Source organism: Streptomyces sp. NPDC087215, assembly GCF_044744885.1.
Taxonomy (GTDB): Bacteria; Actinomycetota; Actinomycetes; order Streptomycetales; family Streptomycetaceae; genus Streptomyces.
Window position 1 is genome coordinate 15550 of sequence record NZ_JBIUZD010000012.1, and the last position, 57671, is coordinate 73220.

Here is a 57671-nt window from a genome sequence, read left to right on the forward strand (position 1 = left end):
CCACGGCCGCCACGTCCCAGTCCGCCCGGCGCGCGCCCGCCCGGGGGGGCCGGGCCGCCCCCCCCCCCCGGGGGGGGCCCCCCCCCCCCCCCGGGGGGCGGGGCCCGCCCCCGCGGCCCCGGCCCCCCCCGGCGTACTCCCCCGAGAGGGGGGGAAGGACGGTCCCGTGGGCCGCCGGGCGTCAACGCCTCGCCGCGCCGAACCACCTCGGCAGGTGCCCGGCGAGGTCCCGCTGGTCCTCGCCGACCCACGCCACATGCCCGTCCGGGCGCAGCAGCACCGCCCGCGCGTCCAGTTCCTCGCCCTCGCCGAGATCGTCCACGACGTGGTCGACACGGTCCTCCCAGCCCGCGACGGACAGCAGCCCGGTCCGGTCCAGGAGCAGGCCCCGCCCGGCGTGCGTCAGCCCGTACAGGTGGCCGCTTCTCAGCCGCAGGTCCCGCAGGCGCCCGCCGAGCAGTTCATGGCCCCCGCCGAAGTCGTAACGGACCGCGATGGCGGTGATCTTCTCGATCAGATACCGGTCCACCTCCTCGAACCGCACCAGCTCGGCGAGCAGTCGGCGCACGGCCCGCGGACCGGGCTCCGTCGACATCAGCTGGATCTGCGCCCGGGTGTTGTCGAGGACGTCGGAGGCGACCGGGTGCCGCTCCGCGTGGTAGCTGTCCAGCAGCCCCTCGGGGGCCCAGCCCGCAACCTCGGCGGCCAGCTTCCAGCCCAGGTTGAAGGCGTCCTGGACCCCGAGGTTGAGCCCCTGTCCGCCGGTCGGCGGATGGATGTGCGCCGCGTCGCCCGCGAGGAACACCCGGCCGGTCCGGTAGCGCTCGGCGAGCCGGGTGGCGTCGCCGAAGCGGGAGAGCCAGCGCGGTGCGTGCGCGCCGAGATCGGTGCCCGCGAACTTCCGCAACTGGGTCCGGAACTCGTCGATCCCGGGGGTGGCCGTGCGATCCTCGGCCACGCCCTCGGCGGGCACGACGACCCGGTACAGGCCGTCGCCCAGCGGCATCGCGCCGAACCGCAGCTGGGTCCTGCGGACCTCGGCCGTCACGGCGGCCAGTTCCTCCGGGGAGACGTCCAGCGCCATCTCGCCCAGCAGCGTCTCGACCCGTGAGGGCTCGCCGGGGAAGCCGACGCCGAGGAGAGCGCGCACCGTGCTGCGACCGCCGTCGCAGCCGACCAGATGACGGGCGCGCAGCCGGGTGCCGTCCGCCAGTTCCACGGTCACCCCCTCGGCGTCCTGCTCCAGTCCGACCAGTTCGTGGCCGCGCCGGATCTCCGCGCCCGTCTCCACGGCGTGCTCGGCGAGCAGCCGCTCGGTGACGGTCTGCGGAATGGCCAGGACATAGGAATGCGCGGTGTCGAGATGCTCGGGCCAGGAAGTGCTGAGACCCGCGAAGAAACCACCGGCCCGGATTTCCCGGCCCTCCGCGAGAAAGCGCCCGAGCAGCCCGCGCTGTTCCATCACCTCGATGCTGCGCACATGCAGCCCCTGCGCCCTCGACTGGAGGGTCGGCTCCGTCTCCTTGTCGAGAACCAGCACGTCCACGCCGTGCAGTCGCAGTTCTCCGGCGAGCATCAGGCCGGTCGGACCGGCCCCGGCGATGATCACGTCGATCATGAGAAAAGCCCCGTTCGATATTTCCGGTGTTCCGTGGGGGCGGGTTTTCCGTGTGTCGTCGAATTGCGCCGTCCACGGCTTCGCCCGGAGATTGTGGACCATGACCGGGGCCTTGCGGCAAGGCCCCCCGTGCGCTATATCTTGAGAGTGGCGAGGAGTCCTTGGACTCCTCGCCCCAGTTGTTTCCCGCCCGCCGTGTGCCGTCGGGAGCGGGGGTCACCGGGGTGGTTGACGAAAGGTCTGGACCAACCTACGGTCTGGTCGAACGCGCGCCATGCCCAGGACCATCCCCCACGACGTCCCCAGGAGCACGCATGCCACGCCCACGGATCGCCCGCGCCCTCGGAGCGGGAATCGCCACCCTGCTCGCCGCCGCCGCCCTCGCCGCCCCCACCGCCCAGGCCACCACCCCGGGGCGGGCCGCCGCCCCCGGCACCGCGGCCGCCGCCGCCCCCGGAGACACCTGCGCCCTCAAGTCCCGCCCCACCGGGAAGGTGCTCCAGGGCTACTGGGAGAACTGGGACGGCTCCGCCAACGGCGTCCACCCGCCCTTCGGCTGGGCCCCCATCGACGACCCCCGCTTCGCCGCCCACGGGTACAACGTCATCAACGCCGCTTTCCCCGTGATCCGTTCGGACGGCACGGTGCTCTGGCAGGACGGCATGGACAACACCGTCCGGGTCTCCACCCCGGCCGAGATGTGCCGCGCGAAGGCGGCGGGCGCGACCCTGCTCCTGTCGATCGGCGGCGCCGCCGCGGGCATCGACCTCAGCTCCCGCGCCGTCGCGGACAAGTTCATCGCCACCGTCGTGCCGATCCTCCAGACCTACAACTTCGACGGCATCGACATCGACATCGAGACCGGGCTCGTCGGCAGCGGCAACATCAACACCCTCTCCACCTCCCAGGCCAACCTGATCCACATCATCGACGGCGTCCTCGCCCGGATGCCCGCGGGCTTCGGACTGACCATGGCGCCCGAGACGGCCTACGTCACCGGCGGCAGCGTCGTCTACGGCTCGATCTGGGGCGCGTACCTCCCGATCATCAAGAAGTACGCCGACAACGGACGCCTGTGGTGGCTCAACATGCAGTACTACAACGGCAGCATGTACGGCTGTTCCGGCGACTCCTACTCCGCCGGGACCGTCGCCGGGTTCGCCGCCCAGACCGACTGCCTCAACCGGGGCCTGGTCATCCAGGGCACCACCATCCGCGTCCCGTACGACAAGCAGGTCCCCGGCCTGCCCGCCCAGCCCGGCGCGGGCGGCGGCTACATGTCGCCCTCCCTGGTCTCCCAGGCCTGGAACCGCTACAACGGCGCCCTCAAGGGCCTGATGACCTGGTCCGCCAACTGGGACGGCTCCAAGGGCTGGACCTTCGGCGACAACGTGAAGGCGCTCCAGGGCCGCTGACCCCCGGGGCACTGATCGGGGGACACCCGACCACCACACGCACGACCACGCGTCCCCTGCCACCCCTGCCACACCCACCCGCCACGCACCCGGGCCCTGGCCCTCGGCCACGGCCGCGACACCACGGCCCCCGCCCCGGACCGGTGATCGAGATCCGACGATCACTGGCCCGGGGCACGGGTGTTGTGCTTTGCTGGCCCCATGACCCTGCTCGTGACGCGCCGACACGTGGACTACGTGCGCGTCACGACCACGTCCTGTTCCGGCTGACACCGAGGCCCTCGTCCCGGCAGCCGGCCGTCGCACGCGCGACCACCGCGCCCCCGTCACCCCTCGACGCCGTCCTCCGACGCGCCCCTTCCGGGCCCGTCGCCGTCGGCACGAGCGCCTCCCGGTGCAGCGAACCCCGCCCGCGCCCGTCCCACCTGGAGGACCCATGAGCCTCGGCAACGACCCCGACTCCCGCACCACACCCACCCGCCCCGGCACCGCCGACGGCGTCCCCGAGGACTTCGTCGAGGAATGGGAGGCATGGCACCGCGAAAAGGAGGCCCGGCTCTCCGCCGCGCACGGCTTCCTCGCCATCACCGGCCTGCACTGGCTCACCGACGAACCGCAGAGCATCCCCGACGCCCCCGGAACCTGGACCACCGGACCCGGGGGAGTCGTCGTCGAACTCGCCGACGACGAGGAACTCGTCGTCGACGGGACCACCGTCAAGGGCCGGTACGCCTTCGGGGACATCCCCGAGCGCGGCGGCGTCGACGCCGTCTGGGGGGACATCGTCATCGAGGTCGCCCGGCGCGGCGGCCACGACGTCGTCCGGCCCCGCCACCCCGGCCACCCCCTGCGGGTCGCCTTCACGGGAACACCCGCCTACGCGCCCCACCCGCGCTGGGCGGTCACCGGCCGCTACGTGCCCTTCGACGAGCCCCGGCCCACCACCGTCGGCGCCAGCGTCGAGGGCCTGCGGCACGTGTACGACGCGCCCGGCCGGATCGACTTCCGGCTCGACGGACAGGACCTGAGCCTGACCGCCTTCAACGGCTACACGCCCGGCGGCTTCACCGTCCTCTTCACCGACCGCACCTCGGGCGTCACCACCTACGCCGCCAACCGCAGCCTGCGGGTCGGCGCCCCGGCACCCGACGGCACCGTGCTCCTCGACTTCAACCGCGCGGGCAACCTGCCCTGCGCGTACACCGACTACGCGACCTGCCCGCTGCCCCCGACGGAGAACCGCCTCCCGGTCGCCGTCGAGGCGGGCGAGAAGATCCCCCGGGAACGCGGACCCGTCACCACCTGACCGACCGGCCCCGTCAACCGGCCCCACCGCCCGGCCCGTCAGGCCGGGCGGCGGGGCCGGCCGTCTCAGCGGAGGTCGAACCGGTCCAGGTTCATGACCTTGTCCCATGCCGACACGAAGTCCCGCACGAACTTCCCGCCCGCGTCCCGGGAGGCGTAGACCTCGGACAGCGCCCGGAGCTGCGCGTGCGAGCCGAAGACGAGATCGGCGGCGGTCGCCGTCCACCGGACCTCGCCGGTGGCCCGGTCGCGGCCCTCGTACACGTTCTCGTCCATGACCGACGGCTTCCACTCCGTGCCCATGTCCAGCAGGTTCACGAAGAAGTCCGTCGTCAGCGACTCCGGCCGGTCGGTGAACACACCGTGCCGGGAGCCCGCGAAACCGGTGTCGAGGGCGCGCATCCCGCCGACCAGCACCGTCATCTCGGGCGCGGTGAGCGTCAGCAGGTTCGCACGGTCGAGGAGCAGGGTCTCCGGCGACAGCTTCTCGCCCGCCCCGAGGTAGTTGCGGAAGCCGTCAGCCCGGGGTTCGAGCACGGCGAACGACTCGACGTCGGTCTGCTCCTGCGCCGCGTCCGTACGGCCCGGCGCGAACGGCACGGCGACCTCGTGCCCGGCGTTCCGCGCGGCCTGCTCGACCGCCGCGCAGCCGCCGAGGACGATCAGGTCCGCCAGCGAGATCCGCACGCCGTCGGAGCGGCCCCCGGCGAACTCCCGCCGGACGCGGTCGAGGGTCTCCACCGTCCGCGCCACCTCGGGCCGGGCGTTGACCTCCCAGTCCTTCTGCGGCGCGAGCCGGATACGGGCCCCGTTGGCCCCGCCCCGCTTGTCGGTGCCGCGGAAGCTCGCCGCGGCCGCCCAGGCGGTGGTGACCAACTGGGACAGGGCCAGGCCCGAGGCGAGGATCTCGCCCTTCAGGGCGGTGACGTCGACCTCCTCGACCAGCGGGTGATCCACGTCGGGGACCGGGTCCTGCCACGGCTGCGGCTCGGGAACCCAGGGACCGAGACAGCGCGAGACCGGCCCCATGTCACGGTGCAGCAGCTTGTACCAGGCGCGGCCGAAGACCTCCGCGAGCCGCTCCGGGTCCTCGTGGAAGGACCGGGCGATCGGGGCGTAGACCGGGTCCAGCTTCATCGAGAGGTCCGTCGTCAGCATCATGGGGGCGTGCCGCTTCGACGGGTCGTGCGCGTCCGGGACCGTGTCGCCCGCCGCCGGGTCCGTCGGCTTCCACTGACGGGCCCCGGCCGGACTCGTCGTCAGCTCCCACTCGTAGCCGAACAGATGGTCCAGATAGCCGTTGTCCCAGGTGGTCGGCGCGGTGGTCCAGGCACCTTCGAGACCGCTGGTGAGGGCGTCGGCGCCGACCCCCCTGCCACAGGTGTTCCGCCAGCCCAGGCCCTGCTGCTCCAGGGGCGCGGCCTCCGGCTCGGGGCCGACGCACGAGGGGTCGACGGCGCCGTGACACTTGCCGAACGTGTGCCCGCCGATGATCAGCGCGGCCGTCTCCTCGTCGTCCATCGCCATCCGCCGGAACGTCTCGCGGATGTCCCGGGCCGCGGCGAGGGGGTCCGGATCGCCGTTGGGCCCCTCCGGGTTGACGTAGATCAGGCCCATCTGCACGGCGCCGAGCGGCCCGGTCAGCTCACGGTCGCCGCGGTAGCGCTCGTCACCGAGCCAGGTGTCCTCGGGACCCCAGAAGACCTCCTGCGGCTCCCAGACGTCCTCCCGGCCGAAGCTGAACCCGAGGGTCTCGAAGCCCATCGACTCCAGGGCGCAGTTCCCCGCGAAGACCAGCAGGTCCGCCCAGGAGATCTTCCGGCCGTACTTCTGCTTCACCGGCCACAGCAGCCGCCGGGCCTTGTCGAGGCTGGCGTTGTCCGGCCAGCTGTTGAGCGGGGCGAAGCGCTGGGCGCCGGAACCGCCGCCGCCCCGGCCGTCCTCGACGCGGTACGTCCCCGCCGAGTGCCAGCTCATCCGGATGAACAACGGACCGTAGTGGCCGTAGTCGGCGGGCCACCAGTCCTGCGACGCCGTCATCACCTCGAAGACGTCACGCTTCAGCGCCTCGACGTCCAGGCCCGCGAACTCCTGCGCGTAGTCGAAGTCCTCGTCCATCGGACCGGACCGCCGCGCGTGCTGGTGCAGCACCTGCAGATCCAGCTGGTTCGGCCACCAGTCCCGGTTGCTCATCGGCGGGGTGCCGGTCGGGGTGGGGGAGGGGATCGCGGGGTTCTCGCTCTCGGACACGTCCGTCCTTCCTGTCGCGGTGTCTCCGAATACCGGCCGCGCACCCCGACCTCCCCCCACTTCCGGTGCCGTGCGCGCGACGCGTCCGTATGGTCGCGCACGGCGGGCCGCGCGGCGCGGTGAACACGCGGGACGCCACCACCGGGACCGGTCCGCCCCTGGCACGGGACGGACCGGGTACGGGTCAGAGCCCGGCGACCCGGGAACTCGCCGACAGCTCGTACACCAGCGTGACCGTCCGGCGGGCACCCGGCGCGAGAGCGACGTCCCAGCGGACGACACCCTCGCCGTCCACCGCGTCGGGCACCGGCGAACACGCCTCCTCGCGCAGCCGCACCTCCACCGCCGACACCTCGGACACCGGAACGCGCTCGCGCACCACCACCGTCCGCTCCCCGCTCTCCCCGGGAGCGGAGAACCGGGACAGGTGCAGCCGGACCGTGCGGGTGACCACCGTCCGCTGGGTGAGCCCGCTGGTGTCCCGGCCCTCCTCCGTCGTACGGACCACCCGGTGGTCGTCGTCCCCGCCGAAAGCCAGCTCCAGCGGCGCGCCGGGCGCGGTGAACTCCAGCGTTCCCCGGCCCACGAAACCGCCGCCCCTGACCAGGTCCACCGGACCGGCGAGCAGCGCGTGACCGGACCGGTTGTCGCCCCGCACCACCCGGGTGACCAGCGGAGACAGCTCGGGCGCACAGGCGTACTCGCTGCTCACGGGGGTGCTGAAGGACGACAGCGGCACCCGGTGGGCCCGCCCGTCCGAGCGCACCGACACCGGCGCGGGGGCGTGCAGGACACGGACCTCGCCGCCGTCGTCCACCCCGGGAAGGCCGACCACCGCGGCGGCCGGACCCAGCGAACCGATCTCCTCCTCGCGCAGCTCCACGTCGACCGTGCGGCGCTCGGCCGCCGTGCGGTCCTTGAGGACGAGCCGGTCCTCGTCGAGCAGGGGCGGTTCGGCGGCCGTCGCCGACCGGGCCGTGGACAGCGTCAGCCGTACCCCGGACCAGTCCTCGCCGGTCCGCTGCCACACCACGGCGTCCGTCTCCAGGGCCACGGAGTCCCCGTCCAGGACGGCGCGGTAGGCGGGACGCCACAGCGCGCACGGGACGAGGTGGCCCAGCCGCAGTCCGACCGGCCCCGCCGAGGCGACCTCCACGGTCAGCTCGACGTGCCCGAGCAGTTCGGCGGGCTCCTCCTCGGCGAGCGCCCGGCCCTCCAGGACCTCGGCCAGTTCGGCGGCGACGGCCGTCAGCCGGGCGTCCACGCCACGCAGCCGCTCGCCGTGCTCCTCGCGCCCGGCGTCCACCCGGTCGAGTTCCCGGGCCCAGCGGGGACCCTCGTCCTCCCCGTGCCCGACGCCCTCGCCGATCTCCCGCAGCAGATCGGCGGCGAGCCCGCCCAGCAGGTCCAGCCGGGTGCGCAGCCGGTCCCGGGTCTGTTCGAGACCGGTCCGCTCCTCCTCCAGGGCGTGCTCGCGACGGCGCAGCGCGGAGTCGTCCTCGCCCGGCGGGCGGGGGCCGCGCGGTGCCCAGGTACGGACGATCCGGGCGTCGAGCACGCTCGCCGGGGGTCCGGAGAACGGCTCGGCGTGCAGGGTGCGGTCGACGGCGAGTGCGGCGACCGGGCCCAGGCGCAGCCGGTGGACACCCGGCTCCAGCTCGACGACGGCCTCGCGTTCGACGTGCGCGCGGTCCTCCAGACAGGTGACGGCGGTGACGGGGGCGGCGACGGTCTCGACGTCCGTGGACATGGTGTCTCAGCTCCTGCGGTTGCCGCCGACCAGGGCTTTGCCGGCCGGGATGCGGATCTCGTATCGGCCGTCGAGGGCCGTGGTGCCCCCGGCGGGCAGCTCGACCCGCCAGAGGCGGGTGCCGGGCGCGTGCCGCTCAGGACCGTCGTCCCCGGGGGCCGCCCAGTCGGCGTGCTCCTCGATCCGGACGTCCGGGTCCAAGGAGACCGGCACCCGTTCGCGGACCTCGACGGTCACGGGCCGCGCGAGCCCGTTGGCGAGTTCCACCCGGACGCGGTGGTCCAGTACGGCGGTCTGGTTGCGCAGACCCGAGGTGGACTCGCGCAGGTGCGCGTTCCGGGAGACCCGCACGCCCTCCGCCGGGCCCAGCCCCATCCGGCTCGTGCCGCCCGGCGCGAGCGTCGGCAGGGCCGCGGTCCGCAGGAACTCCCCGTCGACGGTGACCTCGACCGGGCCCGCGAGGAGCGCCCGGTCGGAGGCGTTGGAGAGCACCAGGGTCGCGTACACGACCGGTTCCACGGAGGGCACGGTGAGGTGCTCGGTGCGCAGACCGACCGCGATTTTCATGACGGTGACGGTGTGCCAGGTGCCGTCCGAGGGGATGTCCGCGCGGGCGGCGGCGTCGAAGCGCTGGTCGAAGGAGCCGGCCGACTCGCGGGGGAGCACGGAGTGCGCGGGCAGCGGCAGGGCGGCCACCGCCTCGGCGCGGCGCCGGTACTCGGTCGCCACCGCGTCGGACGACGTGTCCGGGAACAGCCGCCCCCGATGGTGACCGGGCCCGTCGGGACCGCTCAGGACGAGGGCCGTGTAGTCGAGCTCGGCGGCGTCGGGGCGCGGCGGTCCGGGCACCGGCGGCGGTGACGGCGGCGGCGCGCCGGGCGCGGGGGCGCCGGGAGCCGAAGGGGCCGGTGGCGGGGCGGCGAACGCGGCGGGTGCCGCGCCGAAGGCCGCGCCCCCCGGGGCGGCGCTCCGGGAGCGCGTACGGGCCGGTGCCGGGGTGTGCCGCTCGGCGGCCCAGGTGTCACCGCCGTAGCCCTGGCCACCGTACCCCTGGCCGTCGAAGGCCTCGGGGGCGGAGCCGGGACCGCCCGGGACCGGAAGCCCGGTGAGCGGGGCGGGCGCGCCACCGGCGTCGCGGGGAACGGCGCTTCCCGCCCGGCCGAACGTCCCGGGCCGGGGGCCCGCCGCGTCGTACCCGGTGAACAGGTCCTCCAGCCCCGTGGGCGGCTCGCGCCAGCCGGACGGGGCGGGGGCCTCCTGGCGCCGTCCGATCCTGATCGAGCGGAGCTTCGGGAGATCGGTGCGGCGCCGGAGGTCGGCGGTGGCCAGGGCGACGCGCACCCCGGTCCAGTCCTCGCCGGTGCGCTGGGCGACGGAGGCGCGCAGCACCAGACGGCCGGTGTCCTCGCCCTGACGGTGGGACAGCCGGTACGCGGGCACCCAGACGGCACCCGGCACCCCGTACTCCACCTCGATCTCCACCTGCTCCGCACCCGCCCCGGCGACGGTGAGGAGCGCCTGGACGGTGGTGTCCACGTGCCGGGACGGCGCGTCGGTGGAGGCGCGGTCCAGCCGGTCCGCGGCGAGCTCCAGCGCGTGCTCGACGCGCAGCAGTTCCTCGTCGAGAGCGGTCAGCCGGGTGTGGAGAGCGGTCAGCCGCCCGTCGACGAAGTCGGCCAGCTCCAGCCAGGCGTCGACCGGGGCGCGGCGGTGCTGGGGCTCGTCGCGCCTGCGGGGCGGCGCCACCGGGCGCAGGGCGCCGACCTCCGCGACCAGCGACCGCTGCCGGTCCCGGCGGCCCCGCGCGGCCTCCGCCTCGTCCCGCAGCCGCTCGACCTCGCGCCGCAGCGCGTCCCGCCCGTCGGGGACGGTGGCGCGGGGCTCCGCCCCGATCTCCACCCGCGCCTCGGTCACCCGGGAGCCGGGGGAGCCCAGGACCCGGGCCCGCAGCGAGCCGTGGTCGAGGGTGCGGGGCAGGCCCGTCACCCGTACCCGGCCGTCCGGCGGCACGACGCCCCGGGCCAGCCTGCGGCAGAGCGCTCCCCGCGCGTACACCACGACCGAGTCCAGGGCCGAGGCCCACCGTCCCGTCGCGTCCGTCGTCCGTTCCGTACCGGTTGTCATCGCCCCGCCCCCACCCGGCTCCGCCCGACCGCTGTCTTCGGGGCGAAGCCTACGGGAGCCGCCCCCGGTCCCCCCGTGCCCCTCCCGCGCGGCGGGTGAGCCGCGTCTCACCCCGGCGCGCTCCCTTGTCTATGCAACGAGTTGCATAGAAGGATGGGGGTGTGGCGATCGAACACGCGATTCTGGTGTCCCTGCTGGAGAAGCCCGGGTCCGGCTATGAACTGGCCCGACGCTTCGAGCGCTCCATCGGCTACTTCTGGACGGCCAGCCACCAGCAGATCTACCGCGTGCTCAAACGCATGGAGGGCGACGGCTGGGTGGATGTCAGGGACGTGCCCCAGCAGGGCCGTCCGGACAAGAAGGAGTACTCCGTCGCCGCCCCGGGACGCGCCGCCCTGACCGGCTGGCTGCGCGACCCCGTCGAACCCGAGAGCCTCCGGCACGACCTCGCCGTGAAGATCCGGGGTGCGGCCTTCGACGATCCCGCCGCCCTGGTCCACGAGGTGGAACGGCACCGGCGGACGCACGCCGACCGGCTCGCCCACTACCTCGCCGGAGAGGAACGGGACTTCACGGGCCCCGGCGCGCCCGGCACCGCCGGGGGCCCCCTCGACCCCGGGCGGGAGCTCCAGCACGTCGTGCTGCGCGGCGGCATCGCGTACGAACGGATGACGCTCGCCTGGCTCGACGACGTCCTCGCCACCCTCCACCGGCTCGGCGCCCCGGACTGAGACCGCCCCCGTCCGTCCCCGTCCGCCCCTGCTGCCCGGACCCCGCACCCCGCACCGCCCCGCACCACCCGTCCCGCCCCTCCGGACCGAGAGACGAACACCATGGCCGACTCGCCGCTGTTCAACCCGCGCACCTACGACCCCGCGCACTTCGACCCCGAGACCCGCAGACTGCTGCGCGCCACCGTCGACTGGTTCGAGGCGCGCGGCAAGCGACAGCTGATCGAGGACTACCGCACCCGCGCCTGGCTCGGCGACTTCCTCGCCTTCGCCGCCGCCGAGGGCCTCTTCGCGACCTTCCTGACCCCCGCCTCGGAGGGCGAGGGGGACCGGCGCTGGGACACCGCCCGGATCGCCGCCCTCAACGAGATCCTCGGCTTCTACGGCCTCGACTACTGGTACGTCTGGCAGGTCACCGTCCTCGGCCTGGGCCCGGTCTGGCAGAGCGACAACACCGCCGCCCGCCGCCGGGCCGCCGAACTCCTCGACCAGGGCGAGGTGTTCGCCTTCGGCCTGTCCGAGAAGACGCACGGCGCCGACATCTACTCCACCGACATGCTCCTCACCCCCGACGGCGACGGCGGGTTCCGCGCCACCGGCTCCAAGTACTACATCGGCAACGGCAACGCCGCCGGGCTCGTCTCCGTCTTCGGCCGCCGCACCGACGTCGAGGGCCCCGAGGGATACGTCTTCTTCGCCGCGGACAGCCGCCACCCGGCCTACCACCTCGTCAAGAACGTCGTCGACTCGTCGAAGTTCGTCAGCGAGTTCCGCCTGGAGGACTACCCCGTCGCCGCCGAGGACGTCCTGCACACCGGCCGCGCCGCCTTCGACGCCGCCCTCAACACCGTCAACGTCGGCAAGTTCAACCTGTGCACCGCCTCCATCGGCATCTGCGAGCACGCGATGTACGAGGCCGTCACCCACGCACACCACCGGGTCCTCTACGGCCGTCCCGTCACCGCCTTCCCGCACGTGCGGCGCGAACTGACCGACGCCTACGTCCGGCTCGTCGGCATGAAGCTCTTCAGCGACCGGGCCGTCGACTACTTCCGCTCGGCGGGCCCCGACGACCGCCGCTACCTCCTCTTCAACCCGATGACCAAGATGAAGGTGACCACCGAGGGCGAGAAGGTCGTCGACCTCCTGTGGGACGTCATCGCCGCCAAGGGCTTCGAGAAGGACAACTACTTCGCGCAGGCGGCCGTCGAGATCCGGGGCCTGCCGAAGCTGGAGGGCACCGTCCACGTCAACCTGGCGCTGATCCTCAAGTTCCTGCGCGGCCATCTCCTCGACCCGGTCGCGTACGAGCCCGTCCCGACCCGGCTCGACCCGGCCGACGACGCCTTCCTCTTCCGGCAGGGTCCGGCCCGCGGCCTGGGTTCCGTGCGCTTCCACGACTGGCGGCCCGCGTTCGACGCCCACGCCCACCTGCCCAACGTGGTCCGCTTCCGCGAACAGGCCGACGCCCTCTGCGCGTTCGTCGCCACCGCCGCCCCCGACGAGGAGCAGAGCCGGGACCTCGATCTGCTGCTCGCGGTCGGCCGGCTCTTCGCGCTCGTCGTCCACGGCCAGCTGGTCCTGGAGCAGGCGGGTCTCACCGAGGTGGACGAGGACGTCCTCGACGAACTGTTCGCGGTGCTCGTACGGGACTTCTCCGCGCACGCCGTCGAACTGCACGGCAAGGACTCGGCCACCGGGCAGCAGCAGGAGTGGGCGCTGGGCGCGGTGCGCCGCCCGGTCGTCGACCAGGCCCGCTCGGGCCGCGTCTGGAAGACGGTGGAGGCCCTGTCCGACGCGTACGAGATGACGGACTGACCTCCCCCGCCCCGTCCGGCCGCTCAGCCGCCGGGCGGCGGGGCCAGCCGGTCCAGGGCCGCGACCGTCAGGGCGTCGATCGCGGGCGGCAGGGCGGCGCGCACCTCGGGCGCGAAGCGCGGCGAGTGGTTGGGCGGGAGGCGGCCCCCGGCCGCCGCCCACTGCCCGGCCCCGGCCGTGCCGGTCATCCAGTAGACCAGCGGCACGCCCTCCTCGCCGTGCAGGGCGGCGCCCGCGTCGCCGTAGAGGGGGAAGTCCTCCGAAGCCGGGGACGGCGGCCAGACGCCGACCCCCGCCGCGCCGAACAGGGCGGTGTGGGCCGCCCGTACCGAGGCCGTCGCCGCCGGGTCGCCCCACAGCGCGGGGGCGCGCGACACCCGCCGGACCTCGGGGTCGCGGGGGCACGCGGAGGCGGCGCACTCGGCCCGCACGATCCGCTCCACCGCCAGGACCGCCCGGTCGAGGGCGCCGTCCGTGGCCGCCCGCACGCCGATGCCCAGTTCGGCCGTGTCCGGGACCACGTTCACCGCCGTGCCCGCCCGTACGGTGCCGACGGTGACGACGACCCGTTCGTCCGGCGCGGACTCGCGGGAGACGACCGTCTGGAGCCGGGTGATCACCGCCGCCGCCGTCACCACCGGGTCCACGGTCAGGTACGGGGTGCCCGCGTGCCCGCCCCGCCCGTGCACCACGACCTCGACCGCGGTGCACGCGGAGGTCACCGGCGCGTACGGGGTGCCGTGCGCCACCGTGCCCGCGGGCAGCGGCGCCGCGTGCTGGGCCAGCACCGCGTCCGGCCTGCCGAACCGCTCGTACAGCCCGTCCGTCAGCATCGCGCGGGCCCCCGTCAAGGTCTCCTCGGCGGGCTGGCCCAGCACCACCAGGGTGCCCTGCCAGCGTCCGGCGGCCCGGACGAGGAGGTCCGCCGCACCGGTGGCGGCGGCGAGGTGCAGATCGTGCCCGCAGGCGTGCATGGCGCCGTTCCCGCTCGCGTACGGCAGCCCGGTCAGCTCCGTCAGCGGCAGGGCGTCCAGTTCGGCCCGCAGGAAGACGCGGGGGCCCGCGCCGTTGCGCAGCACCCCGACCACGCCGTGGCCGCCGACTCCCCGGGTGACATCGAGGCCCAGGGCGGCGAGCCGGTCGGCGAAGAGCCCGGCCGTACGGCCCTCCTCGCCGGACAGCTCAGGGGTGCGGTGGACGTCCAGACAGAGCAGCAGGGCGGGGCGGAGCACCTCCCGCGCGGGAGCGAGCACCGCGCGGACGGCTTCGGCGGGACCGGGTGTGGCGGAGTGGTCCGGTACGCCGGAGGACGCGTCAGAGCCGGTGGTGGCCCCACGGGCCGGGTCGGGGAGGTTCACGGGGGCTCCAGGGGACGGGGTGCGCGGACCGCTGGCGCCGGGTGCCAGCGATGTGCGCGCGCGAGACGTGCCGAACGGTGAGCGGACGGAGGTGGAATGGACGGCGTAACCCCCGGTCGGTCCCCGCGCGGGGCCGTGGTCACAGGAGGCGCCATGAACAAGGACCTGAGCACGCTCGCCGACGAGATCCTCGAACTGGAGGCCGAGACCTTCGAGATCTCCGACTACTCGGACGCCAGCGAGGTCGTGCTCGCCGGTTCCACGAGCACCAGCTCGACCTCGACGTGCAGCTCCACCACCAGCACCACCTCCTGCTCCGCCTGACGGACCAGGACGGACCGGCCACGGCCGGACGCGCGCCCGGCGACCGGTACTCCGGTCACCGGGCGCGCCTCCGTTGCCGGGGCGGGCGCCCGCCGGTCACGGGAACGGGTGCGGGACCATCCGGACCTCCTCGTCGGCCAGGTCCGTCGCCCGGTGGCCGCCCCGGCGCAGCGCCGTGCGCAGCCGGGGCATCAGCGGCGCCCGCTGCCGGTTCCAGCCGAAGTCGATCGGCAGCAGCCCCGGCACGAGGGTGCTGACCGTGCGCAGGCCCATCCGCTCCTGCTCCGGGGTGGTCTGGTCGACGACGACCACGTCGTGCCCCGCCGCCGCGAGGTAACCCGTCACCGCCCGTACGTCGTCCGCGAGGTCGCCGGTGCGGGGCCGTACGGTCGCCTCCCAGTCCCGGTACACCTCGTCGAAGCCGCGTACCGCCCTCGGCTCCAGATATCCCCTGGCGTGCTCGGCCATGCGCGGGAGCCCGTACAACTGGGCGTGGTCCTTGAGGTGGCGGACCCGGTGGAAGTCCTCGGCCATGGCCTCAAGTTCGGGCCCGCGCTCCTCGGTCTGGCGGGAGAGGTGCGGGATGTAGGTGAGCACCTCGGAGAGCGCGCCCTCCACGGCGGCGCGCGGGTCGAGGGAGGACGCCGCCGCGAAGGACAGGGTGCCGGGGCCGCTGTCCCGGCGCACGGCGACCGCCGTGACCACGGGCACCGGCAGGTCGATCCGGTTGTCCAGGACGTGGACGTCGTACCCCTGGAGCGCGGCGCGCGCGGCCATGGCGGCGGACGCCCGGCCGCCGACCGTGGCGAGGTCGATGCCGGTGAGCCGGGCGTCGCCGTACCAGGCGTTGAGGAAGGCGTCGCGCTCGATCAGTTCCAGGAGCCCGCCGAGGACCGCCTCCTCCAGACTCCCGCCGATGGCGCAGCCGTTGGAGCACTCGAAGACGAAGTTGTCGGCGGCGAGACCGGCGCTGTAGTAGACGAGGCGCGAGGGGACCAGGACGGGGCGGGCGTCACGGAGGGACCAGCCCCACTCCCAGGGGATGGCCCGGTCCGGGTCGAAGGGGTCCACCAGCGGGTCGTCGCGGTAGGTCAGGGGATCGTAGAAGCCGCAGACGGCGGGGTCCACGGCGTCCTCCCGCAGCGCGTTCCACGACCCGACCACAGGGGTCCGGCGAGCGCGCCGGTGGGTGCCCGCGTACCGTTCGAGGCCCTCCAGGAAGGCCAGGGTGCGGCTGGTGGCGAAGGTGTTCTCCTGCCCGCTCCAGGTGACGTCGTTGAGACCGGCGTAACCGCGCACGAAGACGCTGCCCGCGACGGGCGCCGTCGTCGGCGAGGTGACGCCGAGCCACGTCCCGCCGCCGAGCGCCCCGCACACCGGGTTGGCGAGCGCCTCGCGGGGCAGCGGGTACGCCGACGCCGGACGCAGCCGGTACGCGCCCGGGTCGGGTTTCGGACGTGCGACGAGGTCCAGCGGCCGGGGCCCGGCCGGGACGGGCGCCGGAGCGCAGTCGGGGCAGAGCGGATCGGCGAGCAGCGGGAACGTGCGGACCGCGAGCGTCGCCAGATCGACCCGGGTCACCTGGGGCAGCGCCCGGTCGGCGGCCTCCCGCGCGGGAGGCCGCGCCCCGGGACCGTCCAGCAGCACCTCGCAGAGCGCCGCGACCGTGTCGTACACATGGGCGGTGAGGACCGGCCATGCGCCGGCGGGGCGCGGTCCGTCCGGTCCGCCGGTCTCCAGCGCGTCACGTTCGCTGCGGCTGCGCAGCCGCTGCCAGCGCAGTGCGAGACAGCGCCCGCAGGCGGGCGCGGTGCCGTCGCCGCCCCAGGGGCCGACGAGGACGGCGGAGGCGGTGAGGTGGACGCGGGCCCCGGCGCGTTCGGCGGCCCAGGGGTCGGGGGCGCCCCGCCCGCCGGAGGGCGCGGCGGCGTCGGTGGCGCCGACCGGGACGACGGGGACGTCCCGGCCGAGACGCCCGCCGAGCGCGGCCCGCAGCTCCGCCCGTGCCGTGTCCATGGGCGGCGGCAGCGGCCGGGTGGCCGTGCTCACGAGGACCTCGTCCAGCGGAAGGTCTTCACCGCGACGGCGCCGAAGAGCACGCCGAACACGAGGAGCCCGGCGCAGCCCACCCACACGTCGGAGGGCTCGCCACGGCCCGCGAGGGCGTGGGACACGGCGTCGTTGAGGTAGCGCAGCGGCATCACCAGGGAGACCTTCTGCAGCCAGGACGGCATCGAGTCCAGCGGGAAGAAGGAGCCGGAGAGGAACGCCATCGGCAGCATCAGGAAGTTGGCGACCGCCGCGACCGACTCGGGGGTGTTCGCGAAGGACCCGATGATCACCCCCAGGAGCAGGAAGGTGGTGATGCCGAGGACCAGTACCGGGATCAGCAGCGGCCAGCCGGACGCGGGCTCCAGGCCGAAGACGGGCAGCATCGCCACCCCGACGAAGAGCAGCGACTGCACGGCGCCCACCATCAGGGCGAGGACGTACCGGGATCCGATGACGGCCGACAGCGGCGCCGGGGACATCCGGATCAGCCGCAGGATGTCGTCCGTGCGCCACTGCATGAGGGTGAACGCGATGCCGAAGACGGCGGCGTTCGCCACGCCCCAGGACAGCACGCCCGCCGCCGTGTACGACAGATAGGACAGGCCGCTCTCCGTCACCTCCTGGCCCCGGAAGATCAGCCCGAAGACGACGAGGAAGAGGAGCGGGAAGGCGAACGTGAAGAAGAGGGTGGTCCTGTCCCGGACCTGGGCCCGGTAGCCCGCCCGGGTCAGTGCGGCGTAGGCGCTCATGGTCACGGCTCCGTGGTCTCTGCGTGCGGATGGGCCGACCGGCCGGAACCGGCGAGCCGGGCGGTCAGGTCGAGATAGACGTCCTCCAGGCCGGCGGTCCTGGTCTGGACGCCGTCGAGCCCGGTGAGCCGGTCGACGGCCGCGAGGACCCGCCCGGTCTGATGGGTCTCCAGGACGAGCGAACCGCCCTCCACGGTGACCCGTTCGACGCCCTCGATGGCCGCCGCCGCCGTCTCGTCGAGGCGCCCCAGGGGAAGCAGCAGACGGCTCGGGGCGCGGGAGGCGCCCACCAGGTTGTGCGGCGAGTCGGTCACCGCGATCCGGCCGTCCACCAGGATCGCGATCCGGTCGCAGAGCGCTTCCGCCTCGTCGAGGTGGTGGGTGGTGTGGACGATCGTGCGGCCCCGCGCCTTCAGACCGCGCAGCACCTCCCACAGGGCGCGGCGGGCCTGTGGGTCGAGCGCCGCCGAAGGCTCGTCCAGGAAGATCAGCTCGGGCCCGTGGACCAGGGCCGAGGCGATGGCGAGCCGCTGCCGCTGGCCCCCGGAGAGGTTCTCCACCTGGACACCGCGCTGTTCGGTGAGGCCCACCGAGGCGAGCGTGGCGTCGACGGCGGCCGGGGGCGCCCCGTAGAGCGCGGCGACGGTCCTCAGGTGCTCGTGCGCGGTCTGCCGCACGAAGAACGCCGAACTCTGCGTCTGGACCCCCAGCCGGGGCAGCAGACCGGTGTTGCGCGGCCACGGGGACTCCCCGAAGACGGCGACCGTGCCGCTGTCGGCCCGGCGCAGCCCCTCCATGATCTCGATCAGGGTGGACTTGCCCGCGCCGTTGGGGCCGAGCAGACCGAAGAACTCGCCCCGGTGGATCTCCAGGGAGACGTCGTCCACGGCCTGTCGGTCCCCGTACCGCTTGGAGACTCCCCGGACCTGGACGGCGGCGGTCGGTGAACCGCCCGCCGCGGATGTGGTTGGCATGGCCTGTACCTCACTCGTGTGGTGCGTGGAACGTGGTCGTCGGGAAACGTGCCGTCCGGGAGACGCGGTCGGCGGGAAACGATGTGGTCGCGGGACGCGCGGGGCGCTCGTGGCCGGTCAGCCGAGCACGCCGAGCACGGCGAGGACGAACGCGACGGTGCCCGCCGCGACGAGCAGCACCAGGGCCACCGCCCCGATCGCGTACGCCGTGTGGATCCGCCGGGCCCGCGCCGGATACGCGGCCAGGGCCGGGGAACCCCGCCCGCCCCGGCGCACCGCCAGGTACGTCCGGGTCTCGGCGGCCAGCCGGGCGGTGCCCAGGACCTGCCCGAGCATCCGGTACCCGTCCAGCGGCGGCAGCGGTACGAGGTTGCTCAGCCCCTGTACGGTGCCGAGCACCAGCAGCCCGGCGAGCGCGGGACGCTCCGGCGCTCCGGCGGGCAGCAGCAGCCACCAGACCGCGAAGGGCAGCAGGAGCACCATGTTGAGGTGCGCGCCCGCCCCGGCGATCACCAGCTTGGCCCGCCTGCCCGGCAGGAACAGGTAGTCGTCGACCGTGCAGTACAGCAGGGCGGCCGGGAGCCGCCAGCGCAGTCCGATCTCGGCGACGTGCCCCCCGTAGTGCTGGGCGGCCACCCCGTGGGCCAGTTCGTGGAGGGTGATGCTCAGCCAGAGGAACAGGGCCGCGCCCAGGAGCGCGACGGGCCGCCGGACCAGCCAGGCCGCCCCGTCGATCAGCTCGGGCGCCCGTACGGCGAACAGCGCCAGGAACGCCAGGACGGCGACGATCAGCGGGTACTGGACGGCGGGGCGGAGCAGCGGACGCAGCGCCCGGTGCAACCGCGCCGTGGTCGCGTCGGCGTCCGCGACCAGCGGCCGGGTGCCGCGCCACACCGAGTTCGGCGGCTTCGGGGCGGTCGCGGGCGGCGCCGGGTCGGGAGCCCCGGCGAGCAGCCCCCGGGCGCCGAGGAGACCCAGCAGCCGGTACCAGTGGTCCTCGCCGAGACGGCGGCCGAACCGGTCCGCGTACACCGGCGCGAGGTCGTCCAGGTTCCGCGTCCCGTCGAGCCGGGTCATGAGGAAGTGCTCCTTGACACCGACCTCGAAGGCCGCGCCGGTGACCGGGTGCCGGACCAGGTGCACGGTCCGGGGCCCGCGCAGCAGCGGCCCGCTCAGCAGGACCCCGGACCGCAGCGCCGGACGGTGGGCCCGCGCGGCGGCGGCCGTCACGAGCCCGCCGCCGTCCCGCGCCCGTCCCGCAGGACCTGCCCCAGGACGAAGGACAGGTAGGCCTCGTCCCGGATCGTCACGTGCAGCCGGTTGTTGGTCATGTGCATGTACGGGGAGAGCAGTCGGGGCAGTACCGAAGGCACATGGGTCAGCGGCTCCGGCGGGACCGCGTCCACCGGCTCCGCGCGCACCTGCCCGGTGTCCTCGCGGGCGGGCCCCTCGTGCGGCGGGAACAGCAGCTCGCCCCGGACCGCGAGGTCCGCCGCGCGGGACCGCAGCTCCAGACAGTGCTCCGCCCAGCCCCGCAGGAACGACGGCAGCCGCCCCAGTTCCCCCGAGGCCACCGCCGCCCGCACGGCGGCGAACCGGCGGCCGAGCGCGGGCGCCATCTCCGCGTAGTTCCGCTCGTACTCCGCCGAGCCGATGAAACCGGTCCCGGGGAACGCCCGGTGCCAGAACGCGTAGTAGCCGTCCAGATAGTCGGCGAGCCGGTCCTCCTCCGGCAGGAAGCAGCTCGCCATCACCATCATCAGCTGCGCGGAGGTCCCGAGCAGCACCGTGCGCAGATGCAGGTTCATCGTGCGGAAGGCGTCCACGACCAGGTCGCTGGAGTGCCGGAAGTGCCACTCGGCCAGCTCGACCCCGGCGGGCCCGCCGTACTTCGCGTACTCGGGGGCGTACGGCTCCTCGCTGAAGCTGTTGTTGGGCCGCAGCCGCATCCGGCCGTCCTCGCCCATGTACCGGCCCCGGTCCTCGCCGGGGAACTCGATGTCGAACAGGGCGTTGTAGAAGTCCTTCAGGAACCCCGAGTCGACCTCGTACAGCGCGGGTCTGCCCCGGAGGAACGCGGTCAGCGCCTCCTCGGCGCGCCGCCGCACCTCGGGGGCGGCCGACGGGCTCGCGGGCCGCAGCCGCAGCCGGACGTGGGGACCCTCCAGCCAGTAGTTCAGGAAGAAGTACCCGTGCAGCAGGCCCTCTTCGGTGAGCCGGGCGACCAGCGGCCGGACGCAGTCCACCAGCATCGGCCGGGGGCTCGCGGCGTAGAACACGTGCAGCGCGATCCACGCACCCGGTTCGCCCCGTCCGGCCGGGCCGTGGGCCGCGGCCGGTTCGGACGCTCCGTCCGGCGCCGTCGGGACGGGGACAGGGAGGGGGAGAGGAGCAGGGGAAGGAGCGTCGGCGCGGGAGAGGCCGGGGGAGGCGGGCGGGGAGATCAGTTCAGGCATGTGGGGCCGTCCTCGGTGCGGTGGCGGAAGGTGAAGGTCTCCACGGCCAGTTCGGCCACGTGCCGGCCTTCGCCGGACGTCACGTGCAGCGCGTCCTCGGCCGGGAGCATCTCGCGCAGGACGACCCCGGCGCCCGGCGCGCGATCGACCAGCGCCTCGAAGGCGGTCAGCGACAGGGGGCTCTCGAAGTCCACGTACACGGGTTTCGCGCCGAGCGCCAGGCGGCCCTCGCGCAGCACCGTCGCGAAGACCCGGTCGGGCAGCCCGTGCGTCCGCTGCCAGCGCCGCCACCCCAGGTACCACCCGGCCTCGTCCGTGCCGGGCCCGCGCACCGGGAGGACCGCAGCGTCCGCCGTCCAGCTCCGGCGGGAGACCACGACGTCGCCGTGGGCGACGCGCGGACGGCGGGTCACCCCGTCCGCCGCCGGACCCTCCGGGACCCCGCCCCACACCTCGGCCGGGGCCATCCCGCTCGGCGAGAGGAGCAGCAGCGTGCGGGGGATCTCCGGCAGCGCCACCGGCACCAGATAGCCGAGGTAGACGGGCACCACCTCGCGGCCGAGCCGCCGCGACCGCAGCACCAGCCGGTCGGCCGTCTCGTCGTGCTCCAGATACAGGTCGTCCAGGTCGATCCGGGCCTCCGGCGGCACCGCCGCCGTCTCGCCGGGACACACGATCCGGTGGTCGGTCAGCCGCCCGTGCAGATTGAGGTTGCTGGTGACGGGACCGCCGGTCAGCTCCGCGAACACCACCCCGGGCGGCTGCCGGTCGCGCAGCTCGGCCCGCAGCACGTCCGACAGCCCGGACGCGCCGGGCCCGTCGTACACATGGGTGAAGCGGCTGAAGGGGAACGCGAGCCCGCCGTACGAACGGTTCAGGACCACCCGGGTCGGCCCGGCACCCCCGGACGGGGGCCGTGCCACCTGGAGATGATGGCTCAGCGGAGTGAAGTCACCGGCGAGAGGCTCCAGTTCGGCTTCGATGTCGGCCAGCAGTCCGGCGGGCAGCCGCAGTTCCTCCTCCATGCCGTGACGGTCCCACAGCTCACGCATCCCCGCCACGAACCGGCGGCGGGCGTCGTCGAGCCTCCGCAGCGCGCTCTGGCCCAGCCAGTTCTCCTCCGGTACGTACGCGCCGTCCGCGTCGAACGCCGAGCGCTTCGCCGTGAAGGACACGTACTGGTCGAAGAAGTCCTCGTGGAAGTCGTGCACGAGGCCCAGCAGGTCGTCGCAGCGCCCGCCCCGCCCGTACCGCGCCAGGAAGAAGCCGTGCAGGGAGACCCGGTGCGGGAGCGTCAGGTCGAACATCGGCAGCACGCCCTCGACCGCGCGCAGCGCCGCCGCCGTCCCGCCCGCGAGCAGTCCCGCGTCGGCGACCAGCCCGTCGCCCGCGCCGACGTCCTCGTACAGCAGCGTCCGGGGCAGCGACGGCTCCTCGGCGCCCAGCCCCCGCTGCACGTCGAGGAGCTCGGAGCGCAGCGTCCGCAGCAGGGCGCGCCGTTCGGCGAGTCCGGCGGCCGGGTACGCGGCGAGGCGGGCCGCCGGACCCCCGAGCCGGTCGGCGACCGCCTCGGCCCACGGCACCGCGAGGGCCCGCAGGGCCCGCCGGAACGCGTCCAGCGGATCGGCGGCGTGCACATCGGTGCGCAGACACGGCACCTGCACCATGCCGACCCGGAGCAGCGCGGCGGCGTACCGCTCGCACTCGGCGGGCTCGGCGCCGTGTTCGGCCCGGAGCCGTTCGACGAGATCGCGGTGCCGGAGCCCCGGAGAGTCGTCCAGGAACCCCAGCAGCCGTTCGAGGGTGCCGCTGCTCCGCAGGTAGAACAGCCGGTCGCGGACGGAGTCGAAGGTCACGGAGGCGTCGTCGTCGCCGCTCGTCACCCACTGCCGCACGTACCGGACGCGGTCCTCGTCGCGCCCCCAGCCGGGCGACAGGACGACGGGCAGGTCCTGTCGGAGCACCGGATCGGCCAGGATCAGATCGGCGATCCGGCCCAGCGCGACCACGTTGAGCCGCACATGACCGGTCCGCTCCGCGCCGAGGCGCGGCCCCGGCCCGCCGTCGTCCGGACCCGGACCGAAGACGGCGGACGCGACCGGCGTGAACGTGCTGAAGGGGCTGGTCTTGCACGCCGTGCGGTAGAGGTACGTGAGCGCCGAGCGCTCGACCTTCCGCATCCGCCCGCTCGACATGGAGCCGGAGCCGGGAGTGGAGCTGGGGCTGAGACCGGAGCCCGTACGGTCAGTACCGGCACCGGCACCGGAGCCCGCTCCCGTGCCGGACTCCGTGCCGGACCCCGTGCCGGACCCCGTGCCCACGCCCGCCGTCAGATACCCGTCGAGCCTGCCGTCCAGCGTCGGTGACGCCAGGAGCAGACCCCGGCGGATCTCCTCGCGGGACAGCGCGAGGCGCAGCCCGCCCCGGGCCGTCGCCAGTTCCTCGGCCAGCAGGACGGGACCCGCGTCGAGCAGGGCGCCGTACCGCTCCCGGTCGTCCAGCCAGGCGGCGACCCGCCCGCCCACCGCCGCGTCCAGCCCGGCGACCAGACGCACGGCCGCCCCCGGGTCGGCGGGCGCCCGGTTGTTGAAGACGCGGCGGCGCAGGGCGAGGAGCGCCCGCCGGGCCTCGTCGCCCGTGGCGTCGGCCGCCCCGAGCAGACCGTGCAGCAGGTCGCTGACGGCGGCGCCCTCGGCGGCCAGCCGTTCCTCCCGGGCGAGCACCTCGTCGGCCCAGGCGCGGGTACGGGGGCAGCGCAGCCCGCGCACGGTCTCCACGGGGAGCCCGGCGGCCCGGAGCAGGAAACGGCGGCCCACCTCCCAGGTGACGGTTCGGCGGGCGGCCGTGCCGCTGGTCGGAAGTGTCATCGCGGTCTCACCTCAGGCGATCTCATGGCGGAAGTCGGCAGGACCGGGACGCTCGTTGCCGAGCGGCATGATGAGGAGCGGCGCCTCCTCCGTGCCCGCGAGGTCCAGCCGCTCGACGAACGACACGTTGTCGAAGCCGAGGGCCACCCCCGCGCCCAGGGAGAGGGCGGACGCCGCCAGGTAGAAGGTCTGCGCCACCGCGCCCGCCGTACCGACGGCCAGCCGGTAGCCCCGGTCGCCGACCGCGTCCAGGACGGCCGCCGTGCGGACCGTCGGCACCAGGACCGCGCCCGCCTGCTCCAGGTTGTAGTTGGCCAGGAAGTAGTTCTCCTGGAGGAAGCGCCCCTGCGGGCCCGGGACGACCAGCGACAGCTCGCCCGCGTCGGCGTCGTAGACGTACGCCCCGGGGGCGATGTCCCCGACGTGGTTGACGAAGGCGTAGAGCCGGACCTGGCGCGGGGTGCCCTCGGGCGCCGCGTCCCCGCCGAGCGAGGTCGCCGCGCAGGCCGCGAGCACCGTCGACAACTGCCCGGGGGTGACCGGGACGGTGGCGTCGAACCGTCCGAAGCTGCTGCGCCGGTTCCGCAGCACCCGCCGCACCGGCACCTCCGGCAGCTCCGGCGTGGGCAGGGCGATCCGGGTGCCGCCCCCGGGAACGGGCCGCGCCGCCGAGGCGGTGAGCGCCCCCGGCGCGGGCCGGTCGGTGGCCCCGGCCACCGTCGCCGCGTGCATCGCGAGGACGGTGGGGAACCGGACGACGGTACGGGACCGCTCGACGTCCCGGTGCCGCACGGCGGGATCGCGGCCGGGACCGACGCGACCGGAGCCGGTCCCGTCGTGACCGGGCCCCGTGGAGGAGGCCGTACGGGCGAGGGAGCCCGGAGAGGCACCGCGCCCGGGTCCGGCGGCGGACGCCGTCCGCGCGGTCCCACCGGGGGGCACGGGACCTCCGGCCGCGTCGGGGGACACGGAACGTCCGGCCGCGCCGGGAGAATCCGCCTGCCCGGCCCCACGAGGAGGGGCCGCGCGTCCGGCGGCACCGGGGACCGTGGAGCCTCCGGCCCCACCGGGAAGGACCTGGCGTCCGGCCCCACCGGGAGGGACCGTGAGTCCGGCCCCACCGGGAGGAGCCGCGCGCGCGGTGCCGTCCTCCCAGCGCAGCGGGACCACGGCGAAGACGCTCTCCTCCTCGCCGTCGGCGCCGAGCAGCCCGTTCAGCCGGGGCTCGTCGAACCACAGGACGGGCGCGACCCGGAGCCCGTGGGCGGCGGCCCAGACCCGCCACGTCTGCACCAGGGTGCCCACATCGGTGCAGACCACGTGGTAGCCGAAACTGTTGTACTTGAACGCGGTCTGCCAGTACTTCACCCCGAGCACCAGATACTGGTCGGTGCCCAGGGCCCCGGCGGGCGCGTCCGCGCCCAGCGCCTCACGGACCCGGTCCGTCACATCGCCCGTCAGCAGCCTTCGCACGGCGTGCCGGTGCACGTCGTAGTGGTGGACACCCGGGGTGAGCGGTCCGGAAGGCCCCGACACCCAGTGGACCGACACCGGGTACAGGCCGCCGCCGCCCGCCGTGCCGCGCGACCAGTTGGCGTGCGGATAGAGCGGCAGCCCCGACAGATCGCTGTTCGCCTGGACGCCCAGACGGCGCCCGGTGAGCCCGTACGAGTCCTTGAGCATCGCGGACAGCAGCGGCAGGGTGAAGCCGGGCGCCCCGGACCCGGCGGGGCCGCCGGGCGGGGGCAGCAGGCCGAGCCGGGCCGGTGCGTCGGCGAGGCCGTCGCCGTCGGGGAGCGCGTACGGCTCCGCGCCGGGATAGAACTTCCCCCGGCGCGGCCCGTCGGGCCAGTCGGGGACGAAGTCGGCGGGCTCCATCGGAACGCGGCCCCGGTACAGGACGGCGTCGGCGTACTCATGGGCGAACCCCATCGGGGTCGGCCTCCTTTCGGACGGCGGGCGGAACGGGCGGCGCACCGGACGGGCGAGGCGCGCGGAGCACGGGAACCGCGCGGCGGGAAGGGCTACGGGAGCGGCGGGGAGGGCTACGGGAGCGGCGGGGAGGGCTACGGGAAGTGCTACGGGAAGGGGTGGGGCGCGGGATGGGGCCCGGAGCCGGCCAGCGCCCCGAGCATCCGGGGCATGTGCCGGGCCCGTTGCCGGGACCAGCCGAAGTCGATCGGCAGCAGACCGGGCACCAGCACCTTCACGGTGTGCAGCCCCACGGCCCGCTGCTCGGGCAGCGTCTGGTCGACCACCACCACGTCGAGACCGGCGTCCGTCACCGCGCCCACCGCCCACAGCAGGTCCTCGCGGACGTCCGGGGAGACGGCGGACGCCCCCACGGCCGGACCGCCGGGACCCGCCGGGCGCGACCGCGCCAGCTCGGCGACGGCCAGCGGCGGGGCGGGCTCCGGCTGCCGCAGCAGGAAGTCGGCGTGACGGCCCGTCTCGGGGACGCCGTACATCAGCGGATGATCGTGAAGGGTCGTCACCAGCGAGAAGTCGGCGGCCATCGCCCGCAGCCGGGCCTCGTCGCGCCGCGTCCTGCCGGCCAGGTTGACGGAATCGGTGGCGATCTCGCACAGCGCCGAGTCGAGCGCCGACTCGGGGTCCAGCCCCGCCCCCGCGCCGAAGCACATCCGGCCCACCCCGCCGTCGACCCGCTCGGCGCAGGCGGTGACGACGGGCACCGGCAGATCGTGCCGGGCGTCGAAGAACCGGGCCCGGTAGCCGTACATCGCGAGCCGGTCCACCATGTGCCGGGTGCCCGCCCGGACGCTGGTCGACGGGTCGATCTCACGCAGCGGGACCCGCCCGTACCAGGCGAGCAGGAAGGCGTCCCGCTCGACGACCTCCATCAGGCCGAAGTAGACGGCCTCCTCCGTACTGCCCCCCGAAGCACAGCCGTTGGAGCTCTCCTGCACGAACCGGTGCTCCAGACCGGGGGCGTGGTAGTACGCCAGGACCTCGGGCACCGCCCGGGGCGCGCCGTCCCGCAACGACCAGCCCCACACCCAGGGGATGCGCCGGTCGGGGGAGAACGGCCGCACCCGGGGGTTGTCGCGGTGGAACTCCTCCGCGTACAGACCGGTCACCCGCGGGTCCACGGCCATCGGCCCCAGCTCGTCCAGTGACGCCGTCAGCCGCGCCGTCCGGGTCCTGGCCCGCATCCCCGCGTACCGTTCGAGCCCTTCCAGCACCCCGACGCGCTGGCTGCGCGCGAAGGTGTCGGCGTGACCGCCCCAGAACGTCTCGCGCAGGTACTCCCCGGAGCGCGACGAGAAACAGCCGACCGTCGCCGACGTGGTGGTGGACGCCACGTCGCACACCACCGAGGATCCGATCGCCCCCCAGTGCGGATTGGCGAAGGCGTCCACCGGCAGCCCGTAGTCCTCGATCCGGCGGACCCGGAAGGCCCCCTCCCGGTACTTGGGCGCGGGCCGCAGCTCCAGGGCCGCGCCCCCGGCGGTGTCCGCCTCCGGCACTCCGCAGGACGGGCACTCCGGATCGGGCACGAGCGGATGGCTCCGTACGGTCAGCGCGTCCAGGTCGAGCAGATGGACCCGGGGGTACGGACCCGGCGCCGGGCCCGCCGCCGCGATCCCCGCCACCAGGGCGGCCACGGCGGTGGCGGCGAAGGGCACGCCGTACGGCCAGTCGCCCGCCCGCCGGGTCTCCGCACCGCGTTCGAGACCGTCGCGCAGCGGCACCGAGCGGACGCCCTGCCAGCGCCGGGCCAGACAGGTCGCGCAGCCGCGCCCCCGCCCGGCGGACGGCCAAGGGCCGACGAGCAGCTGACGCCCGTAGACGTGCACGGGCAGCCGCCCTTCGGACGGCACCGCCCCGGCGTACGCGTCACCCGTGCCGAGGGCGCCGACCACCACCTCGGGCAGCGGCACGCCCTCGGCCCCCCATGCCCGCAACGCCACGCGCAGGGCGTCCGCGAAGACGTCGTGGCACCGGACCGGCCGGGGCGGCACGCGCTCCGGTACGACTTCCGGTACGACCTCTACGACCTCCGGCCTGGCGGTCGAAGGCGGCGCCGACACGGCATCCGGTACGGCCGCCGGAGCGCTCCCCGGTGTCGTCGACGGTCCGGTCCTCATCGGGCCGCCGCCCGGGTGAGCAGCACCCGCACGGTGTGGATGCCCGCGCCCGGCAGGTCGGCCGCGTGCGTCGGGACGACCAGCGCGTCCCGGCCGGTGGCCGCGAGGCGCTCCAGGACATCGGCCCACTCCGGCGGCGCGCCCGGTGCCACCACGGCCGTGTCCGGGGTGATCCGTATCAGCGAGGCGTCGAGGTCCCGCATCAGCGGGTCGCCCTCGTCGTCGACGGCGCCGCCCTCCTCGGCGGCGAACTGGGCCCGGCCCAGGAGGTCCCGCACCGCGTCGACGGCGGCCGAGGCCGGGTCCAGCGCCGCCCCGACGGCCCAACCGTCGCCCGCCGTGGGGCTGTTGGTCCGGGCCAGGACCACGGACACGCCGGAGCGGGCCCGTTCGCCGAGGTCGAGCAGCTCTACGGGAAGGTCCAGCAGCGCGGCCGAACGCAGCAGGAACGTCATCTCCGGGTCCTCGCCGAAGGCGTCCGCCGCGAGCACGGCGACGCTCCCGCCGCCCGCGACGGCACGGCGCAGCGCGTCATGGGACAGCGCCGACAGCAGTCCCGCCGCCGCGGCCCCCGGCAGGTCCTCCCCGGCCCCGGCCCCGGCCCGGGTGGGCTCGAAGCGCCGGTCGGCGTTGTCCCGGCCGAAGGGACGCACGGCGCCCGAGGGCACCCGTACGGCCTCCTTGGTGATCAGCGAGGTCGCCAGGGTCCAGACGGGCTCCGCCCCGGAGCCGCCCGTACCGGACGCGACGGTGAGCAGGTCCGGGTCCACCGCCGGGAGGGCGGCCGACCGCTCCACGGGGACGGCGGACGGGACCACGTGCTCGGCGTAGACCGTCGCCGCCGCGTCCAGCGCCCGCAGCCGGGCGCCCGCCGTGTGGTGCACGTCGAAGGCGGTCACGGTACGGGTGCCCCGCGAGCCGAGCCCGAGGACGACCGAACCGACCTTCAGCGGTGTCTGCGTCAACGGCTCGTCGGCGTACTCCCGGAACACCCCGGTGAACGGCCGGACGAGCGCAGAGCGCCGTTCCAGCGCGGCGAGCGGCCCCTGCGCGGCCTCGTCGTCGGGGGCGGTGGCGACCGTCGGCAGGAAGGCGGGGCGCGCCGGGGCCGCCGTCAGGTCGACCGGCTCGGGCGGTTCGGCGGGCGAGGAGCAGAACGGGCACCGGGGATGTGCGAGCAGCGGCTCCGAGGCGACGTCGAAGCTGGCCGTGGACTGGACGAGCACCCGGTCCCGGCTCTCGTCCGGGAGCGCCCCGGTGACCAGCCGGAACACCTCGTACCCCAACTGGTTCCCGAGCATCGCCGCGAGCGGTCCCGAGGGCCGGTCGCCCGGGGTGCCGGTGCCGAGCGCCAGACCGCTCCACAGTCCGGCCGCGTCCCCGGCGGCCGTACCGGAGGACGCGCCGAGCCGCAGGGCCGCGCACGCCCAGCAGGAGGACGTGCCGGAGGCCATGGCGGGACCGATGACGGCCAGACCGCCGAAGGTCCACGCGGGGAGGAGGACGCGGTCCTCCGGAACGCCCTCCCGCAGCAGGGGCAGCACCCGCTCGGGGACGTCGTCCCCGGCGGCGGCCACGACCACGTCGTATCCGTCGAAGGATGCCCAGCCGCTCCGCCCCGGGTCCTTCACCGGCCCTTCGAGGAGGGCCAGTTCGACGGGGCAGCCCTCCTCGGCGAGCGCGGCCGCCTCCGCGTGGACGGCCGTGAACTCCTCAGGCGCGACGCCCCCGGTGCCGTCCGCGAAGGCGGGCTCGACACCGATCGAGGCGCAGCCGTTCCGGATCAGGGAGAGCACGCACCAGCGGGCGGTCGGACCGTCGCCGAGCACGGCGACCCGGGTCCCCCGGAACCGGGCGAAGCGGGCCTCGGCGCCGTCCGCGTAGTGGTCGACGTAGCCGATCTGCGGGGCGAACCGGGCGGCCACGGCGGGCGGGTTCGCGGGGACGGCGGGCCCCTCCTCCGGAGCGGGCACGGGACGGGCGAATCCCCGCGCGTAGAGCGCTTTGACCAGCTCGCCCACCATCGCCTTCTGGGCCTCGCCGAAGCCCCGGCAGATCTCCTCGACGCTCCTGGTGCCGTCCAGGTACGGCACCAGGAGCGTGGCGAAGCGGTAGCCGGACCTGGCGGTGAGCTGGAAGCCGCCGTCTGCGTTGTGGAAGATCACCCCGTCGGGGGTCTGGGTGAACAGGACGTCCCGACGGACCCGGGGCCGGGTTCCGGCGATCTCCGCGTAGGGCGTTGCGGTCATGCGTGCGTCACACCTCTCGTTGGGGTGGCGGGATGGAGCCCGGGGCGACGGGCGGGGCGGGCGCGGTGCGGGCGGATCGGCGCCGTCGGCAGGACGGCGGGTGCACGGCGGGTACGGGGACGGCGTGGGGGCCTCAGGTCGTGGTCGCCGTGGCGCGGACGGTCTCCGGCCTTCCCGCCGGGGGGAGTTCGCCGTACCGGGGCGGGCGGAGCGGCGCCGTCAAGTGCCCGGAGGCGGTGCCCGCCGTCCGGCGCGCGTGGGCCCGCAGCAACTCGTGCGTCCAGAAGGCGCCGGGCTGGCCCTCCTCCAGGAACCCGGCGTCGAGCAGCCGCTCGACGACCTCCTCCGCCGCGTCCACCGGAAGGCCGAGGGCCTCGGCGCTCCGGGCGGCGGTCAGCGGTTCGTACGGCGAGGCGGCGAGGCGCAGATGGGCCTCGGCGAGCCCCGGGGACAGCCGCCCGAGGGCCTCGTCGAAGCGCCGCGGTACGGACATCCGGACGTCGTCGGCGAGGCTGAGCCGTCCGACGGGGTCGTGCCGGAGCCATTCCGCGTAGTCCCCGGCGCGCATCCGGGGGCGGGTGAGCAGCCGGGCGGCGGCGATGCGCAGGGCGAGCGGATGGTGTCCGCAGACGGCCGCGAGGGTCCGCGCGGCGGCGGGCTCGGCGGTGAACCTGGCCGGGCCGAGGACGGCGGTGAGCAGGGCCCGCGCCTGCTCGGGCTCCAGGGCGCCGAGCCGGTGCACGGTGCCGCCGTGGGTGGCGACGAGACCGGCGAGGCCCATGCGACTGGTGACGAGCGCGGCGCCGCCCGCGTGAGCGGTCAGGAGCGGCCGGACCTGGTCGGGGTGGACGACGTCGTCCAGGACGAGCAGGGCGCGTCCGCGTTCCCCGTCGGCGCCCCGCGGCAGCGCGCGGCGGAGTTCGGCGGCGGCCTCCTCCACCCGGCGCGGGGTGCCGTCGGGGTCGGTCAGGCTCAGCAGGACGCATCCCCCGCGAAAACGACGGGCCGTGCGGTGCGCGATGTGGAGCGCGAGGGCCGTCTTGCCGATGCCGGGGGCGCCGGACAGCACGGCGAGCGGGAGGCGCTCGGCCTCCTCGGCCGACCGGTCGGACTCCAACAGGGCCAGCAGGGCGGCGACTTCGCTCTCACGCCCGGTGAAGTGCGGGACCGCGGGGAGGGGAGCGGTGGGGTGTTCCCCGGTCATGGCGGTCGCGGTGGTCGTGAGGGGGGAGCCGAGGGCGGGCGGCTTGCCTTCAAGGTGCTTGGCGGGCATGGACGTCGAGGCGCTGGGAACCGGATCGGACGCCGGGTTCCCGGGGTGGGGCGAGGGGGTGCCCGCCGGGGAGGCCGGGCGAGGGTCTGGCAAGGGCGGAGCCGACGGAGCACCCGACGGAGGAGCTGACCCGGGAGTCGGCGGGGGAAGCGGCGAGGGAAGGGACGGACAGGGCGAGGGCGGGACCGCGAGCTGATCCGCGAGACGCGTCGAAGGCGGTTCCGAGGTGCTCGAAGAGGGGATCGGCGGGGGGATCGGCGGGGGACCGGTCCACAGGCCCGTCGAGTCCGTGGAGCCTGTCGGGTGCGTCGGGTGCGTCGGGTGCGTCGGGTGCGTCGGGTGCGTCGGGTGCGTCGGGTGCGTCGGGTGCGTCGGGTGCGTCGCGCCCGCCGCCTCGACCGCCGACGGGCCGTGCGGCGAGGGACTCGGGGAGGCCGTCCTCCGCGGAGGGGTGAGCGTCAGCGTGCCGCGTGCCGCGTCCAGGGGTCCGAGGTCCTCGCCGCGCAGGATCGACATCTCCAGGCGCTGGAGCGCGGCCCGGGGGTCCACGCCGAGCCGCTCCCGCAGATGGCCCTTGATCCTGCGGTACTCGGCCAGGGCCTCGGTCTGCCGACCGGTCCGGTAGAGGGCGACCATCAACTGCTCCGCGAACCGCTCGTGGGCCGGGTATACGCGCGTAACCTCCCAAAGATCGACGAGCGCTTCCCGGTATCGGCCGTGCTCCAGCTCGATGTCGCAGACGCGCTCCAGGACCCGCAGCCGTTCCTCCGCGAGGCGGGGCACCTCGTCGCGGTGGAGCAGGTCGGAGGGGACGTTCGACAGGAGCGCCCCCTGCCAGAGGCCGAGCGCGGTCCGCAGCGCGAACAGTTCGGCCCCGGCGTCCGGTACGGCGGCGCCCTCGACGAGGCGGCGGAAGTGGAGCAGGTCCAGGGTGTCGGTGTCGGCGTCGATGCGGTACCCGCCCGCCACCGCGACGACGGCCTGGTTCTCGATGCCGTACTTGGCGAACAGCCGCCGCAGCCGCAGCACGCAGCTCTGGAGCGCTGTCTTGGCGGTCGGAGGGTGCTCCTCGCCCCAGACGAAACCGCGCAGCCGCTCGGCGGAGACGATGGAACCGGGGCGGACGAGCAGGGCGGCGAGCAGCGCCGTGGGCTTGGACGGCGGGAGCACCGCGACAGCCCGCCCGTCGGTGATGCTGAGCGGTCCGAGCAGCTGGAAACGCACGGTTGCCCCCGGCCGGCGGGGTGGGGGCGGGGAGGGTGCAGCGGGCATGGCGAACCACCGTGGGAGGGCGGAGGAGAGGGGGGAAGCACTGAGCGGCTGAGGCCGTGGGGGCGGCCTGAACGAGGGGGGGTGAGCGGGCGTGACCCCGGTCGGCGGCAGGGTCAGGAGGAAGGTACAGCGGGCCGGGCGCCGAGGGGACGGGGCCGGGAACCTTCCGGCCAACCGGGCCCGTGCGGTTGACGGGCCGGGGTGGAGCGTGCCACTTCGTGGGGCGGATGGGGGCCGAGAACAGAAGGATGGCGAGGTCATGACACTTTCGGTCCGCGACGCGGGTACCTACTGGCGCGTACGGCAGGGCCCCTGGAAGCTCGGGCGGTGGCGCACTTCCGTTGAGAAGAATGGCTGCTTTCCGTTTGTGCGTCGAAAGCTCTTGCGGCCCCAAGTGGCTTGGACCGGAGGGTGGTTCGTCCGTCGGGAGTGTCGCGGTCGCCGCTCCCTGAGCGCACATCCGGCCGTGACCAGGGTGAACGGCGCATCTCGGCGGAACGTCGGTCACCCCAACACCGGGTGGGGCGGATGCTGGAACCGCACCGGACGATCGATCCGGAATCGGACGCGTGGCGGATCGTACGGGTTCCGGCCACCGGCGGGCCGGGCCGCCGTGACGGTCACCACAGGCGGGCGGTCGCGGGGCGGCCGGGGGAGGGGCCCAGCGGCCACAAGGGGGCATCCCGGATGTTCTGCCGGGTTCGTCGAGGGCCGCGCACCGCAGGAGCGGACGTGCTCGGAGGATCCGGATGCTCGGTAGCGTGACCGTGTGCCGCATGGAGCGTCCATGAGTACGGCGAGGGCCGTCGGGAGGTTCCGGCGGAGAGTGGTGAGGCCGTGATGAGTGAACTGACGAAGCCCGAGGTCATCGTGCCCGAGGGGGATGCTCCCACCGAGCTGACGATTCGGGACCTGGTCGTGGGGGACGGGGCCGAGGCGAAGCCGGGCATGGTGGTCAGGGTCCACTACGTCGGGGTCGCTTTCGAGTCCGGGAAGGAGTTCGACACCTCCTGGGAGCGGGGCCAGCCGTTCAAGTTCGCCGTGGGCGGGGGCAGGGTCATCAAGGGCTGGGACCGGGGTGTGCGCGGAATGAGGGTCGGTGGCCGCCGCGAGATCGTCGTTCCCCCGCGCCTCGGCTACGGCAAGCAGTCGCCCTCGCCGTTGATCCCGGCGAACTCGACACTGGTCTTCGTGGTCGACCTGCTCTCGGTCTGAGCCAGGCCCGCTCCGTCGGCCAGGGCGGCACGAGTTGTCGGAGCCCCGGCCGACAGCGGCGCGGAGCCGTGCCGCGCACGCCGTAGTGGCCTCCCGCCGTGCGGTGGCCTCCCCGCCGTCAGGCGGACGCGGCCTCCCGTGTCGATCCCTCGAAGGGCGGATAGGTCTCCGCCCCCATCCGTTCGGCCGCGTCGATGTAGACGGTCAGGGCCTCCCGGGACCGGGCTATCCGCTCCAACTGCTCCTCCAGCCGCCGCAGTCGTGATCGCATCGCCGCCAGCAGGTCGGGACAGCCGACCAGTTCGGGCACCTCCCCCACGGCGCAGGGCAGCAAGTAGGCGATGTCCTCGGAGGACAGTCCGGCGCCGAGCAGATGCCGGATCTGCCGTACCCGCAGGACGGCGCTCTCGTCGTAGGCGCGGTAGCCGTTGGCCCCGCGCTCGGCCTCCAGGAGGCCCTGGGCCTCGTAATAGCGCAACTGGTGGGCGTGAACGCCCGTCCGGCGGCTGAGTTCCCCGATCCTCATGACATCCCTCGCTTGACCTTCACACCGGTATCAACGTTCACGATGCTGTCATGACCGACCGAACCACTTCCTCCGTCACCGTCCTCGGCCTCGGCCTGATGGGCCGTGCCCTCGCCGGTGCCTTCCTGGAGGCCGGACACCCCACCACCGTCTGGAACCGTACGGACTCCAAGGCCGCCGCCCTCGTCGCCGGGGGCGCCCGGCTCGCCCCCACCCCGGCCGACGCGCTCCGGCCGGACACCCTCACGATCCTCTGCCTCACCGACTACGGCGCCGTCCACGAGGTGCTCGGCGCGGACGGCGTCGACCTGCGCGGTACGACCCTGATCAACCTCACCTCCGGTTCCTCGGCGCAGGCCCGGGAGACCGCGCGCTGGGCCGAGGAGCGCGGCGCCCGGTACCTGGACGGCGCCGTCATGGCCGTTCCGTCCTCGATCGGAACCCCGGAGGCGACGGTCCTGCACAGCGGCCCCGAGGACCTCTTCGCCGCCCATGAGCCGACCCTCGCCACCCTCGGCACGGTCACCCACCTCGGCGACGACCCGGGACTCGCGTCGCTCTACGACGCGGCCGGTCTCACCATGATGTGGAGCGTCCTGAACGCCTGGCTGCAGGGCACCGCCCTCCTCCGGACGGCCGGTGTGGACGCCGCGACCTACGCGCCCTTCGCCCGGCAGATCGCCGTGGGCGTGGCCGACTGGCTGCCCGGGTACGCCGAGCAGATCGACAGCGGCACCTTCACCGCCGAGGTGTCGGCGCTGGAGACCGACGCGCGGGCCATGGCCCATCTGGTCGAGGAGAGCGAGGCGCTCGGCGTCGACGCGGAACTGCCGAAGCTGCTCAAGGCGATGGCGGACCGCGCGATCGCCGCCGGGCACGGCGGCGAGCAGTACCCGGTGCTGATCGAGGAGTTCACCCGGCCGAACGGGAACTGACCGGGCCCGGCGCGCTCCGGGAACCGTGCCGGAGCCGTACCCCGCCGGAGACCGGGCCCGGCCCGAGCCCGGTCCTGGGCTCGGGCCGAGTCCGACCGGACCCGCCGCGACCGTACCTTTCCGGGCAGGGCAGGGCAGGGCAGGGCAAGGAAGGACGGGATAGGACAAGACGGGATAGGACAGGACGGGACGGGACAGGTCCCCGACCCGCCCCGGCTCCTGGCCGGGCCCGCACCCCGGCCTCGCCCCGGTGCCCCGGGTGCCCTTCCCCACAGGGGTGGGAAGGGCACCCGGTTTCCCCCGGTGGCCGCAGTCCTGGTGCGGGCTCCGCCGGACCGGGTCACCATCGAAGGGACCTCGACGCCCCGGAGGAGACGGAGACGCCCATGGCGACTGGTTGGGACCCCCGCCCCTCGGACGACGTCGAGGGCGGTGAATGGCGGCCGGTCCTCGACGTGCCCCCACCGGGACCGCAGCGGCGCTGGACGGTCCTGCTGCGCTGGCTGCTGCTCCTGCCGCAGTTCGTCGTCGTGGTGGTGCTGTCCTTCCTCGCGTTCTTCGTGACGATCGCGGGCTGGTTCGCGGCCCTGGTCCTGGGCAGGCTGCCCGACCCGATCGCCTCGTTCCTCGGTGGGGTCCTCGTCTACCAGACGCGGGTCGCGGCGAGTGCCTTCCTGCTGGTGGACCGCTACCCGCCGTTCGCCTTCGACGCCCCCGACCATCCGGTCCAGATCGAACTCCGGGCCACCCCGCTCAACCGGCTCGCGGTGCTCTTCCGGCTCATCCTGATGATCCCGGCGGCGATCGTCAGCAACCTCGCCCAGAGCGGCTGGTTCGTGATCGGCTGGGTGTTCTGGCTGATCGGCATCGCCCTGGGCCGTCTGCCCGAGCCGGTCTACGGCGCCACGGCGGCCGTGGTCCGCTACCGGATGCGCTTCTCCGCCTACGCCATGATGCTGACGCCCGTGTACCCGAAGGGCCTCCTGGGCGACGCCCCCGGTCCGCTCGCGGAGCGGCCCGCGTCCGGCACCCGGCCGCTCGTCCTGGGCACGGCCGCCAAAGTGCTGGTCTGGCTCTTCCTGCTGCTCGGGCTCGCGGGCCATGTCACGTCCAGCACGGTGACGACCGACTCGGACGAGCACTACGAGTCCCGTACGACCGCCCCCGCCACCCGCTGAGCCCAGAGGCCCCCGGAGGGGCGTACGGTCCCCGGCGCGTCCGGCGAACCGTCAAGAGGGCACCACCGGTCAGCACCGCCCCGGAACCGGACATACCGTGCGACATGCCCGAACGGTCGAGGCGATGCCTGATAGTGATGGCCCTGTTGCAGAGGACAAGCAGAAGCACATGAGGTGCAACAGTGCCTCCGTCGTCTGCTCCGGCCATCCAAGCACCCGACCTAGGGACGCCCTTGAAGTTCTTACGCCAGGCAGCCGGACGCTCCGCCGTCCTCGCCACCGCCTTCGCCGCCACGCTCGCCACCACTCTGTTCGGCGCCTCCGCGTCGGCCGCGCCCGCCGCCGCGCCGCCCGCCGCCCCGGCGGCCGTCTCCACCGCGGGGCCCGTGAAGCTCTACATCAAGGGATTCGGCAGCGGGCCCCGGAACGTGGCTGAGCAGGCCGCCCGCGCCACCGGCCTGGAAGCCGCGGCAGCCCGCGGCTTCGACCCGTCCGAGTGCCGCGTCGCGGCGGGCCCGACCGTGGTCAACACGCTGCCCAACGGCTACGTCCAGGTCCACATCGAGTACCTGTGCACCGGCGAACCGAACGTCACCTCGCCGACCTTCGTCCTGTACCGCTACCACAAGTCCTCGGACACCCTCAGCACCCCCTGGGACGCCCCCGCCGGATACCAGCTCCAGGGCCCGCTGGGCACCCTCTACACCTCGGCGGCCCCGGGCACCACGCCGCTCTACCTCTGCCAGGTGCGCGGTGACCACTTCACCAGCACGGACGTCAACTGCGAGGGCCAGGCGTACGTGACCCGCCTCGGCTGGCTCCACACCAGCCCGCCGCCGGGCGTCTCCACGTTGCCGCTGCTCAGGTGCCTGCGCAACGAGAACCGCCAGATCTTCGAGTCCCACCAGCCCCATTGCGAGGGCCAGATCCACGGCGGGACGCTCGGACACCTGCTGCCCTGACCGTACGAGAGGCGCCCGTCCCGGCGAAGAGACCGGGGCGGGCGCCTCCGCGTGCCGACGCACGGACCCCCCGCGGGGAACCACGGGGACGCCGGGCACACTCTGCGTGGGAAGAAGCCCCGAGGGAAGCCCCGGCGGAAGCCCCCGAGGGAAGCCCCGGAAAAGCTCCGGCAGAAGGAAGGCACGCAGATGATCACGCTGACCAAGGAAGACGGGCCCGCGGACCTGGACGGGGTGACCCGTCTGTCCATCGGGGTGTCCTGGGACCCCACGGCGGGCAGCAGCGGCGGCGTACTGGGCCGGCTGCGCCGCAAGACCGGCACCGACCTCGACCTGATAGCCGTCGCCATGCAGGGCGGCGACCCCGTGCGGCTCGCCGGGCTCGACTCCCTCGACCCGATGGGGAACGGCGCGCTGGTCCACAGCGGCGACAACCAGACGGGGCACGGCGACGGCGACGACGAGACCGTGACCGTCGAGTTCGCCCGCGTCCCCGCCCACATCACCGCCATCGTCTTCGTCGCCGCCGCCTACAAGAAGGGCAGTTCCTTCCAGAAGGCGCGCAACATCAGCTTCAAGGTGTACGACGCCACCGGCGGCAGCTCCCAGCAGGTCGCCGACATCTGGCCCAGCCTGCTCACCCAGGACAACGGCTGCGCCGTGGCCAAGGCGCTGCGGGTGGGCGGCGGCTGGAAGCTCGAAGTGATCAACACCACCGGGAAGATCAAGCAGGGCGACGAGCACGCCCTGATGCGCTTCGCGGTCAGCAAGTAGCGGACCGGCGGGGGCGGGGACGATGAGTGGGATGCTCTACGGCGAACGGTCGCGCAATCCGTTCGCGCGGACGGTCGAACTGACCGGGGACCGGCTGCGCAGGGGCGGTACCAGTACGCCGCTGGACGTGCTGAACCTGGGGGCGATGGCGGAGGCGTACCGGCGCGGGCTGTGGCTCGGCGGCGGCGGTTCGGAACGGCCCCTGGGCCGGTTGCCGGAAGGGCCCGGTGTCGTCCCGGTCACCCGGGTGACCGGGACGGCCACGGCGGTGAAGGTACGGGACGCCGCCGCGTTCGCCCGTGAACTGGGGGAGCTGGCGGTACGGCTGAGCGGCGGTCCGGCCGGGGTGGCGGCGCTCGCGGACCGGGCGGCGGCCGAAGGCGTGCCGCTCTGGATGGCCCGGCGCCTCGCCGGAGGACCGGCCGGACCGGTGACCGTGGCGGTGGACCGGCGTCTGGCGCGCGTCGACGTGTGGGGGCCGCACGCCCCCGTCGTACGGATGCGGGCACCGTACGGCTTCCGGCCCGATGCGGCCGAGCCGTCCAGGGGGCTGCGCCTGACCGTCGGGGACGTCTCGGCCGACCTCGAACTCCACAAGAGGCTCCGGAAGTCCAGGAGTTCGGTGGAGGTGACGCTGTCCGGACAGCGGTGGTCGCTGCTGCGGGGGAGCGCGACCAGCTCGTGGCTGCTGCGCGACGAGCACCACGTCGCCCTTCTGAGCCGCCCCGCCCGGCGCCGGGCGGCCGGGCAGGACACGGCGCTCCTGCCGCTCGGACCGGTCCGGTACGAGAGCGACGACCCGCGCGACGCCGTCATGGCGCAGTTCTTCTCCGTCGCGTTCGGACTCGGGGACACGACGGGCCTGGCCCGGTTCCCGGCCCGGCGGCGCACCGGGGACGACGGGGGATCGGCCGTCACGGACTCCGACTGGGACTGTTCCTGGTACAGCAACCTCGGCACCGGTGGCGAGGACTGCGAGGCGGGCGGCGGCGACGGCTGGGGCTCGGACGGCGGCGACGCCGGGAACGCGGGCGGCGGCTCGGACGGCGGGGGCGGGGACGGCGGGGGAGGAGGCGGCGACTAGGAAGAATCCGGGCGGTCTCCCGTTCCCTCCCGCTCCGGGCGGCCTTTTCCGCTCCCTTCCGTCGTCCGGACGGCCTTTCTCCCGTCCTCCGTCGCCGGGAGAGCCCTTCTCCCGTCCCTCCGTCGTCCTCGTGACCTCCCGCTCCCGTCGTCCGGGTGGCGGCCTCTCGCCGCTTTCGTCACCCACCTGCGCCCTCTTTCGGACTTTCTTGGCCGAGATGCGGCGCGGGTGCTTCCGGAAGTGATCGACCGCGTATTTTCTACAGCTGTGTAGAGGCGCGGTGGTCGCGCCTGCTCGACGGCTGGAGGGCCTCATGGCTTCGATCGATCTCGACAAGGTGCTGGACAAGGCGTGGGCGGAGAAGAGCCTGCCCGAGATCCTGGCCGCCCCCGTCGCCGCGCTGAAGGGCGTCTCCGACCGGGACGGCGAGCTGCTCGATGAGGCGTTCGGAGTGAAGACCGTCGCCGATCTCGCGGACCTGAAGTTCGCCCGCTGGGCGCAGGCCCTCGCGGCCCTGGCCGCCGCGAAGTAGCCCCCGCCGCCCGCGTCGACCGCCCCGCCCGTACGGGCCGGGCGGTCGACGGCGTTTCCGCCCGACGGCGTTTCCGCCCGACGGCGTTTCCGCCCGACGGCGTTTCCGCCCGACGGCGTTTCCGCTCGGCCGGACAGTCGTCGGCCGGGGCCGTTCCGTGCGGCGCGGGGCAGGGTGTGCGGGTCGTGTTCGACGGCGGGCCCTTCGGCGGGCTCCGCGCCGTACGGCCGCACGGCCGGGCGCCATCCAGCAGGTGGCTCGCCCGTGCGGGCCGTCCGTGAGGGCCCGTTCCGCAGGTCGACGCCCCCGCCGTCCGCCGTCGCGCCCGTACGCGGAGGGGTCAACTCCGGTACGGATATGACCCGACGGGCCCATGAGTGGATCGGGCACGCACCGGCCGCCCCTATGCTTCTACAGGCATGTAGAGAGTCTGCGGTCTCCGGAGCCCCTCGTGCCGAACCACCCCACGTGACAAGAAGGAGTGAACGCCAGATGGTGTTCAAGCGTCTGCTCGGCTCGCTCGGCGTCGGCGGCCCCTCGGTGGACACCGTGCTCGACCCCGGCGCGGCGACGCCGGGCGGTGTCCTGAGCGGGCAGGTCCATCTGAAGGGCGGCGGAGCCGACTTCACGATCGAGCACATCACCCTGGAACTCGTGGCCCGGGTCGAGGCGGAGCACGAGGACGGCGAGTCCGAGGGCCTCGTCGTCTTCCACCGGCACGTCGTCGCCGGGAACTTCCGGCTCGCGGAGGAGGAGCACCGCAGCGTCCCCTTCTCCTTCCCGCTGCCCTGGGAGACCCCGATCACCGAGCTGTACGGGCAGGGCCTCGGCATCGTGCTGGGCGTCCGCACCGAACTCGGCGTCGCGGGCGCCCGCGACAAGGGCGACACGGACCCGCTGGCCGTCCGCCCCCTGCCCGCGCAGGAGGCCGTCCTGGAGGCCCTGGGCCAGCTGGGCCTCGGCTTCAAGTCCGCCGACCTGGAACTCGGCCACATCGGTGGCACCGGCCAGCAGCTGCCCTTCTACCAGGAGATCGAACTCACCCCGTCCCCCCGGTACGCGCACCAGGTCAACGAGATCGAGGTGACCTTCCTCGCCGGTCCCGCCGGACTCGAGGTCGTCCTGGAGGCCGACAAGCGCGGCGGCTTCCGCTCCGAGGGCCACGACGCCCTCACCCGCTTCACCGTCAGCCACCACGGCGTCGAGCGGGTCGACTGGAACGCCGAGGTGGACGACTGGCTGCGCAGGCTGGTGGAGCACCGCTCCTCGTACGGGAACCACGGCGCCTCGGGGCCCGGCGGCGCGCTCTTCGCGCAGGGCGGCCACGGCTCCCACGACGCGTACGGCCACGATCCGTACGGCGGCCACGCCCACAAGGGCGACCACGGACACGGTCACCACGACGGCGGCCACCGCTCGGGACCGGGCATGGGCACCGCCGTCGCCGCCGGTGCGGCGGGCCTGGCCGTGGGCGTCGTCGGCGGCATGGTGGCCGCCGAAGTCATCGACGAGGTGGGCGACTTCTTCGAGGGTGACGACGAGGGCGAGGGCGACGAGGGCGACGAGGACTGAGCCACCGGCTCCAGGTCTCCGGGGTGCGGTGCGGAACACCCCGGAGACCCCGGAGACCCCGGCGAGCCGCCCCGCCGGAGAACCTCACCGATCCGGCAGGGATACGGCCGGAGCCGCGCCCGGAGCGTCCCACCGGGGGCGTCGTCGCACCTGCCCGGCCCGATGTCCTCGGGAACGCGTCCGAAGGCACCGGGCCGCGCCGCCGGTCACATCCCGGGGGCGCCGGTCGTCTCCAGCCCGCCGTCGGCCAGCCGCAGCCATCGGTCCACCCCGATCTCGGCGAGGAACCGGTCGTCGTGACTGACCACCAGGAACGCGCCCCGGTACGACTGGAGCGCGCCCTCCAACTGGCCCACGCCGACCAGGTCGAGGTTGTTCGTCGGCTCGTCGAGGAGCAGCAGCTGGGGCGCCGGTTCGGCGCACAGGACGCAGGCCAGCGTGGCCCGCAGCCGCTCCCCGCCGGACAGCACACCGACGGGGAGGTGCGCCCGGGGGCCCCGGAAGAGGAACCGGGCGAGCAGGTTCATCCGCTCCGCGTCGGACCGCTCGGGCGCGAAGGCGGCGAAGTTCTCCGCCACGGTGCGGTCCGGGTCCAGCAGGTCCAGACGCTGGGAGAGATGGGCGATCCGGCCGTCGCCCCGCCTGACCATCCCTCCGTCCGGGGCGAGTTCACCGCTGACCAGCCGCATCAGGGTGGTCTTCCCGGAGCCGTTGGGCCCGGTGAGCGCGATGCGCTCGGGTCCGCGTACGGAGAGGTCGACACCGTCCCGCGTGAACAGGTCGCGGCCGTCGAGCCGGACCCGCATCCCCTCCCCGAGGAACAGGTCCCGGCCCGCGGGCACCTGGGTCTCGGGCAGGTCCAGTGAGATGCGCTGCTCGTCACGGAGCGCCCGTCCGGCCTCGTCCAGACGGGCCCTGGCCTCACCGACCCGGGACGCGTGCGTCTGCCCGGCGCGCCCGGCGGACTCCTGCGCGCCGCGCTTCATGTTCCCCGCGAAGATGCGGGGCAGCCCGGCGTTCTTCAGGTTGCGGGCGGCGTTGCTCGCGCGGCGATCGGCGCGTTCACGGGCCTGCTGGAGCTCGCGCTTCTCCCGCTTCAGGTCCTGTTCCGCGTTGCGCACGTTCTTCTCGGCGACCTCCTGCTCGGCGCGCACGGCCTCCTCGTACGAGGTGAAGTCGCCGCCGTGGAACCGCAGCCGGGAGGAGCCCAGTTCGGCGATGCCGTCCATGCGGTCGAGCAGGGCCCGGTCGTGGGCGACCACCAGGAGCAGCCCGGTGAAGTCGGCGAGCACGTCGTACAGCCGGTGCCGGGCGTCCCGGTCCAGGTTGTTGGTCGGCTCGTCGAGGAGCAGCACGTCGGGGCGGGCCAGGAGCCGCGCGGCGAGACCGAGGGAGACGATCTGGCCGCCGCTGAGGGTGTCGAGACGGCGGTCGAGGGCCATCCCCCCGAGCCCGAGGCGGTCGAGCTGGGCACGGGTCCGCTCCTCGATGTCCCAGTCGTCGCCGATGGTGGTGAAGTGCTCCTCGCCGACATCACCGGACTCGACGGCGTCGAGGGCGCGGATCACCGGGGCGATGCCCAGGACCTCGGCCACCGTGAGGTAACCGCTCAGGGGAAGGGTCTGCGGGAGGTAGCCGACGGTGCCGCCGGAGGACACCGAACCGGCGGACGGCCGCAGCTCACCGGCGATCAGCCTGAGCAGGGTGCTCTTGCCGGAGCCGTTGGGCGCGACGAGCCCGGTACGGCCGGAGGCCAGGGCGAAGGTCAGGTCGTGGAAGACGGGGGTGTCGTCGGGCCAGGAGAAGGACAGGCCGGAGCAGACGACGGAGACGTCGGACATGGAAGGACCTCGGGAGGGCTGGGGGCGGAGAGGGCTCCGCCCCGGGCAGACATGCGGAAGAGGGGTACGACGAGACGGGCCACTCCGCCTGCGCCCGGGGCGCCGCGGTGGCCGTCAGTTCCGGTTCTCACCCGGAGATGTCGTCGTCACCCGACATGTCTGCCGCTCCTCGCTACACGGTCAACGTCTCTTCGACCCTAACAGCGGCCTTCTCGGCCTGCCGGGATTTTCCGCCGGGCCGGAGGTGACCGGTGCCGATGATCGCGAAGTCGGTGCGGGCCGACGGGGACACCGTCCGGGATGTGATCCACCGGTTCGACGAGACCGCCCGGCCTGCTTCGACCCTCGGCGGGCGGGAGGGCCGTCCCGCCCGCTCCGTCCTGCGCGACGAGGACTTCGCCGTTCAGACGGCCACCCCTCGCCCGCCGGGGATCACGGGACAGCCCTTGGAACTCCTCACGAAACGATCTTCGTGGTGGTGGGATCGATTCGGGACCGGTGGCGGGAGTGTGGGGTGGCTCGGCCGAAGCCGTGGGAAGTCGATGACGGGTTGTGGTCGGCGGACGTGGAGCTCTGCACGGTCGCGGAGGTGGGGGAACCGCGTCAGGTGCTGCCGGACGTCTGGTTCCCCATGGAGAGCGAGGAGTTCTGGGCGAGGGAGTCCGATGCGCGGGCGGGCTTGTGGTGCGACGGGCACGCGGCCGAGCTCTCCGAGGGCGCGGACGGCCTCGTTCTCCTGCTCCCGCTCTGGGCGTCGATGCCGGACCGGCCGGTCGGGGGTGCCGAGGACGGCTTCACCGCGCTGGTCGGCGCGAGGTACGGATCGATCCACTGGGACCAGGTGATCCGGCCGACGGTGCCGGAGCACGGGTACGACGGGCGGGTCCATCACGAGGCGGTCACCCTCGTCTTCAACTGCGACCGACTCGTGCCCGCAACAGAGACAACAGGGCGGGCGAATCCTGTCGCGCGGGACACCCGGAGATCCGGTACCGGTGCGAAACGGACGTGGGGGAGCGGGAGCTGATCCGCGCTGCCCGCGAGCGTGAGTCGTCCTGGCAGCAGGTCGCCGACGCTCTCGGCCGGAGGCCGAGGCAGTCCGCCGAGGGCCGGGCGCTTCGGCTCAAGCGTGCGGCCGAAGGTCAAGGCAAGGACCGTGACGTCGCCGAACAGCGCCTGGAGAGGGCCCTGTAGCGGGCCGCTGACGCGTGGTGCTCGGCTCACGAGGACCGGATCCGCTGCGCTGATGAGCGGCTCTTCGGCACCGCAGTCGCCTGGGACCTCGGGGGCTACGCCCAGATCCTCGTGCGGAGCTCGCTCCGCTTTGTCGGGGCTCACCTTGCCGCTGGCAGCGCCGAGCCCGTGCTGCTCGACTCCCTGACGTGCGTGCGGATCTGCCTCGCGCCGCCCGGCAAGGAGGTGCTCGTCCTGGCGTGCCTCCATGCCCGCCCGGCCGGCCTGGTCGGCCTGGTCGGCCACCTCGCCCCGTCCGAAATGTCTGCCAGGAGCGCAGATTTCATGAAAGTTGGATGAGAATTTATGATCATCACGTGTGCACACTTTAACGAGGTCTGTGCATGTCATCCATTTTTGAAGGAACATCACACTTGAAGCCCGATATGTACAGATCCAGCGACATACCCAGACCGGAAAGGACGTCCGACCCGGACGGCGACGCCGTCTCCCGCGCACGCCGGTCCGGACCGCGCCGCGGCGCGGTCGCCTCCCTGGCTGCCCTCACCCTGGTCGCCAACTCCGCGATCGTCTTCCAGGCAACCGGAGCCGTCGCCGCGGAGCGGGCAGTGCCTGTGACGGCTCCCGCCGCGAAGCTCGGTCCCGCCGAAGCGCGGGACGCGGCCACCGCGCACCTGCTGGCGCGGCTGCAGAACCGCACGATCGAGATCCTCGACGAGCGCACCGACTCGACCAGTTCGTACGCGCTGGCCGACGGCAGCACGGCGGTCACCTCCTACACCGGTCCGATCCGCGTCAAGGACGCCGACGGCGCCTGGCAGGCCGTGGACACGGACCTGGTCGACACCGGCGAGGGCATCCGGCCCAAGGCGGCCGCCGCCGAGGTGGCGCTGTCCGACGGTGGCACCGGCGAGCCGCTGGTCCAGGTCAAGCGCGGCAAGCACGCACTGGGCATCGGCTGGTCCGGCAAGCTGCCCGAGCCGGAGCTGGACGGCGCGACCGCGACGTACCGCAACGCCGTCTCCGGTGGCGGAGACCTCGTGGTCACCGCGCTCAAGGAGGGCTTCTCGCACTCCGTCGTCCTGCACGAGCCGCCCGAGGGACCGGTGGAGTACCGGATTCCGGTCGAGGCGACCGGTCTGGAGCTCAGCGAGACCGCGGACAAGCGGATGCGCTGGCTGGACGCCAAGGGCACGGCCAAGGCCACCGCACCGGCCCCCGTGATGTGGGACTCCTCCTTCGACCGGGCCTCCGGCGACGCGGCGCACATCGCGCCGGTCGAGGTCGAGATCGAGGCGGACAAGGACGGCAAGGGCCAGGTCCTGGTCCTCAAGCCGGACCTGAAGTTCCTGAACGACCCCAAACTGACCTACCCGGTGACGGTCGACCCGACGGACTCCCTGATGGGGCCGGTCACCGACACCTGGATCCAGTACGACGACTACCTCACCTCGCAGCGCGGCTCGACCGAGCTGAAGGCGGGTACGTACGACGGCGCCGAGAAGGCCCGCTCCTTCCTGCTGTTCAACACGAACAAGTACAAGGGCAAGGTCGTCACGAGCGCGAGCCTGCGCCTCTACTCGTACTACTCCTCGACCTGCAACACCACCAACTCGGGCAACGAGGTCCGCCGGATCACCGCGGCTTGGGACCCCTCCGGCATCAACTGGAGCAACCAGCCCGCGACCACCGCGACCGGTGCCGTGGTGAACAAGTCGGCCAAGGGCTACAGCTCCAGCTGCCCGGCCGGCCACGTCTCCTGGGACGTCAAGCCGATCGTGCAGGCGTGGGCCGACGGGCAGGCCAACCACGGCGTGCGGATCGCGGCCGTCAACGAGTCCGACGCCCTGACCTGGCGCCGCTACCACTCGGCCAACCAGACCGACGGCTCGCACAACGCCACCCACGAGCCCTCGCTGACCGTCACGTACAACACCAAGCCGGGCGCGGCCGTTCCGGTCTCGCCGCTGACGGGTGCCGCGAGCAACGACACCACGCCCACCCTGACCGGCAAGGCCGTCGACGCCGACGGCAACACCGTCCAGCTCACCTACGAGATCTGGACCGCCAACGGCACCGCCGCCCTCCAGACGGGCAAGTCGGCCTTCACCGCCTCCGGCGCCCACGCTCCCTGGACGCCCACGACCGCGCTGGCCCAGGGCACGTACAAGTGGCGCGCCGCGGTCTACGACGGGACCACCTGGAACGGCACCTGGTCGGCCTGGCAGACCTTCACGGTCGACACCACCAAGCCCGGTGCCACCACGGTCTCCTCCACCGACTTCCCGGCCGGCCAGTGGTCGGGGAGCCCCGACGGCAACGGCAACTTCTCCGGCTCCTTCACCCTCAGGCCGCCCGCCGCCGATGTGAAGGAAATCCAGTACAAGCTGGACTCCGGCGACTGGACATCCGCCGCCACCACCGGTACGGCCGTCACCCGGCAGCTGGTCTTCAAGGCCGGCCCGCACACGCTCACCACCCGCACCCGGGACACGGCGGGCAACCTCTCCGCCGAAACCGCCTACTCCTTCAGCGCCGGCTCGGGCGCGGCCCTGACCTCTCCCGCGGACGGCGACCGGCCGGCCCGCCGCGTCGTGCTCACCTCCGAGGGACGCACCGGCTACACCGGGGTGCGCTACCAGTACCGCCACGGCGAGACGGACTCCTGGAAGGACGTGCCGACGGCGAACGTGCGGCGCAGCTCCGACGGCGGTGCCGTCGGTGCCTGGCCGTTCGCGGTGACCGGCGGCAAGCCCGCCTCGCTGTACTGGAACATCACCGAGACGCTGGCCAACGACGGCCCGGTACACATCCGGGCGGTCTTCGCCCAGGGCTCCACGACCGACGCCTCCCCGGAGGCCGAGGTCACCCTCGACCGCAACGCGGGTGCGGCTCCGACGGCCCAGATCGGTCCCGGGTCGGTGAACCTCCTCACCGGTGACTTCCGGCTCGGCGCCAAGGACGTCTCCGCCTTCGAGGTCGCGGTCAACCGCACCGCCTCCTCCCGCCCCAACCCGGACCGGGGCGAAGGCCACATGGACATCTTCGGCCCCGGCTGGCTGTCCTCCGTCAGCGCCCAGACCTCCGGCAGCGGCTACACCCACCTGCGCCGGACCACGGCGACCTCCGTGGAGGTGCTGGACGCCAACGGCGACGCGACCGCTTTCACCGCCAAGTCCGGCGGCGGCTGGGAGGCCGAGCCCGGCGCGGGAACGCTCACCCTGACCGGTTCGCTCACGGGGAACTCCTTCACGCTGAAGGACACCGACGGGAGCGTCAGCGTCTTCACCAAGACGGGCTCCGGAGCCACCACCTGGACCCTGGCAACCTCCTCGGCGGCCGTGGACGAGTCGACGGTCACCGTCGTGTCGGAACCGGTCGTCCAGGGCGGCAAGACGCTGGCCCGTCCGAAGTATCTGATCTCCCCGGCGCCGGCCGTCCCGGCGGCGACCTGCCAGAGCGCACCGGCCACCAAGGGCTGCCGCGTCGTGGAGTTCGTCTACGCCACGGCGACCACGGCGACCGGCCACACCACGGCGGCGGACTTCGGCGACTTCAGCGGGCAGGTCAAGGAGATCAAGCTGTGGGCCACCGACCCCGGTGCCTCCGCGACCCGCTCCGAGGCCCTGTCGGTCTACCGCTACGACGCGGCCGGGCGGCTGCGCCAGCAGTGGAACCCGCACTACTCCCAGGGCACCCAGGTCCAGTACTCCTACGACTCGGCCAACCGGATCACCTGGCTGATGGCGGGCTCCGACCAGCCGTGGGACCTCCACTACGGCAAGGCCGGATCCTCCCTCACCGCCGGTGAGGGCATGTTCCTGAAGGCGACCCGCCCGACCCTCAAGCAGGGCACGCACAACACCGTCGAAGGCACCGCGACGACCACCGTCGTGTACGACGTCCCGCTCACCGGAGCCAAGGCCCCCCACCAGATGAACCCGGCGACCGTCGGTGCGTGGGCCCAGGACGAGGTGCCCACGGACGCCACAGCGGTCTTCGGCCCCGACTCCACCCCCGCCTCCTCGACGGGAGCGGACCTGACGGCCGACGCCTACGGCCGGGCCGCCCTGACCTATGCCGACGCCAACGGCCGCGAGACCAACACCAGCGACGGCGGCGCCTTGAGCGCCACCGAGTTCGACCGGTACGGCAATGCCGTCAGCCAGCTCGACCCGGCCAACCGCGAACTCGCCCTGGGCCGCGGCCCGGACGCCGAACCGCGGCTCGACGCACTGGGACTGACCGGTCTGACCACGGCGGACCGCGCGGAGCGACTGTCGTCCACCACGGAGTACTCCGAGGACGGCCAGCGCGTCACACACTCCTACGGGCCGCTCCACCACGTCGTCCTCGCCGAAGGACTCGCCGCCTCCGGCAGCAACCCCGCACTGCCCGCGGGCGCACTCGTCCCGGCCCGCGCGCACACCGCGTACGCGCACGACGAAGGCCGCCCGTCCGACGCCGCTGTCTCGGGTGTCCCCACCTCGACGTCCTTCGGCGCGAGCATCGAGGGCTACGCCCAGGACGCCGACGTCAGGAAGACGGTGACGACCTACGACTGGTCCACCGGCGAGGAGGTGGTCACCAAGGACCCGGCCGGCAAGCAGCTGGGCGCGGTCCGCTCCGCCTACCGGGCGGACGGCAAGCTCGCCTCCACCAGCCTCCCGCTGTCCAACGGCACCGACGCGGGCACGCTGACCTACACCTACTGGACCGCCGACGGTACCGGTGAGTGCGCGGGCCGTCCCGAGTGGGCCGGGCTGCTCTGCGGGACGGCACCGGCCGGTCCCGTCGCCGACGGCGGCGACCAGCCGAACGAGCTGATGACCACCCGCTACCGGTACAACCGGTGGGGCGGGGTCAGCGTGACGACCGAGACGGCGAACGGAGTCACCCGTACCCGTACGGTCGTCTACGACGACGCGGGACGCCGTGTGAAGTCCTCGATCACCGGGGGCCTCGGCACTCCGGTCCCGGACACCACGATCACCTTCGACACCGACACGAGCAGGACCCTCACCCAGTCCACCGGCGGGAGGACGGTGACCCACGGCTACGACTCCCTGGGCCGCCAGATCTCGTACCAGGACGGCTCCGGCAACACCACGCGGACGGAGTACGACCTGCTCGACCGGCCGGTGAGGTCCACGGACTCCAGCGGCGCGCACACCGTCTTCGGCTACTCGGCCGACGGCGACCTGAGCAGCCTGACCGACTCTGCCGCGGGCACCTTCACCGCGAAGTACACCGCGGAAGGCACCCTCGTCTCGCAGACCCTCCCCGGCGGCTACCACCTGAAGGTCACCACCGACTCGCTGGGCCGCACGACGGAGCGCGAGTACACCGACGCCGACGGCGTCACCGTCCTCTCGGACGTGGCGCAGTACGACATCAGCGGGCGGCTGCTGGGCCGCAGCCAGACCGACGGCACCTCGGTGTCGACGAGCTACGGCTTCGACTCCCTCGGCCGCCTGGAACGAGCTGCGGACACCACCGTCGAGGGCTGCTCCGTGCGGACCTACGCCTTCGACGGCAACCGCAACCGGACCTCGAAGTCGGTCACGGACGACGACTGCGAGGCGTCCACCGAGGACGCGGTGACACGGCAGACGGCGTACGCGTACGACAGCGCAGACCGGCTGACCGGCTCCGGCCGGACGTACGACGCCCTCGGTCGCACCACCGCGAAGGACGGCGTGCAGCTGTCGTACTTCACCGGCGACGGACTGCGCGGCGAGACCGTGGACGGACTGCGCCGGACATGGGACCTCGACGGCATCGGCAGGACGGCCGTGGCCACCACCCAGGCCCTGGGTGAAGGCGGCGCCTGGACCACCACCGGCACCGTGACGCAGCACTACGGCGACGAGTCCTCTTCTCCCGACTGGGAGGAGCACAGCGACGGCACCAGGACCCGGTTCGTCAACGACATCGCGGGCGCGCTCGGGGCCACGACCTCCGACGGCGGCGTGGTGCTCCAGCTGTCGAACGTGCGCGGGGACATCTCGGTCCGTCTCGACCTGGCCGACCTCTCGCGTTCGGCCGTGCAGCGCTACGACGAGTTCGGGGTCCCGGCCGGCGAGACCGGTTCCACCCGCTACGGCTGGATGGGCGCGTCGCAGGTCTCCAGCGACACCCTGAGCGGCCTCGTGCTCACCGAGGCGCGCGCCTACGAGCCGGGCACCGGCCGTTTCCTGCAGGTCGACCAGGAGTACACCGGCGGCTCCAACGCGTACGTGTACTGCGGTGGCGACCCTGTCGGGTGCCGTGACTCCAGCGGTCTGGCGAGCTACTACCTGTACTACGACCTGGGTAGGACGGGTGCCTCCGACAAGCAGGTGTTCTCGTACTGGAAGAAGAACTTCAAGGCGATCTTCCCCATCCCCGGGCGCCCCAACAAGATCACGCACGAGGGGCAGAAGTTCACCCTCAAGCCGTCGATCCTGGGCATCAAGAAGGACTTCCCGGTCAAGGTCAACAGCATCGGGAAGAGCTACCTCCAGCTCGGCGCGCGGTTCGGGCACCCGGACTGGCCGGGCGGCTGGGTCGGCTTCGACCTGTACAAGTCCAAGGGCAAGATGAAGCTGGAGGTCCGCGGAAAGCTCGGCGGTATCGCGGCCATCTGCAACCGGACCTGCAACAAGAAGGCGGCCAAGAAGTACTGGGACAAGCTCGGTGCCAACCTCCGGAAGGTGGTCCGCACGAAGTTCTAGGACCTCCGGTCACACAGAACTCTGAACGTGTTCAATAATTGAGCACGCGAGGGCCGTGTCCCCGTCGGGGGCACGGCCCTCCGCACACCGAGAACACCGCGAAGGACGACTCCATGAGCAACCCGGTCACCCCGACCACCACAGGTTCCCGCGGCGGGACTTGGAGCAGGGCCCGGCTCATCGCCGTCGGCTACCCGGGGCTCACACTCGCCGTCGCCCTGGCCAACGAGATCGCCGGACACCCCTCGGCCCTCGACACGACGATGACGCTGATCTCCTTCCCCGGCGCCGTCCTGGTCCTGGTCGCCCTGGTCTACCCGCTGGCCCTGCTGCTCGGCGACGGCTCCGGCACGGAGGAGACCGGGTTCAGCATCCTCACCCCGGTGTTCCACGGCGCCGGGGCACTGGTCAACGTCCTGATCGTGTGGGGTGTCATCGCCCTCGTACGCCACTTCAGGAATGAGGCCCGCGACAGCCGGGGCCGCTGAGCCGGCCCACGGCACGGCCTCGGACCGGTACCGTCCGTGTTCCCAGCGATGAGGCCACCGGGGCGGCGATCGCCGTCGAGGCGAGGCGGTGCCTGGCCGCGCCTTCCGCATCGGTCACCGCACCCCGCCGGTGGGCGAGCGGCTGAGCCGTCGCTCAGATGCCGGGGCCGTCGCCTGCCCTGAGGCGGCGGTACTCGCCGGGCGTCATGCCGTACGCCGTTCGGAAGGACCGGCTGAACTGGGCTCCGGTGAAGCACCAGCGCGCGGCGATGGTCTGGATGGACAGGTTGTCCCAGCGCGGGTCGGCGAGTTCGGCCCTGGCCCGCAGCAGCCGCCGCTGGCGGATCAGCGTTCCGACGGTGACATCCTCGGCCCTGAAGACACGGTGCAGGTAGCTGGTGGAGATGTGGTGCGCGGCGGCGATCAGGGCTGGGGACAGGTCGGGATCGCCCAGGTGCTGCTCGACGAAGGCCCTGACCCGCAGGACGGTCGTCTCCCGGTGGACGTGAGGCGGCAGCGCGCTCTCGTCGTCCGTGACCTGTCCCAGGACGGTCGCGGTGAGACCGGCCACGACCTCGCCCAGCCGGGGCCCGTCCGCGAGACGGTACTCCGGCAGGTCCCGTATGAGCCTGCGGAGCGTGTGCGACAGCAGGGCGCCGACGCCCTGGTCGTCCGGGACGGGCAGCCCCACGGCGCGGTCCGCGAGCCGCCGGGGCAGGGGCAGTACGGCCTTGGGCACCTCGACGCCGATCATCATGATCCGGCCCCGCTCGGCCCAGGAACGGATCTCGACGGGACGTGAGGAGTCGCTGGTGTGGAAGGTTCCGGGGCTGGTCCTCAGCGTCCTGTGCCGCCAGTCGGCGATGCCGCTGCCGCGCAGCATCAGGGTCAGGTGGTAGCTCTCCGGGTCGGACCGCCGGATGAGCTCACTCGTGCGACGGAACGTCACCGGCGGGAAGACCGCGGGCCACACCGTCACCTCGCCCAGCGTGACGACGTGCTGACGTGCCAGGAAGTCGTCGGCGCGCTCGCTGGAGAGTGTCATGGGGGCGTGCGTGCCGCTCAGGAGCTCACGCCAGTGGGCGAAGCGGTCCCGTGCGGGGAGGTGGCCGTTGGCGTACTTCGCCACGGGGAGAGAAGGGGGCCGGGGGGACTCTGCCGGGGCAGGCAACCCATGAGACATGTGTGGTCCTTTCCTGCCGGGGCGACGGGGTGATGGGGGTGACGCGCGGCGCACCCCTCACGCCGCTCGGGCGCGGGTGGCCTCCCTCGTCGCGTCACGAGGGAACGAGTCCACTGTGGTGCAAGGATCGTGCCACTCACGGCCAATGACAAGGCCGGTCCGCACGGCGATGCTGAGGACGACGATCGCACGGACGGGTGCGATCGTGGCTGGGCCGGGCGCACCCGGCCCGTCACCCCCTCCGCCGGACACGTGTGGAGCCCCGGGCCCACGGCGACCGACGTCGGAGTGCTGCGGCAGACGTGCGACCTGCGGGGAGGTACGCCGCTCCCTCGCTCGTCGAGCAATCGATCCCGCACATCGGTCACACAACCAGAGGTGGAACATGAAGTCGTCGCTGATCACGTCTGTCCTGGGCGCCGGGCTGCTCCTGGGGGCCACGGCCGTCGCGGTTCCGGCGCGGGCGGACACCGCGGGGGAGCCGCGCGGCCACTGCGTGGTGGACCTCTCCGCCAGCGGCACGACGTGCTTCGGCACCGTCCGTGAGGCGATCAGCCACGCGACCCACGGCCAGGTCACCGACGCGCCGCTCACCGCCCGCGCCGCGTTAACGGACAGGACGCTCACGGCGAAGCTGGAGGGTCCGCAGAGCGCCGGACAGGGACTCGCGGTGGCCTACGTCCTGTCCATCGAGTACCGCTACCCGAACAAGGACGGGGAGACCATCACGTTCACCGGCCCCCAGCCCTGCGTGGAGGACGGGCAGCGCGACTACCTGGTGAACGACGTCAGGGACCGGGACCCCTGGTGGAACGACCGGATCTCGTCGTTCCAGGGCTACAACACCTGCGACGTCAACCACTACGAGCACACGGTGGCCAACGGTGGCGACACCACCGGCCCTCGGCGGTCCATGAACGACATGGGCGCCATGAACAACAGGACCACCGGACTCACCTGGGGGTGATCCGGTCTCCCCCGGCTGCCGTGGAGGCGGGGGTGCGGGAAGCCACGCGGCCTCCCGCACCAGGCCCTGCGGGAGAGCGCCACGGGCCCGTTCACCCCGGGACCGTGGGACGCTCGGAAGCCCGGCCCCCCACGTGGGGAGGGGGCCGGGCTACGAGTGCGTCATGGCGTCCGGAACGTCCCCGCGCCACTCGGACCGGGTGCAGGGACCGACGGCCGTGACCGGCTCGGCAGGGGCAATCCCCAGCGGACGCCATCCTTCTCCCTCCGTCCCCGATAGTCACCGGCGGATGACGGTCACTGCCCCCTCGCGTCGCGGCGAGCGCCGTGACCACGACAGAGGATCGTGGTCGGATACGGAGACGTGAACCCACCGGTCAAGACGGGGATCCACTCGCTCCGCTCATACCCTCGGCCTCGACCGGCCGGCCGGGGTGGACGACCGGCGGATCATCAACGGGATGGTGTACAGGATCCGTACGGGCCCGCCGTGGCGTGACCTGCCCGACCGATGTGGGCCGTGGCAGACGATCAGTCAGCCTCGGCTGCGGGTCATGGACATCAGCAGTGCGTGGGTCTCGTCATCGGCGGCGACCACGAGTCCGCGGCCTGCCTCACCGATCGGGCCACCGTCGATCCCGGTGACGGTGCAGCCGGCTGCTCGGCACAAAGCGATACCGGCCGCGAAGTGCACGCTTCTGGAGAGGTCACCGCCATCGGTGATGTACGCGGCGCGCTTGCCTGCGGCCACCCAGGCCAGTGCCAGGGTCGTGGATACGACGCGCGGCCGGAAACTCTCGACGAACTCGGGGTGGGCCAGCAGATCCACGGCCCGGAACCCGGGCGCGCTCGGGAACGGCGGGTCCAGGTTGACGTCCACCAGCCGGGTGGCGGCCGTGGGCGTCAGGAGGGCGTCGTCGGCCCCGTCCCGCCTCACCCGGGCGGCCTCTCCGTCGGTGAAGTACACCTCGCCGCCGAACGGGTCGGCCACGGCCGCCGCACCCTCGCGCAGCGCCACGTTGACGGCCACCAGCATGTTGCCGACGGCGTAGTTCAGCGTTCCGCACAGGGGATCCACCAACCACTGGCGCGTCGCGTGGACGACGCCCCGCTGCCCGCCTTCCTCCCCGAGGACCGCGTCATCGGGCCGTGCGGCACGGATGACGCCGAGGATCGCCCTCTCGGCCTCCACATCGGCGGTGGTGGCAAAGTCCCCCGCACCCTTGTCGATCCGGTCGAGCCGTTGGCCGTACATGGCGCGGACTACGTCCGCGCCCGCCCGCACCCCGGCCATCGCGACCGCGGCGTCGTCGGAACTCGCGTATGAGTCGATCACGCCCCGCAGACCATCGAGGCCATGGCCACCGTCCCGAACCTTCCGGCCGGGGCACCAGCAAGGTCACGCCGGGTCATGCCGGTCGGGGCCGGGCCATGTCGGGCCGGGCCATCTCGGGTGTGATCGAACCGGGTCGTACCGGTCCACGACGGGCAGGGTGCCGGGCCGTCCGGCATCCGGGACCAGGTCGGGCGGGCGGCGGTCCTACGCTGGGCCGATGACGGACCACGAGGAACCACCGCACGCCCCGCGCACGGAAGAGACGGAAGCGCCAGGCGGAGGAGGGGCACTGCCCGGCGCCCTGCGCGTCGCGGGGCTCGTGCTGAGCCGTACGCCGAGCCCTCCGCATCTGGCCTGCTGGACCGGCTCCCGGCCGGAGTCGACGGGCGGCGGACCGGCGGCGATCAGCGTGGTGACCGAACCGCCCGCGCCGCCCGGCGAGGCCACCCTCCGCCTCGCCCACGACGTGGTGGACCGGTTCGACGCCCTGGTGGCCGAGGCGCGGCGGTACTGCCGCACCCGGCTCGGGGAAGAGCGCTTCGGGCTCACCGCCGAGGAAGTCGCCCTGCTGGACCTGCCGGACCTTCCCCTGGGCGGTCCCGAGGCGACGGTGTGGGCCGACGGGTCCTGGGCCGTTCTCTTCACCGAGAGCCGATTCCGGCTCGGGGACCCCTACGGAATCCTCGTGACCTTCGACGGAACCAGCCCGGTCGACGTCGAAGGAGTCGGCGACGAGGAATGAACCGGGATGCCCGGCCCTCCCGGGACCGGATGCCCCGACCACCCACCGGGCCAAGGCGTTCCGGCCTTCCCGGGACCCGGAGCGGTGGCCCGGCCAGGATCCGGGACGGCCGCCTCCCGCACCTGAGGGGCCGCCTCCCCGCACCTGAGGCAGCGGCAGAGCCGTTCGGCTCCTGCCCGCGAACTCGGCTTCATCGCAAGACGATCGAGGACGAAAGCGTATATGCGTACCTAATCGGGAGGCGCGAGGCGGCGGCGAGCGTCTACCCTGCCGGGCATGATCGACTGGAACACCATCGAAGCCGCCGACTGTGCCGTGCCCGCCGACCGGGCCATGGACGACCTCGTCGGCGAACTGTCCCGCGCCCTGGCGGACCCCGACCCGCTGGTCCGGGACGGCGCGCCCTACACCGTCCTGGCGACCTGGATAGACCGGGGGACGATCGGGGCGTCCCGGCGGCTCGAACTGGGCGACGAGATGGCCGCCCGGTTCGGCGACCCGAGGACCGAGGCCCGTACCTTCGCGCCGCTCGTGCTCGACATGCTGGTGGCGGCGGGGGACCTGAGGGCCGGGTGGGTGGACGCGTTCGAGCGCTGGTACCCGGCGGAGCTGGATCTGCGCGGCCACGACGGGACGCTCGGCTGGCTGCACGCGGTGGCGCACGGCGCCGACCTGCTGTCCCGCCTCGGCCGCCACCCCGAGGTGGCGCCCGTACGGATGCTGGAGCTGGCCGCCGCACGGCTGACGGCGCCCACCGACCACGTCTACGACCAGCTGGAGGACGACCGCCTGGCGCGGGCCGTCGCCCTGGTCCTGACCCGTACCGATCTGAGCGAAGCCGACTCGACCGGCTGGCTGGAGCCGATCGCGGAACGCTTCGGGTCCGACCGCATCAGCACCCCGGTGCCCGCCCACATCAGCAACTGCCTGCGCACCCTGCGGTTGCTCCACGTCCTCGCCGACCGGGGCGTGCGCCCCACCAGCGACCTGCCCGCCGAACCCCTGCACCACCGCGAGGCGGTCAAGTCCGCCGTCGCCGACGTCCTCGACCGGATCGTCAGGCGCTGACCGACGGCGCTCCCCGGCGGACGTGCGCGCGCGGTCCCCGCCCTCAGGGCCGGTGCCCGCGCCCGGCCCTGTGGCTCCGGCGGCGGCGACGGGGACGTCTGCGGGCGCGGCCGACGGCGGCGATGACGAGCCCCGCGCACAGACTGCCGAGGAACTCCGGCAGCGCGGAGAAGACGATGTCCATCATGTCGGTGGTGCGGGCGCGCCGGAGGAGCCCGGTCGCGCGCCGACGTCCGTTCCTGGGCGTGGGGCTGGGCGACGCACCCCCGGGCCCACGGGTGCGGGTCGTCGTCAGGAGCGGTGCGTATCGGTGAGGAAACCGGTCCAGTCGACGGGGGAGGGGCCGAGGGAGCCCGTGGGGAGGAGCAGTCCCGAGGGGCCGTGCCGGGAGGCCGCCGCCCCTCCTTCCGGTTGCTCCGGCGCGTCGGCGGCGGGGAGCGCGGCGAGGAGCGTCAGCAGGATCAGGGCCGACTGTCCGGACAGGATCCGCGCCGCCTCGACGAGCCGTGGCGACCGGTCGGCGGGCAGGGACAGGGCGACGCAGGCGGGCTGCCCTTCGAGGGCCACCGGAACCGCCACGCACACCTCGCGCCGCGAGTACTCCAGGACGTCGAACTGGCTGGCGTGCGGGCCGTGGCCGTCCAGGGCGCGGAACAGCGCGGCGG

At 73.7% G+C, this 57671-nt stretch carries 40 protein-coding genes (1 of these 40 running past the window's edge); 19 read left to right on the forward strand and 21 right to left on the reverse strand.

What is annotated here, in order from left to right; translation table 11 throughout:
• Window positions 1–181: 181 nt before the first annotated feature.
• Complete coding sequence (gene rox, locus ACIO92_RS25970) at window positions 182–1618, reverse strand: rifampin monooxygenase (RefSeq protein WP_402283133.1); 1437 nt, start codon at window positions 1616–1618, stop codon at window positions 182–184.
• A 314-nt stretch (window positions 1619–1932) separates the two neighbouring features.
• Here rox and ACIO92_RS25975 point away from each other — a divergent pair, with 314 nt between their 5' ends.
• Both ACIO92_RS25975 and ACIO92_RS25980 read left to right on the forward strand, forming a co-directional pair.
• A complete protein-coding gene (locus ACIO92_RS25975) occupies window positions 1933–3033 on the forward strand; it encodes a chitinase (protein WP_366443311.1) in 1101 nt (366 codons plus the stop codon).
• Window positions 3034–3469: 436 nt separating this feature from the next.
• Complete coding sequence (locus tag ACIO92_RS25980) at window positions 3470–4339, forward strand: DUF1684 domain-containing protein (protein WP_402059286.1); 870 nt, start codon at window positions 3470–3472, stop codon at window positions 4337–4339.
• 65 nt (window positions 4340–4404) lie between these two features.
• On the opposite strand, the gene katG is transcribed toward ACIO92_RS25980, so the two are convergent.
• The 3 genes from katG to ACIO92_RS25995 all read right to left on the reverse strand — a co-directional run bounded on the left by katG (window position 4405) and on the right by ACIO92_RS25995 (window position 10462).
• Window positions 4405–6531, reverse strand: coding sequence for a catalase/peroxidase HPI (gene katG, locus ACIO92_RS25985; protein WP_366443443.1), 2127 nt, complete (start codon window positions 6529–6531; stop codon window positions 4405–4407).
• A gap of 241 nt (window positions 6532–6772) precedes the next feature.
• A complete protein-coding gene (locus ACIO92_RS25990) occupies window positions 6773–8338 on the reverse strand; it encodes a mucoidy inhibitor MuiA family protein (protein WP_401239362.1) in 1566 nt (521 codons plus the stop codon).
• 6 nt (window positions 8339–8344) lie between these two features.
• Window positions 8345–10462, reverse strand: a complete 2118-nt coding sequence (locus ACIO92_RS25995; RefSeq protein ID WP_402283130.1) for a DUF4139 domain-containing protein — start codon at window positions 10460–10462, stop codon at window positions 8345–8347.
• Window positions 10463–10623: 161 nt separating this feature from the next.
• Between ACIO92_RS25995 and ACIO92_RS26000 the strand changes: the two genes are divergently transcribed.
• Both ACIO92_RS26000 and ACIO92_RS26005 read left to right on the forward strand, forming a co-directional pair.
• The gene (locus tag ACIO92_RS26000; RefSeq protein WP_401239368.1) at window positions 10624–11193 is read left to right on the forward strand and encodes a PadR family transcriptional regulator; all 570 of its coding nucleotides are present in this window, start codon (window positions 10624–10626) and stop codon (window positions 11191–11193) included.
• 102 nt (window positions 11194–11295) lie between these two features.
• Window positions 11296–13011, forward strand: a complete 1716-nt coding sequence (locus tag ACIO92_RS26005) for an acyl-CoA dehydrogenase family protein (RefSeq protein WP_402283127.1) — start codon at window positions 11296–11298, stop codon at window positions 13009–13011.
• 23 nt (window positions 13012–13034) lie between these two features.
• On the opposite strand, the gene ACIO92_RS26010 is transcribed toward ACIO92_RS26005, so the two are convergent.
• Entirely contained in the window at window positions 13035–14264 is a 1230-nt protein-coding gene (locus ACIO92_RS26010; RefSeq protein WP_402283149.1) for an amidohydrolase, read from the reverse strand.
• Between the two features lie 258 nt (window positions 14265–14522).
• On the opposite strand from ACIO92_RS26010, the gene ACIO92_RS26015 reads away from it, so the two are divergent.
• Window positions 14523–14693 carry a thiazolylpeptide-type bacteriocin gene (locus ACIO92_RS26015; protein WP_030757923.1) on the forward strand — a complete coding sequence of 57 codons (171 nt, stop codon included), beginning with the start codon at window positions 14523–14525 and terminating at the stop codon, window positions 14691–14693.
• Between the two features lie 96 nt (window positions 14694–14789).
• On the opposite strand, the gene ACIO92_RS26020 is transcribed toward ACIO92_RS26015, so the two are convergent.
• The 10 genes from ACIO92_RS26020 to ACIO92_RS26065 form a co-directional block, all read right to left on the reverse strand.
• Window positions 14790–16709: a TOMM precursor leader peptide-binding protein gene (locus ACIO92_RS26020; RefSeq protein WP_402283147.1), complete on the reverse strand. Its 1920-nt coding sequence runs from the start codon at window positions 16707–16709 to the stop codon at window positions 14790–14792.
• Window positions 16710–16738: 29 nt separating this feature from the next.
• Entirely contained in the window at window positions 16739–17494 is a 756-nt protein-coding gene (locus ACIO92_RS26025; protein ID WP_401239374.1) for an ABC transporter permease, read from the reverse strand.
• Window positions 17495–17496: 2 nt separating this feature from the next.
• Entirely contained in the window at window positions 17497–18468 is a 972-nt protein-coding gene (locus ACIO92_RS26030; protein WP_401239376.1) for an ABC transporter ATP-binding protein, read from the reverse strand.
• A gap of 117 nt (window positions 18469–18585) precedes the next feature.
• Complete coding sequence (locus ACIO92_RS26035) at window positions 18586–19698, reverse strand: metalloprotease (RefSeq protein ID WP_402283124.1); 1113 nt, start codon at window positions 19696–19698, stop codon at window positions 18586–18588.
• Complete coding sequence (locus tag ACIO92_RS26040; RefSeq protein ID WP_401239575.1) at window positions 19695–20720, reverse strand: lantibiotic dehydratase C-terminal domain-containing protein; 1026 nt, start codon at window positions 20718–20720, stop codon at window positions 19695–19697. The genes ACIO92_RS26035 and ACIO92_RS26040 overlap by 4 nt, the downstream gene beginning before the upstream one ends.
• Before the next feature lie 191 nt (window positions 20721–20911).
• On the reverse strand, window positions 20912–23791 hold the full coding sequence (locus tag ACIO92_RS26045; protein ID WP_402283122.1) for a lantibiotic dehydratase: 2880 nt from the start codon (window positions 23789–23791) through the stop codon (window positions 20912–20914).
• Window positions 23792–23803: 12 nt separating this feature from the next.
• Window positions 23804–25723, reverse strand: coding sequence for a nitroreductase family protein (locus tag ACIO92_RS26050; protein WP_366443321.1), 1920 nt, complete (start codon window positions 25721–25723; stop codon window positions 23804–23806).
• Between the two features lie 146 nt (window positions 25724–25869).
• Window positions 25870–27900 carry a TOMM precursor leader peptide-binding protein gene (locus ACIO92_RS26055; RefSeq protein WP_402283120.1) on the reverse strand — a complete coding sequence of 677 codons (2031 nt, stop codon included), beginning with the start codon at window positions 27898–27900 and terminating at the stop codon, window positions 25870–25872.
• A complete protein-coding gene (locus ACIO92_RS26060) occupies window positions 27897–30149 on the reverse strand; it encodes a TOMM precursor leader peptide-binding protein (RefSeq protein WP_402283118.1) in 2253 nt (750 codons plus the stop codon). The genes ACIO92_RS26055 and ACIO92_RS26060 overlap by 4 nt, the downstream gene beginning before the upstream one ends.
• A 133-nt stretch (window positions 30150–30282) precedes the next feature.
• A complete protein-coding gene (locus tag ACIO92_RS26065) occupies window positions 30283–32646 on the reverse strand; it encodes a BTAD domain-containing putative transcriptional regulator (protein WP_402283116.1) in 2364 nt (787 codons plus the stop codon).
• An 888-nt stretch (window positions 32647–33534) separates the two neighbouring features.
• On the opposite strand from ACIO92_RS26065, the gene ACIO92_RS26070 reads away from it, so the two are divergent.
• A complete protein-coding gene (locus tag ACIO92_RS26070) occupies window positions 33535–33909 on the forward strand; it encodes an FKBP-type peptidyl-prolyl cis-trans isomerase (protein ID WP_366443325.1) in 375 nt (124 codons plus the stop codon).
• A 118-nt stretch (window positions 33910–34027) separates the two neighbouring features.
• On the opposite strand, the gene ACIO92_RS26075 is transcribed toward ACIO92_RS26070, so the two are convergent.
• Window positions 34028–34435, reverse strand: a complete 408-nt coding sequence (locus ACIO92_RS26075; protein ID WP_366443326.1) for a MerR family transcriptional regulator — start codon at window positions 34433–34435, stop codon at window positions 34028–34030.
• A 50-nt stretch (window positions 34436–34485) separates the two neighbouring features.
• Here ACIO92_RS26075 and ACIO92_RS26080 point away from each other — a divergent pair, with 50 nt between their 5' ends.
• From ACIO92_RS26080 to ACIO92_RS26110, 7 genes are all read left to right on the forward strand, one after another.
• Window positions 34486–35370: an NAD(P)-binding domain-containing protein gene (locus ACIO92_RS26080; protein ID WP_366443327.1), complete on the forward strand. Its 885-nt coding sequence runs from the start codon at window positions 34486–34488 to the stop codon at window positions 35368–35370.
• A gap of 386 nt (window positions 35371–35756) precedes the next feature.
• Window positions 35757–36548: a DUF4389 domain-containing protein gene (locus ACIO92_RS26085; protein ID WP_401239399.1), complete on the forward strand. Its 792-nt coding sequence runs from the start codon at window positions 35757–35759 to the stop codon at window positions 36546–36548.
• Window positions 36549–36781: 233 nt separating this feature from the next.
• A complete protein-coding gene (locus ACIO92_RS26090) occupies window positions 36782–37510 on the forward strand; it encodes a hypothetical protein (protein ID WP_366443329.1) in 729 nt (242 codons plus the stop codon).
• Window positions 37511–37699: 189 nt separating this feature from the next.
• Entirely contained in the window at window positions 37700–38284 is a 585-nt protein-coding gene (locus ACIO92_RS26095) for a TerD family protein (RefSeq protein WP_366443330.1), read from the forward strand.
• 31 nt (window positions 38285–38315) lie between these two features.
• Complete coding sequence (locus ACIO92_RS26100; protein ID WP_402283112.1) at window positions 38316–39368, forward strand: hypothetical protein; 1053 nt, start codon at window positions 38316–38318, stop codon at window positions 39366–39368.
• Window positions 39369–39681: 313 nt separating this feature from the next.
• On the forward strand, window positions 39682–39900 hold the full coding sequence (locus tag ACIO92_RS26105) for a hypothetical protein (RefSeq protein WP_351784244.1): 219 nt from the start codon (window positions 39682–39684) through the stop codon (window positions 39898–39900).
• Between the two features lie 492 nt (window positions 39901–40392).
• Window positions 40393–41472 (forward strand): sporulation protein, encoded by a 1080-nt coding sequence (locus tag ACIO92_RS26110; protein WP_402059267.1) that lies wholly within the window; start codon window positions 40393–40395, stop codon window positions 41470–41472.
• Between the two features lie 206 nt (window positions 41473–41678).
• Here ACIO92_RS26110 and ACIO92_RS26115 read toward each other — a convergent pair whose 3' ends face one another.
• Window positions 41679–43313, reverse strand: a complete 1635-nt coding sequence (locus ACIO92_RS26115) for an ABC-F family ATP-binding cassette domain-containing protein (protein WP_402283110.1) — start codon at window positions 43311–43313, stop codon at window positions 41679–41681.
• A gap of 589 nt (window positions 43314–43902) precedes the next feature.
• On the opposite strand from ACIO92_RS26115, the gene ACIO92_RS26120 reads away from it, so the two are divergent.
• From ACIO92_RS26120 to ACIO92_RS26130, 3 genes are all read left to right on the forward strand, one after another.
• The gene (locus tag ACIO92_RS26120; protein WP_402059264.1) at window positions 43903–44340 is read left to right on the forward strand and encodes a hypothetical protein; all 438 of its coding nucleotides are present in this window, start codon (window positions 43903–43905) and stop codon (window positions 44338–44340) included.
• Between the two features lie 592 nt (window positions 44341–44932).
• Window positions 44933–51223, forward strand: a complete 6291-nt coding sequence (locus ACIO92_RS26125; RefSeq protein WP_402059262.1) for a DNRLRE domain-containing protein — start codon at window positions 44933–44935, stop codon at window positions 51221–51223.
• A 113-nt stretch (window positions 51224–51336) separates the two neighbouring features.
• Window positions 51337–51711: a hypothetical protein gene (locus ACIO92_RS26130; protein ID WP_366443335.1), complete on the forward strand. Its 375-nt coding sequence runs from the start codon at window positions 51337–51339 to the stop codon at window positions 51709–51711.
• A gap of 154 nt (window positions 51712–51865) precedes the next feature.
• Here ACIO92_RS26130 and ACIO92_RS26135 read toward each other — a convergent pair whose 3' ends face one another.
• Window positions 51866–52840 (reverse strand): helix-turn-helix domain-containing protein, encoded by a 975-nt coding sequence (locus ACIO92_RS26135; RefSeq protein WP_402283105.1) that lies wholly within the window; start codon window positions 52838–52840, stop codon window positions 51866–51868.
• Between the two features lie 439 nt (window positions 52841–53279).
• Here ACIO92_RS26135 and ACIO92_RS26140 point away from each other — a divergent pair, with 439 nt between their 5' ends.
• On the forward strand, window positions 53280–53861 hold the full coding sequence (locus ACIO92_RS26140) for a hypothetical protein (RefSeq protein WP_402283103.1): 582 nt from the start codon (window positions 53280–53282) through the stop codon (window positions 53859–53861).
• 534 nt (window positions 53862–54395) lie between these two features.
• Here the strand turns inward: ACIO92_RS26140 and ACIO92_RS26145 are convergent.
• Window positions 54396–55196 carry an inositol monophosphatase family protein gene (locus tag ACIO92_RS26145; RefSeq protein ID WP_402059257.1) on the reverse strand — a complete coding sequence of 267 codons (801 nt, stop codon included), beginning with the start codon at window positions 55194–55196 and terminating at the stop codon, window positions 54396–54398.
• Window positions 55197–55413: 217 nt separating this feature from the next.
• On the opposite strand from ACIO92_RS26145, the gene ACIO92_RS26150 reads away from it, so the two are divergent.
• Window positions 55414–55938, forward strand: coding sequence for a hypothetical protein (locus ACIO92_RS26150; RefSeq protein ID WP_366443339.1), 525 nt, complete (start codon window positions 55414–55416; stop codon window positions 55936–55938).
• A gap of 276 nt (window positions 55939–56214) precedes the next feature.
• Window positions 56215–57006, forward strand: coding sequence for a DUF2785 domain-containing protein (locus ACIO92_RS26155; RefSeq protein WP_366443340.1), 792 nt, complete (start codon window positions 56215–56217; stop codon window positions 57004–57006).
• Window positions 57007–57049: 43 nt separating this feature from the next.
• Here the strand turns inward: ACIO92_RS26155 and ACIO92_RS26160 are convergent, their stop codons facing one another.
• Both ACIO92_RS26160 and ACIO92_RS26165 read right to left on the reverse strand, forming a co-directional pair.
• Window positions 57050–57193 carry a hypothetical protein gene (locus ACIO92_RS26160; protein WP_401239430.1) on the reverse strand — a complete coding sequence of 48 codons (144 nt, stop codon included), beginning with the start codon at window positions 57191–57193 and terminating at the stop codon, window positions 57050–57052.
• 104 nt (window positions 57194–57297) lie between these two features.
• A protein-coding gene (locus ACIO92_RS26165) for an IclR family transcriptional regulator C-terminal domain-containing protein (protein WP_366443342.1) crosses the window boundary here: on the reverse strand, window positions 57298–57671 show its end. It continues 1399 nt past the right edge of the window; only the last 374 of its 1773 coding nucleotides appear in the window; its start codon lies off the right edge, out of view; it ends in the stop codon at window positions 57298–57300.

Excerpts from the sequence above, each read along its gene's own strand:
- rox (WP_402283133.1), bottom strand. The coding sequence starts at position 1,618 with ATGATCGACGTGATCATCGCCGGGGCCGGTCCGACCGGCCTGATGCTC.
- ACIO92_RS26160 (WP_401239430.1), bottom strand. The coding sequence starts at position 57,193 with ATGATGGACATCGTCTTCTCCGCGCTGCCGGAGTTCCTCGGCAGTCTG.
- ACIO92_RS25990 (WP_401239362.1), bottom strand. The coding sequence starts at position 8,338 with ATGTCCACGGACGTCGAGACCGTCGCCGCCCCCGTCACCGCCGTCACC.
- ACIO92_RS26150 (WP_366443339.1), top strand. The coding sequence starts at position 55,414 with ATGACGGACCACGAGGAACCACCGCACGCCCCGCGCACGGAAGAGACG.
- ACIO92_RS26130 (WP_366443335.1), top strand. The coding sequence starts at position 51,337 with ATGAGCAACCCGGTCACCCCGACCACCACAGGTTCCCGCGGCGGGACT.
- ACIO92_RS25995 (WP_402283130.1), bottom strand. The coding sequence starts at position 10,462 with ATGACAACCGGTACGGAACGGACGACGGACGCGACGGGACGGTGGGCC.
- ACIO92_RS26105 (WP_351784244.1), top strand. The coding sequence starts at position 39,682 with ATGGCTTCGATCGATCTCGACAAGGTGCTGGACAAGGCGTGGGCGGAG.
- ACIO92_RS26095 (WP_366443330.1), top strand. The coding sequence starts at position 37,700 with ATGATCACGCTGACCAAGGAAGACGGGCCCGCGGACCTGGACGGGGTG.
- ACIO92_RS26080 (WP_366443327.1), top strand. The coding sequence starts at position 34,486 with ATGACCGACCGAACCACTTCCTCCGTCACCGTCCTCGGCCTCGGCCTG.
- katG (WP_366443443.1), bottom strand. The coding sequence starts at position 6,531 with ATGAGCAACCGGGACTGGTGGCCGAACCAGCTGGATCTGCAGGTGCTG.
- ACIO92_RS25980 (WP_402059286.1), top strand. The coding sequence starts at position 3,470 with ATGAGCCTCGGCAACGACCCCGACTCCCGCACCACACCCACCCGCCCC.
- ACIO92_RS26060 (WP_402283118.1), bottom strand. The coding sequence starts at position 30,149 with ATGACCGCAACGCCCTACGCGGAGATCGCCGGAACCCGGCCCCGGGTC.
- ACIO92_RS26055 (WP_402283120.1), bottom strand. The coding sequence starts at position 27,900 with ATGAGGACCGGACCGTCGACGACACCGGGGAGCGCTCCGGCGGCCGTA.
- ACIO92_RS26015 (WP_030757923.1), top strand. The coding sequence starts at position 14,523 with ATGAACAAGGACCTGAGCACGCTCGCCGACGAGATCCTCGAACTGGAG.
- ACIO92_RS26025 (WP_401239374.1), bottom strand. The coding sequence starts at position 17,494 with ATGAGCGCCTACGCCGCACTGACCCGGGCGGGCTACCGGGCCCAGGTC.
- ACIO92_RS26075 (WP_366443326.1), bottom strand. The coding sequence starts at position 34,435 with ATGAGGATCGGGGAACTCAGCCGCCGGACGGGCGTTCACGCCCACCAG.
- ACIO92_RS26100 (WP_402283112.1), top strand. The coding sequence starts at position 38,316 with ATGCTCTACGGCGAACGGTCGCGCAATCCGTTCGCGCGGACGGTCGAA.
- ACIO92_RS26005 (WP_402283127.1), top strand. The coding sequence starts at position 11,296 with ATGGCCGACTCGCCGCTGTTCAACCCGCGCACCTACGACCCCGCGCAC.
- ACIO92_RS26085 (WP_401239399.1), top strand. The coding sequence starts at position 35,757 with ATGGCGACTGGTTGGGACCCCCGCCCCTCGGACGACGTCGAGGGCGGT.
- ACIO92_RS26125 (WP_402059262.1), top strand. The coding sequence starts at position 44,933 with ATGTACAGATCCAGCGACATACCCAGACCGGAAAGGACGTCCGACCCG.
- ACIO92_RS26020 (WP_402283147.1), bottom strand. The coding sequence starts at position 16,709 with ATGGACACGGCACGGGCGGAGCTGCGGGCCGCGCTCGGCGGGCGTCTC.
- ACIO92_RS26030 (WP_401239376.1), bottom strand. The coding sequence starts at position 18,468 with ATGCCAACCACATCCGCGGCGGGCGGTTCACCGACCGCCGCCGTCCAG.
- ACIO92_RS26155 (WP_366443340.1), top strand. The coding sequence starts at position 56,215 with ATGATCGACTGGAACACCATCGAAGCCGCCGACTGTGCCGTGCCCGCC.
- ACIO92_RS25975 (WP_366443311.1), top strand. The coding sequence starts at position 1,933 with ATGCCACGCCCACGGATCGCCCGCGCCCTCGGAGCGGGAATCGCCACC.
- ACIO92_RS26045 (WP_402283122.1), bottom strand. The coding sequence starts at position 23,791 with ATGACACTTCCGACCAGCGGCACGGCCGCCCGCCGAACCGTCACCTGG.
- ACIO92_RS26050 (WP_366443321.1), bottom strand. The coding sequence starts at position 25,723 with ATGGGGTTCGCCCATGAGTACGCCGACGCCGTCCTGTACCGGGGCCGC.
- ACIO92_RS26115 (WP_402283110.1), bottom strand. The coding sequence starts at position 43,313 with ATGTCCGACGTCTCCGTCGTCTGCTCCGGCCTGTCCTTCTCCTGGCCC.
- ACIO92_RS26070 (WP_366443325.1), top strand. The coding sequence starts at position 33,535 with ATGAGTGAACTGACGAAGCCCGAGGTCATCGTGCCCGAGGGGGATGCT.
- ACIO92_RS26110 (WP_402059267.1), top strand. The coding sequence starts at position 40,393 with ATGGTGTTCAAGCGTCTGCTCGGCTCGCTCGGCGTCGGCGGCCCCTCG.
- ACIO92_RS26040 (WP_401239575.1), bottom strand. The coding sequence starts at position 20,720 with ATGCTGGTGGACTGCGTCCGGCCGCTGGTCGCCCGGCTCACCGAAGAG.
- ACIO92_RS26140 (WP_402283103.1), top strand. The coding sequence starts at position 53,280 with ATGAAGTCGTCGCTGATCACGTCTGTCCTGGGCGCCGGGCTGCTCCTG.